The organism is Citrobacter telavivensis, assembly GCF_041807075.1.
In the GTDB taxonomy this organism is placed as follows: Bacteria; Pseudomonadota; Gammaproteobacteria; order Enterobacterales; family Enterobacteriaceae; genus Citrobacter_A; species Citrobacter_A telavivensis.
Genome location: NZ_JBGUBF010000003.1, coordinates 114,244 through 171,914 on the forward strand (window position 1 = coordinate 114,244; position 57,671 = coordinate 171,914).

General features: G+C 50.4%; 44 protein-coding genes, 1 tRNA gene and 3 pseudogenes (2 of these 48 only partly in view). 22 read left to right on the plus strand and 26 right to left on the minus strand.

What is annotated here, in order from left to right; all coding sequences use genetic code 11:
- The 7 genes from nlpA to ACERJC_RS15320 form a co-directional block, all read left to right on the plus strand.
- Positions 1-699, plus strand: the 3' portion of a protein-coding gene (nlpA, locus tag ACERJC_RS15290) for a lipoprotein NlpA (protein WP_152400710.1). The gene continues 120 nt to the left of window position 1, outside the view; 699 of the gene's 819 nt are visible here — the last part of the coding sequence; the start codon falls outside the window, past its left edge; its stop codon occupies positions 697-699.
- An 897-nt stretch (positions 700-1,596) separates the two neighbouring features.
- On the plus strand, positions 1,597-2,154 hold the full coding sequence (locus ACERJC_RS15295; RefSeq protein WP_152400709.1) for a fimbrial protein: 558 nt from the start codon (positions 1,597-1,599) through the stop codon (positions 2,152-2,154).
- Positions 2,155-2,205: 51 nt separating this feature from the next.
- The gene (locus ACERJC_RS15300; protein WP_371895468.1) at positions 2,206-2,952 is read left to right on the plus strand and encodes a fimbria/pilus periplasmic chaperone; all 747 of its coding nucleotides are present in this window, start codon (positions 2,206-2,208) and stop codon (positions 2,950-2,952) included.
- Entirely contained in the window at positions 2,924-5,485 is a 2,562-nt protein-coding gene (locus tag ACERJC_RS15305) for a fimbria/pilus outer membrane usher protein (protein ID WP_373672007.1), read from the plus strand. The genes ACERJC_RS15300 and ACERJC_RS15305 overlap by 29 nt, the downstream gene beginning before the upstream one ends.
- Positions 5,482-6,567 (plus strand): fimbrial protein, encoded by a 1,086-nt coding sequence (locus ACERJC_RS15310; protein WP_373672008.1) that lies wholly within the window; start codon positions 5,482-5,484, stop codon positions 6,565-6,567. The genes ACERJC_RS15305 and ACERJC_RS15310 overlap by 4 nt, the downstream gene beginning before the upstream one ends.
- A gap of 10 nt (positions 6,568-6,577) precedes the next feature.
- Positions 6,578-7,309, plus strand: coding sequence for a fimbrial biogenesis chaperone (locus ACERJC_RS15315; protein ID WP_371895471.1), 732 nt, complete (start codon positions 6,578-6,580; stop codon positions 7,307-7,309).
- Between the two features lie 16 nt (positions 7,310-7,325).
- On the plus strand, positions 7,326-7,961 hold the full coding sequence (locus tag ACERJC_RS15320) for a hypothetical protein (protein WP_152400700.1): 636 nt from the start codon (positions 7,326-7,328) through the stop codon (positions 7,959-7,961).
- 47 nt (positions 7,962-8,008) lie between these two features.
- On the opposite strand, the gene ACERJC_RS15325 is transcribed toward ACERJC_RS15320, so the two are convergent.
- Positions 8,009-8,911, minus strand: coding sequence for a carboxylate/amino acid/amine transporter (locus tag ACERJC_RS15325; RefSeq protein WP_371895472.1), 903 nt, complete (start codon positions 8,909-8,911; stop codon positions 8,009-8,011).
- Between the two features lie 192 nt (positions 8,912-9,103).
- Here ACERJC_RS15325 and ACERJC_RS15330 point away from each other — a divergent pair, with 192 nt between their 5' ends.
- Positions 9,104-9,619, plus strand: coding sequence for an anti-virulence regulator CigR family protein (locus tag ACERJC_RS15330; protein WP_373672009.1), 516 nt, complete (start codon positions 9,104-9,106; stop codon positions 9,617-9,619).
- A gap of 168 nt (positions 9,620-9,787) precedes the next feature.
- Here ACERJC_RS15330 and ACERJC_RS15335 read toward each other — a convergent pair whose 3' ends face one another.
- Positions 9,788-10,675, minus strand: a complete 888-nt coding sequence (locus ACERJC_RS15335) for a LysR substrate-binding domain-containing protein (protein WP_178824982.1) — start codon at positions 10,673-10,675, stop codon at positions 9,788-9,790.
- A 132-nt stretch (positions 10,676-10,807) separates the two neighbouring features.
- On the opposite strand from ACERJC_RS15335, the gene ACERJC_RS15340 reads away from it, so the two are divergent.
- From ACERJC_RS15340 to ACERJC_RS15360, 5 genes are all read left to right on the plus strand, one after another.
- Positions 10,808-11,818 carry an aldo/keto reductase gene (locus ACERJC_RS15340; RefSeq protein WP_373672010.1) on the plus strand — a complete coding sequence of 337 codons (1,011 nt, stop codon included), beginning with the start codon at positions 10,808-10,810 and terminating at the stop codon, positions 11,816-11,818.
- A gap of 19 nt (positions 11,819-11,837) precedes the next feature.
- Positions 11,838-12,635, plus strand: coding sequence for an SDR family NAD(P)-dependent oxidoreductase (locus ACERJC_RS15345; RefSeq protein ID WP_286631996.1), 798 nt, complete (start codon positions 11,838-11,840; stop codon positions 12,633-12,635).
- A 26-nt stretch (positions 12,636-12,661) separates the two neighbouring features.
- Positions 12,662-13,078 (plus strand): SRPBCC family protein, encoded by a 417-nt coding sequence (locus tag ACERJC_RS15350; RefSeq protein WP_152400689.1) that lies wholly within the window; start codon positions 12,662-12,664, stop codon positions 13,076-13,078.
- 157 nt (positions 13,079-13,235) lie between these two features.
- A complete protein-coding gene (locus tag ACERJC_RS15355; RefSeq protein WP_152400687.1) occupies positions 13,236-13,448 on the plus strand; it encodes a YdgH/BhsA/McbA family protein in 213 nt (70 codons plus the stop codon).
- An 18-nt stretch (positions 13,449-13,466) separates the two neighbouring features.
- Complete coding sequence (locus ACERJC_RS15360) at positions 13,467-14,564, plus strand: alkene reductase (protein WP_195296004.1); 1,098 nt, start codon at positions 13,467-13,469, stop codon at positions 14,562-14,564.
- Positions 14,565-14,685: 121 nt separating this feature from the next.
- Here the strand turns inward: ACERJC_RS15360 and ACERJC_RS15365 are convergent, their stop codons facing one another.
- The 8 genes and pseudogenes from ACERJC_RS15365 to ACERJC_RS15400 form a co-directional block, all read right to left on the minus strand.
- A complete protein-coding gene (locus tag ACERJC_RS15365) occupies positions 14,686-15,861 on the minus strand; it encodes a hypothetical protein (protein WP_373672011.1) in 1,176 nt (391 codons plus the stop codon).
- A 104-nt stretch (positions 15,862-15,965) separates the two neighbouring features.
- Positions 15,966-18,473: a fimbria/pilus outer membrane usher protein gene (locus ACERJC_RS15370; RefSeq protein WP_373672012.1), complete on the minus strand. Its 2,508-nt coding sequence runs from the start codon at positions 18,471-18,473 to the stop codon at positions 15,966-15,968.
- A gap of 67 nt (positions 18,474-18,540) precedes the next feature.
- Positions 18,541-19,239 (minus strand): fimbrial biogenesis chaperone, encoded by a 699-nt coding sequence (locus ACERJC_RS15375; RefSeq protein ID WP_373672013.1) that lies wholly within the window; start codon positions 19,237-19,239, stop codon positions 18,541-18,543.
- A gap of 48 nt (positions 19,240-19,287) precedes the next feature.
- Complete coding sequence (locus ACERJC_RS15380) at positions 19,288-19,797, minus strand: fimbrial protein (RefSeq protein ID WP_373672014.1); 510 nt, start codon at positions 19,795-19,797, stop codon at positions 19,288-19,290.
- A gap of 462 nt (positions 19,798-20,259) precedes the next feature.
- A pseudogene (locus tag ACERJC_RS15385) lies at positions 20,260-21,444 on the minus strand (transposase); the annotation flags it as partial.
- Positions 21,445-21,695: 251 nt separating this feature from the next.
- Positions 21,696-24,554, minus strand: a complete 2,859-nt coding sequence (locus ACERJC_RS15390) for an autotransporter outer membrane beta-barrel domain-containing protein (protein WP_373672015.1) — start codon at positions 24,552-24,554, stop codon at positions 21,696-21,698.
- A gap of 632 nt (positions 24,555-25,186) precedes the next feature.
- Positions 25,187-25,390, minus strand: a pseudogene (locus ACERJC_RS15395) (Arm DNA-binding domain-containing protein); the annotation flags it as partial.
- A gap of 194 nt (positions 25,391-25,584) precedes the next feature.
- Positions 25,585-25,679, minus strand: a tRNA-Sec gene (locus tag ACERJC_RS15400).
- Positions 25,680-25,967: 288 nt separating this feature from the next.
- Between ACERJC_RS15400 and ACERJC_RS15405 the strand changes: the two genes are divergently transcribed.
- Entirely contained in the window at positions 25,968-27,350 is a 1,383-nt protein-coding gene (locus ACERJC_RS15405; RefSeq protein ID WP_152400678.1) for a glycoside-pentoside-hexuronide family transporter, read from the plus strand.
- Positions 27,351-27,361: 11 nt separating this feature from the next.
- The gene (yicI, locus tag ACERJC_RS15410) at positions 27,362-29,680 is read left to right on the plus strand and encodes an alpha-xylosidase (RefSeq protein WP_373672016.1); all 2,319 of its coding nucleotides are present in this window, start codon (positions 27,362-27,364) and stop codon (positions 29,678-29,680) included.
- On the opposite strand, the gene ACERJC_RS15415 is transcribed toward yicI, so the two are convergent.
- Positions 29,677-30,852 carry an MFS transporter gene (locus ACERJC_RS15415; protein WP_373672017.1) on the minus strand — a complete coding sequence of 392 codons (1,176 nt, stop codon included), beginning with the start codon at positions 30,850-30,852 and terminating at the stop codon, positions 29,677-29,679. The two genes, yicI and ACERJC_RS15415, sit on opposite strands and share 4 nt — an antisense overlap.
- A 97-nt stretch (positions 30,853-30,949) precedes the next feature.
- Here ACERJC_RS15415 and ACERJC_RS15420 point away from each other — a divergent pair, with 97 nt between their 5' ends.
- Positions 30,950-31,708, plus strand: coding sequence for a MurR/RpiR family transcriptional regulator (locus ACERJC_RS15420; RefSeq protein ID WP_373672018.1), 759 nt, complete (start codon positions 30,950-30,952; stop codon positions 31,706-31,708).
- Here ACERJC_RS15420 and ACERJC_RS15425 read toward each other — a convergent pair.
- The 4 genes from ACERJC_RS15425 to xanP all read right to left on the minus strand — a co-directional run bounded on the left by ACERJC_RS15425 (position 31,692) and on the right by xanP (position 38,088).
- Positions 31,692-33,071, minus strand: a complete 1,380-nt coding sequence (locus ACERJC_RS15425) for a family 4 glycosyl hydrolase (protein ID WP_373672019.1) — start codon at positions 33,069-33,071, stop codon at positions 31,692-31,694. The genes ACERJC_RS15420 and ACERJC_RS15425 overlap by 17 nt on opposite strands.
- Before the next feature lie 12 nt (positions 33,072-33,083).
- Complete coding sequence (locus ACERJC_RS15430) at positions 33,084-34,646, minus strand: PTS transporter subunit EIIC (RefSeq protein WP_152400671.1); 1,563 nt, start codon at positions 34,644-34,646, stop codon at positions 33,084-33,086.
- 195 nt (positions 34,647-34,841) lie between these two features.
- Positions 34,842-36,575: an AsmA family protein gene (locus ACERJC_RS15435; protein WP_373672020.1), complete on the minus strand. Its 1,734-nt coding sequence runs from the start codon at positions 36,573-36,575 to the stop codon at positions 34,842-34,844.
- 121 nt (positions 36,576-36,696) lie between these two features.
- Positions 36,697-38,088 carry a xanthine/proton symporter XanP gene (xanP, locus tag ACERJC_RS15440; protein WP_042323367.1) on the minus strand — a complete coding sequence of 464 codons (1,392 nt, stop codon included), beginning with the start codon at positions 38,086-38,088 and terminating at the stop codon, positions 36,697-36,699.
- A 229-nt stretch (positions 38,089-38,317) separates the two neighbouring features.
- Here xanP and gltS point away from each other — a divergent pair, with 229 nt between their 5' ends.
- Entirely contained in the window at positions 38,318-39,523 is a 1,206-nt protein-coding gene (gltS, locus tag ACERJC_RS15445) for a sodium/glutamate symporter (protein WP_373672021.1), read from the plus strand.
- A 45-nt stretch (positions 39,524-39,568) separates the two neighbouring features.
- Here the strand turns inward: gltS and recG are convergent, their stop codons facing one another.
- The 5 genes from recG to gmk are packed head-to-tail and all read right to left on the minus strand — an operon-like array spanning position 39,569 to position 45,431.
- Entirely contained in the window at positions 39,569-41,650 is a 2,082-nt protein-coding gene (gene recG / locus ACERJC_RS15450; protein ID WP_152400665.1) for an ATP-dependent DNA helicase RecG, read from the minus strand.
- 3 nt (positions 41,651-41,653) lie between these two features.
- The gene (gene trmH / locus ACERJC_RS15455) at positions 41,654-42,343 is read right to left on the minus strand and encodes a tRNA (guanosine(18)-2'-O)-methyltransferase TrmH (RefSeq protein ID WP_152400663.1); all 690 of its coding nucleotides are present in this window, start codon (positions 42,341-42,343) and stop codon (positions 41,654-41,656) included.
- A 4-nt stretch (positions 42,344-42,347) separates the two neighbouring features.
- Complete coding sequence (gene spoT / locus ACERJC_RS15460) at positions 42,348-44,459, minus strand: bifunctional GTP diphosphokinase/guanosine-3',5'-bis pyrophosphate 3'-pyrophosphohydrolase (RefSeq protein WP_042323359.1); 2,112 nt, start codon at positions 44,457-44,459, stop codon at positions 42,348-42,350.
- An 18-nt stretch (positions 44,460-44,477) separates the two neighbouring features.
- Positions 44,478-44,753, minus strand: coding sequence for a DNA-directed RNA polymerase subunit omega (gene rpoZ / locus ACERJC_RS15465; RefSeq protein WP_000135057.1), 276 nt, complete (start codon positions 44,751-44,753; stop codon positions 44,478-44,480).
- Positions 44,754-44,807: 54 nt separating this feature from the next.
- Complete coding sequence (gene gmk / locus ACERJC_RS15470) at positions 44,808-45,431, minus strand: guanylate kinase (RefSeq protein ID WP_152406220.1); 624 nt, start codon at positions 45,429-45,431, stop codon at positions 44,808-44,810.
- A 256-nt stretch (positions 45,432-45,687) separates the two neighbouring features.
- Here gmk and ligB point away from each other — a divergent pair, with 256 nt between their 5' ends.
- Positions 45,688-47,373, plus strand: a complete 1,686-nt coding sequence (gene ligB / locus ACERJC_RS15475; RefSeq protein WP_373672022.1) for an NAD-dependent DNA ligase LigB — start codon at positions 45,688-45,690, stop codon at positions 47,371-47,373.
- Here the strand turns inward: ligB and ACERJC_RS15480 are convergent.
- Entirely contained in the window at positions 47,370-47,987 is a 618-nt protein-coding gene (locus ACERJC_RS15480) for a trimeric intracellular cation channel family protein (protein WP_152400659.1), read from the minus strand. The two genes, ligB and ACERJC_RS15480, sit on opposite strands and share 4 nt — an antisense overlap.
- A 731-nt stretch (positions 47,988-48,718) precedes the next feature.
- Here ACERJC_RS15480 and ACERJC_RS15485 point away from each other — a divergent pair.
- Together ACERJC_RS15485 and ACERJC_RS15490 are read left to right on the plus strand one after the other, a co-directional pair.
- Positions 48,719-50,221: pseudogene (locus ACERJC_RS15485) on the plus strand (TIGR04141 family sporadically distributed protein); the annotation flags it as partial.
- 368 nt (positions 50,222-50,589) lie between these two features.
- Positions 50,590-50,979: a type II restriction endonuclease gene (locus ACERJC_RS15490; RefSeq protein WP_373672023.1), complete on the plus strand. Its 390-nt coding sequence runs from the start codon at positions 50,590-50,592 to the stop codon at positions 50,977-50,979.
- Positions 50,980-51,061: 82 nt separating this feature from the next.
- On the opposite strand, the gene ACERJC_RS15495 is transcribed toward ACERJC_RS15490, so the two are convergent.
- Together ACERJC_RS15495 and ACERJC_RS15500 are read right to left on the minus strand one after the other, a co-directional pair.
- Positions 51,062-52,498 (minus strand): DNA cytosine methyltransferase, encoded by a 1,437-nt coding sequence (locus ACERJC_RS15495; RefSeq protein ID WP_373672024.1) that lies wholly within the window; start codon positions 52,496-52,498, stop codon positions 51,062-51,064.
- Between the two features lie 865 nt (positions 52,499-53,363).
- Positions 53,364-54,227 carry a YicC/YloC family endoribonuclease gene (locus ACERJC_RS15500; RefSeq protein WP_046492189.1) on the minus strand — a complete coding sequence of 288 codons (864 nt, stop codon included), beginning with the start codon at positions 54,225-54,227 and terminating at the stop codon, positions 53,364-53,366.
- Between the two features lie 125 nt (positions 54,228-54,352).
- Here ACERJC_RS15500 and rph point away from each other — a divergent pair, with 125 nt between their 5' ends.
- Both rph and pyrE read left to right on the plus strand, forming a co-directional pair.
- Positions 54,353-55,069: a ribonuclease PH gene (gene rph, locus ACERJC_RS15505; protein ID WP_042323350.1), complete on the plus strand. Its 717-nt coding sequence runs from the start codon at positions 54,353-54,355 to the stop codon at positions 55,067-55,069.
- A gap of 78 nt (positions 55,070-55,147) precedes the next feature.
- On the plus strand, positions 55,148-55,789 hold the full coding sequence (gene pyrE / locus ACERJC_RS15510) for an orotate phosphoribosyltransferase (protein WP_042998635.1): 642 nt from the start codon (positions 55,148-55,150) through the stop codon (positions 55,787-55,789).
- Positions 55,790-55,828: 39 nt separating this feature from the next.
- Here pyrE and slmA read toward each other — a convergent pair whose 3' ends face one another.
- The 3 genes from slmA to coaBC all read right to left on the minus strand — a co-directional run.
- On the minus strand, positions 55,829-56,425 hold the full coding sequence (gene slmA / locus ACERJC_RS15515) for a nucleoid occlusion factor SlmA (protein WP_046492184.1): 597 nt from the start codon (positions 56,423-56,425) through the stop codon (positions 55,829-55,831).
- 108 nt (positions 56,426-56,533) lie between these two features.
- Entirely contained in the window at positions 56,534-56,992 is a 459-nt protein-coding gene (dut, locus tag ACERJC_RS15520) for a dUTP diphosphatase (RefSeq protein ID WP_042998633.1), read from the minus strand.
- On the minus strand, positions 56,970-57,671 hold the 3' portion of the coding sequence (gene coaBC, locus ACERJC_RS15525) for a bifunctional phosphopantothenoylcysteine decarboxylase/phosphopantothenate--cysteine ligase CoaBC (RefSeq protein ID WP_373672125.1). 519 nt of this gene lie beyond the right edge of the window; the window shows 702 of its 1,221 coding nt (coding positions 520-1,221); its start codon lies off the right edge, out of view — the gene reads right to left on this strand; the stop codon is at positions 56,970-56,972. Before coaBC ends, dut begins: the two co-directional genes overlap by 23 nt.

Here is a 57,671-nt window from a genome sequence, read left to right on the forward strand (position 1 = left end):
GGCGCCGAGCAGGATGTGGCGGAAGTCGCCAAAAAAGTGGCGAAAGAGAAGTACGGTCTCGACGTCGAACTGGTCGGTTTCAGCGGCTCACTGTTGCCGAACGATGCCACCAACCACGGCGAACTGGATGCCAACGTCTTCCAGCATCGCCCGTTCCTTGAGCAGGATAATCAGGCGCATAACTATAAGCTCGTGGCGGTGGGGAATACCTTTGTCTTCCCGATGGCCGGCTACTCGAAAAAAATAAAAACGGTCGATCAATTGGCGGACGGCGCAACGGTGGCGATTCCTAACGATCCCACCAACCTCGGACGGGCGCTGTTGCTGCTGCAAAAAGAACAGTTGATTACCCTGAAAGAAGGAAAAGGATTGCTGCCGACGGCGCTGGACATCACCGCCAACCCGCGTCATTTACAGATTATGGAGCTGGAAGGGGCGCAACTGCCGCGCGTACTGGACGACCCGAAAGTTGACGTGGCAATTATCAGCACCACTTATATTCAGCAAACCGGGCTTTCTCCGGTTCACGACAGCGTGTTTATCGAAGATAAAAATTCGCCGTATGTGAACATCCTGGTGGCGCGAGAAGACAATAAAGATGCGGAAAATGTGAAGGAATTTCTGGCGTCTTATCAGTCACCTGAAGTCGCAAAAGCGGCAGAAACGATCTTTAACGGCGGCGCGGTTCCGGGGTGGTGATCGGTAACGCATTCAGATAACTGAATTTTATCGCCAGAAGCGCTCTTCTGGCGATACTGTACAACGCTACCTTTATCGCTGAACGAGCATTAAGATTATCCCTTCTTTTCCTTGTGTTCAGATTTTTCAATGAACAATGTACTTCCATTCTTTTTTGTACTCAAAAACCCCGCTTCTAATAGTCATTTGTCCTTTTTTGTAAGGTTATGATGAGTAATCTGTAGATTTATATTCTGAGAAAAAGTATGTGACTAAAAGAAAAGATCGTTACGGGAAAATTCCTGGAATTGGCGGGTTTTGCAACACCAGGTTAACGATGGTTACGTTTTTTATTAAAATAAGATTTTTCTTACAATAAAATAAAAGAAGGTTTCATTCATAATTAATTATTAATTATTAACACATTACGTAAAGTACCCGAGTTGGTTTGTCAGGATTATTCTCTTAATCGTGAAAAATGGTTTTTCTGGCTAAAAATTCGACTGCAAATGTATCTTTTTTGTTTAAATTATTTTTGTTTTTTGTTTTAAGTGTGATCGTGAGGCGTTTAATTTAGCTGTGTTTTGGTTTATGTATTGATCTAGATCAATTTAATCGATTTATAAAATTTTATCTTTTTTTAACCAATGCTGTCTTATAAAAACCTAATTATCGATATATTTATAAGGGTGAATAGCGTAGATAGAAGGCAGCACTTTATTTTCCAATAAGCATTTGGATTGATCGGTTTTGGTTGAAAAATCCTAATATTGCGGATGAAAGTTTTGCGTATATCATGTCAATGGAACCGAAAGGTGTTATTCAGTACCCGTATTCATGATGGGGCGAGAATCGTTTTATCTTAATAACACATTCAATGGGCTGTTCATTTATATCAACCACAACAGGGAATTAATTATGCGTAAATATAATTTTGCGTTGTCCGCATTAGCAATGGTTTTCACTTCTGCATTTACTGCTTCAGCATTTGCCGTTGATGGTACTATTACAATTAACGGACAAATTACTGATACCACTTGTACTATTTCTGTCGATGGCGGCAGTAATGATGCAACAGTAATACTGCCAACCGTCTCTTCGTCTACCCTCGCAACAACAGGGGCAACAGCCGGTGCGACGCCGTTTACGATCTCACTGAGTAGCTGTTCAGGTACGGCGTTGAATAATGCCAGCACCTATTTTGAACCCGGTACCTATGTTGATAGCACAACCGGCCGTCTGAATATTGATACTGGCGCGTCTGATGCCGCGACTTTCGTTCAGGTTCAATTATTAAATGCCGATCGTAATCCTATTGTGGCAGGGGCTTCAGTGGCGGCCGGTCAGAATGATATCCCGGTTGATATCTCGTCTGGCAGCGGTTCACTGAATTACTTTGCACAATATTATGCGACAGGCACAGCGACTGCGGGTTCCGTAACGACTCAGGTCGATTACACCATGGTATACGAGTAACAGAAACAGGAGTAAGGGGACATCCTTTACTCCTGATTATGAGGTAACGAGATGTTAAAGATATTATCTTCCGGCATGGTTTTATTATTTTCGATGTTCTCACTGAACGTCATGGCTGACGTTGTTATTAATGGAACACGCATTGTCTTTAATGCAAAAGACAAGGAGTCGACGGTACAGCTAAAAAACCGGGGGAGTAATCCTTATCTTTTACAAATATGGATAGACGATGGTAACCCACGGGCGAAACCGGGAGAAATCAACGTTCCATTTCTCATTACGCCTCCTGTCGTTCGTATTGACCCGACTAAAGGGCAAGCGGTGCGAATTATGGCGACAAACCCAGCATTACCGCAGGACAGGGAGTCTGTTTTTTGGTTTAACATGCTGGAGATTCCGCCAAAAGCACAGGCCGCAACGTCGGGGAATACCCGTATGCAGTTGGCATTTCGTACCCGTATAAAATTATTCTATCGTCCGGATAATCTGCAGCCAACACCATTGCAGTCATATAAAGAACTAAAACTATCCCTACAAGGGAACAATATAAAAGTTGTCAACGATTCTCCTTATTACATCACCTTTAACAAGATTGAGATTCGTAAGACAAAAGAGTCCGAAGTCCTGGCATCTGTAGAGAAATTTCCCCAAAGGATGGTAAATCCTAAAAGTGAAATAGTATTCCCCCTCGCGAATAGAAAGTCAGCAAGGTTAAGTGATGCTTCATTTTTTTACAGTGTAATAAATGATTATGGTGGAGAAACAACAAATGAGCATAAATTACAAAATAGCCCATAATGCTATTTCTTGTTCTCTGAGACTAACCCGCGTTGCTCAATTCATTATCTTTTCTTTTGTTTCTGTTCAGATTGCCTTTGCTGACACCGATGATGTGCAGTTTAATAGTGATTTTTTGCGCTCAGCGATTGATGTGAGTAATTATTCACGGGGGAATCCGGTCCCTCAGGGGCAATATCATGTTGATCTTTATGTGAATGATAAGTGGAAAGGGCGCGGCGACGTTAAATTTGAAAATGATAAAAGTAATCCCCTTGTCGCCAGACCTTGTTTTACACTAAAGCTGGTATCCATGCTGGGTATCGATATTGATAAAATTGAACCAGAAATGCGTCAGTTGCTCAAAACTGATGACAGTTGCGTGCGTATTAATGATATTTCTCCCGATTTAACAGCCTATTACGATGTGACATCGCAGCGTATTAATGTGCAGGCACCTCAGATATGGCAACTTCGCCAGGTTCGCGGCTATGTGAATCCTGAATTATGGGATAACGGTATCCCTGCGGCGACGCTGCAATATGATTACAACGCATGGCATGCCGATATGTCCGGATCTGATGCCATCTCTTCCCAGTATTTAGGTTTGATGGGGGGACTCAATTGGGATGCGTGGCGCTTACGCTATCGTGGCATTTTTAACTGGAACAATGATAAGGGCTGGCAATATGACTCAACCAGCACTTACCTTGAGCGCGGCATTATCCCGTTACGCAGTAAGCTGGTGATGGGCGATTCCACCACCGATGGTCAGGTTTTTGACAGCGTCGGTTTTCGCGGCGTGATGCTGACTTCTGACGATCGTATGTATGAGGATTCACAGCGTGGATATGCGCCAGTCATTACTGGTGTTGCAAACACTAACGCCCTGGTCAGCGTCAGTCAGCGAGGCGTACGCATTTATCAATCGACGGTACCGCCCGGCGCATTCCGTATTGACGACCTGTACCCCAACGGCACAGGGGGCGATCTGCTGGTCACCGTTAAAGAGGCGGACGGAAGCGAACACAGTTTTACCGTCACCTACGCTTCCATCGCTGAATTGCTGCGTCCGGGAACCAGTCGCTATTCGCTGATGGCTGGGCGCTATCGGAATTCCTCTGTGAATGAAAAACCGCAGATAGCGATGGGGACATTTCGTCACGGTTTCACCAACCTGTTGACCACTTACACGGGGGCCATTGGCGGGGAGGATTATCAGTCTGTCGCCGGTGGCATTGCGCTCAATACCCCTGTTGGCGCCTTTTCTGCTGATATCACGCATGCCCGAACGACGCTTGCGGATGACAGCAAACGTGAAGGCCAAAGCATCCGTTTTTCATTTGCCAAGATCTTACCTGTCGTGGATACCAATATCACGCTGGCGAGCTACCGCTATTCCAGTTCGGGTTATTACGATATTGATGACGCAATGCTGATGCGCGACTTAGAGAGAACGAATAAAGGCGCCTATTCCAGCAGCATTAACCGTAAAAATCGGCTGCAACTCAGCGCGACGCAAACTATTTCAGATACGCTTGGGAGTATTAACATCAGCGCCAGTACCCAGGATTACTGGAATAAAAGCGGGCGCGACACCGAATATCAATTGGGCTACACCAATGCCTTTAAGTGGTTCAATTTTAACCTTAATGCCAGTCGTACCCGCGATTTAGTCAAAGATAAATGGGACAACAAAATTGCGATTGGTATCTCTTTACCCCTCGGGAATAGTGCGCGCTCAGCGTATCTCAGCTCCACCTATGTACAAGAGAGCGGGCATCGGGGACTGCAAAACTCAATCGCCGGAACGTCCGGAGAAAACCGCCAGTATAACTGGAGCGCGTTCGCTAATCAGGATCATTACGACCATAGCAGCAGTAAAACCACTGGCGGGGCCAGTGGAAACTGGACTTCACCCTGGACCACCCTGGGAGGCAACTTCTCTGCGGGTCAGGGTTATCAGCAATATGGTATGAACCTTTCTGGCGGCGCTATCGCCTGGCAAAACGGTATTGTGCTGACGCCTATTATGGGTGACACCATGGCTGTCATCGAAGCAGAGCATGCCGGGGGCGCGAAGGTTACGAATAACAGCAGCCTCAGCCTTAACCGTAGCGGTAATGCCGCTGTGCCTTATCTCTCCCCGTATCGCCAGAACACCATCGAACTCGATCCGAAAGGGTTATCGAATGATGTCTCCCTGGACGTCACCAGTCAGAACAGCGTACCTACCGCGGGTGCGGTGGTACTGATGAAGTACGCGACGGATAAGGGATATTCGGTTCTTTTCACCCTTCAACATGCCGGTGAGTCTCTGCCGTTTGGCGCAGATGTCGTGGATGAGCGCGGCAATACTGTCGGTTATATCGCCCAGGGAGGGCAAAGTTTTGCTCGTGTTAAGAATCTGTCGGGCACACTGCGTGTGAAATGGGGAAGTGCTGTGGGTCAGCAATGCCAGTTCAGCTACCGCTTATCAGAGCAGAAAAGTGCGAATACCGCCGACTTACGTCGCGCTGATGCGGTATGCCAGTCATTAAGGAGTGAAAAATGAAATCTATCGTAACGGGAGTGGTGCTCTCTTTTTTGACACTGGTAGCGATGTGCGGCGTGGCGCGTGCCGACGGGACATGGGTGAATTGTGATCGTACCAATGGCTATTACCAGTACTTTGACTCTACGACCATACAGGTGGGTAAAGACGCTGCCGTAGGGGATTTACTGGGAACATGGGTCACCTCTTACAACCCAACAGCCTGGACCTGCTCTCATCGAACCAGCTATCAGAGTTATGCGGTACCGATGGCCGTACAGGGATACCCTCCTTATACCATTTGGGGCACCACACAGGTTGATGGACAAAGTTACAACGTCTATCACACCGCGGTAAAAGCCGGATTGGGCTATATCGCCCGCTGGCGTTATACGGTTAAAGGGCAAACCAGCGACTGGTATCCCCTCACCGTCGCCAACGGCGTTTATCAGACGCCAACGCAGTTATTCACGGTGACGGGCGATGGCAGTTCATGGAAGCTTGGCGTCGATGTCCAGATTCGCTTTGTTAAAACCTCCACGTCGTTGACTGCGGGCAGCACCTCCGTTTTTGACCCGATGTATATGCGTCATTACCAGACTTATGGGGGCAGTACTTCCGTCGGAAGCGGAACCTATATGATTGCTGATTTTCTGGCGGGTGGTCTGGTGATTTCGACAACGGGGGGAACCTGTACGACATCGGATGTCACGGTTAATTTACCCCCAGTCAGTCGGACGGATTTTAGCGGGGTAGGTTATACCGCGGCACGTACAGATTTTAATCTGAATTTCACGAAATGTCCGGCGGGATTATCGAGTATCAGTTATTTATTTACACCGACTACGGCCATTATTAATAACGCCAATGGTGTTTTTGCTTTGGCGAGTACGTCAACAGCCAGTGGCGTTGGGATTCAGTTACTGAACGATCAGGATATTCCTCTGTCATTTAACACGGCGTATCTCCTGACTGATTACGATCCGGCTCAGAATAATGCAAATTATACTGTGCCGCTACGGGCGGGGTTATATCAGACGGAAGCGAACGTGTCTTCAGGCGTTGTCAAAGGTGCGGTTACCTTCACCCTGGTTTATAAATAAAGGAGAGGGCGTGAAGAAACGACTTAAGCATGTTTTGAATCACTTCCTGATATTACTTTTGCTACCATCATCGGCAATGGCGGCAACCTACATTAATTACACGCGAGTGATCGTTAATGAGAAAGACCGTGAGTCTACCTTTACGGTTTACAATGAAGGTTTGAGGCCGGTCTTATTACAGTTGTGGACGGAAAAAGAGTCGCTTTTAGAGCGTCCAGAGGATATTAAAACGCCGTTTATCATTTTACCGCCAATTTTCAGGCTTGAAGGCAACACCTCTCGCGCGGTGCGTATTCAGTTCGTCGGCGATCGGCAGACGCTGCCAGAAGACAGAGAGTCTCTCTTCTGGCTGAATACGCTTGAAGTCCCGCCAGTTGCCGATAGCAAGAGCGGTTCCGGCGCGCTGCAGGTCGCTTTTCGTACCCGGGTAAAGTTATTCTGGCGACCGCTGTCGCTGGCGGCAAACACGCTGGAAGAGAGTGTGAAGAAAATACAGATAACCGCCTCAGAGTGTGGGGGGAATCGTTGTCTATTGGTAAAGAATAATTCGCCTTTGCATGTGACATTAATGGGTCTTACGCTCAACGACGGTACAGAAATAAAACAGTTACCTGATGATGGCCTCCTCGCACCGTTGTCGACAAAAACGGTTATTTTACCTAAAAGCGCAACGGGAAACCGTACTGTCGAAACATTTTCATGGATTGATGATTATGGTGTGGTCAATACCTATAAAAACTAATGCGAAGGATACTGCTATGCTTAATTTTAATTCCTCATCCTTACGGTATAAGTTTATTTATCTGACAAAAAACATCTATGATGGTATTGCCATTCACACGCTTTTTGCAGATGCGTTACATGAGTCTGGTTTGAAAACGGAACTCAATGAAGATATTCCATTTCACCTGATAGATAAGTACATTAACTTTATCCCATTTTCATTGCGTTTTAATGTAACTTATAAGCAGCGCGATCGCGTACTTGAAAATGACATCACGCTGTCGGCAAAAGGAGAAGAGATAAAGCGAATGAGTTTTAATCATATCCTTTTTTTTGTGGATATGTATAAACCCGAACATACCTCTTTTCTGTCGTTCGAAGGGCTGCAAGATCTCAACGCGATCAGGGAGCGTATAGATGCTTTTATGGTACATTGTGATGCCGTGATCAGTGGTAATAAAAAATGCCGCTCAAGAAGTTTTTTGTTCACGCTGCGCGAACAGCAAATCGTCTTTCATTTGTTGCAGGGAATGTCTGTTAAAGAAATTGCGCTTGAACTTGAGGTGAGCGACAAGCTTGTCTATCGGGAACGATGGGCGCTGACGCGTAAACTGATTGACCAAAAAAATTGCAGACTATACAAAAGGTTAATAAACATAAAAACGACATGATGAAAGTCGCAGAGTGGACGGTGCTTTCGTGCGTCCACTCTTTTTTGTTACACCGTTCTGGCGCGGCGGCGGGAATCCATCGAGATCAACACCACGGAGGACAGGATCAGCAGCGTGCCCAGCCAGTCCGGCAGGGTGAAGGTAATGCCCAACAACAGCAGCGACAGCAGGGCGCTACTCAGCGGTTCGGCACAGCTTAAAATACTCGCTTTCGGCCCACCAATCATCTGCGCACCCTTCAGATACAGGCTGAACGTCAGCGACGTGCCAATCACCACCAGGTAGAAAAACGCCAGGATCAGGCTGCCATTGACCACAAAATCTGTGCCCTCTCCGGCGTAAAACGGCAGCAGAATCATCCCACCGATTAACATACTCCAGCCGACAATCGGCAAGGTGCCGTAGCGCGCAATCAGCGCTGACGGGTAAGTCGTATAAAATGCGGCGGCAAACGCTGAGGCAATCCCCCAGAACAGCGCGGCGGGCGAAACTGACAGTGAGGTGGGGTTGCCGTGCGTCACCAGTAAAAAGGTGCCGATGAGCGAAGTGAGGATGGCGGTCAGCACCAGCGCGCCGGGACGGGCTTTACGCACCAGCGCGAACCACGCAACGATGATCGTTGGCGACAGAAATTGCAGCACCGTGGCGGTCGCGGCGTTGGATTTTTCGATGGTTAGCAGGAAGGTGAGTTGCACCGTCAACGCGCCAACGACAGAAAAAATCAGCAGGCTCAGAGCGTCTTTGCGATCTTTGAAAAGGGAAAAGATTTTGTCGCCGTGTACCACGGAGAGCATCAGCAGAATTAAGCCGGCAAATATCAGGCGCGTCATGGTCAGAAATGGCGACGACATCTGGCTTTGCTCCATGATGTACTGCGCGCAGACCCCTGAACTTCCCCATAAAACGGCGGCAATCAGGACATTCAGCATCCCTCTTCTGGTGGACCCCATGCTTTCCTCGGCTTTGTTTTTTCGACGTTATTTGCAGGCATGATAACAGATAAGACAGCAGCGTTTCCCTCGCCATAACAGGTTGTTTATTCACGGCCTGCATGCAAATCCGAATCCAGGCGTTTTTGACATTGCGCGGGGGATGGCGGCGTTCTATTGTCAAAATGACACTTCAGCAGGAAGGAACACATCATGGGTAAGCGTCGTGGTTTAACGGCTGTGCTGGCCACTCTGGTTTCTCTCTCCCTGTTTGCCGCGCCAGTGATGGCAAATCCGGGAAATGGTAACGGAAACGGTTATGGCGGCGGCCAGGGCAACAGCAGTGGTAATCAGGGAAATAAGGGCAACCAGGGAAATAACGGGCAAAAAGGAAATTCGGCCCAGAAAAACAACGGTTCTTCCGATCATCGTAAAAATTATGGCAAACCCGATCGCGTCGAGTCCGACATTAGTTTTGCGACAGCGCGTCATCTGGCGGTGAATTATGGTCTGACGGGGTATAAATCTTTGCCGCCGGGAATCGCGAAAAACCTGGCACGAGGAAAACCGCTTCCTCCGGGGATCGCGAAAAAGGCGGTTCCGGCATCGATGCTGGGAGAACTCCCTTACTATCCGGGCTATGAGTGGAAAATCATAGGGGATGATTTAGTGCTGATAGCGCTTAGTACCGCAGTGGTAACCGCCATCATTAATGGGGTCTTTGATTAACCTATTTAAAGGCCGGGGAGCGTTCCCCGGCTTTTTACATCAGAACGCGACGTTAACGTCAGCCATCACAGAGATTTCGCTGTCGCCTTTACCTTTAACGCGTAACGCGCGTGCCGTTCGTTTCTTTATGAGAATCCGCTTTCGTCTGTGGCAAAAGCGGATTCTTTTTTATTCGCCGCGTAGGATCTGGCGGAAATGGGATACCAGCGGGCGTTGATTGGCTTTATGCCAGGCGGCCCATAATTGCGTGGAATAATTCATCCACGGCAATTCGCGTAATACCACGCCTTCCGGCGCATTGTGACGCAGGCTATGTTGAATTAGTGCCAGACCTAATCCTGCAGCGACCAGACCTAATGCTGTCAGCGGTTCGCCGGCTTCTAAACGAATATCGGGATTAAACCCGGCTTTGACGCAGGCCGCGACAAAATCATCACGTGAATGGGCATCGTCATTATGAATAACGGCAATCCACTGCTGGTTGGCAAGCTGCGTTGCGACAAGGTTTTCTTCCTCCGCCAGCGGATGATTTTGCGGTAAGGCCAACAGCATACGATCGTCCAGAACCTGAATGTATTCCAGGTCCTGTTCATAGTCTGCGGGCGGCGTATCGACCAGAGAAAAATCGAGGCTGCGCTGGCGCAAGCCTTCAATCTGGGTAGCCGGTGGCTGGCTGTAAAGCGCGATATGCACATCCGGGCGCGATACACGTAACGTACGCAACGCCGTAGAAAGCACGCCGGAATGCATGGCGTTTTCAATATAGCCAATACACAAGCCTCCATCTTCACCGCGTCCCAGACGTTTACCCAGTGATTCCAGACGATTGGCATGCGTCAGCAATGAACGCGTTTCGGCGAGGAATGTCTGCCCATCGGCAGTCAGTCGGATGCGTTGTTGATTGCGCTCGAACAGCATCAGTCCCAGGCGTTCTTCCAGTTGCGCAATCTGGCGGCTGAGCGGCGATTGCGAGATATGCAGTCGCTCAGCAGCACGTCCTACGTGCTCTTCTTCTGCGACCACGACGAAGTACTTCAGTTGGCGTAAATCAATCATATTAGACCTCAAAGGACTTAAGTTAGACGAATTATGTCCTATCAAGTCACAACCTTGCAAGGTATTGTGAGCTCCGTCACAGGGCGATAGCAAAAAACGCCCGAACTAAACCCGAATACTTGAGGACATCTTATGAGCATTAAAAATTTACTTCCCGGCAACATCGGCTTAGGCGGCGCGCCGCTCGGCAACATGTTCCGTGCCATTCCGGAAGAAGAGGCCCACGCCACCGTGAGCGAAGCCTGGAACCTGGGCGTGCGTTACTTTGATACCGCGCCGCTGTACGGCTCTGGCCTTTCTGAAATTCGTATGGGCGAAGCGCTGTCTCAGTATCCGCGCGATGAATATGTTTTGAGCAGTAAAGTCGGCCGCATCATGCTGGACGAAATGGAAGATCCCGCCAAACGTGATTTTGGTGAGAAAGGCGGTCTTTTCGAACACGGCCTGAAGAACAAAATTCTGAATGACTACTCTGCCGACGCCACTCTGCGCTCGATTGAAGACAGCCTGAAACGCCTGAAAACGGACCATCTGGATATCGTCTGGATCCACGATCCGGCGCAGGATTTCTACGGTGACAGCTGGCTGGAGCAGTTCAATATTGCCCGTACGGGTGCGTTCCGTGCGCTGACGCGTTTGCGTGATGAGGGAGTGATCAAAGCATGGGGACTGGGCGTGAACCGCGTCGAACCTTGTGAACTGACGCTGGCGCTTGATGAGCCGAAGCCGGATGCGTTCCTGCTGGCAGGTCGTTATTCCCTGTTGGATCACGAACGTGCACTGCAACGTCTGATGCCGGAAGCACTGGAACATAACGTTGATATCGTCGTTGGCGGCCCTTACAGCTCCGGCGTGCTTGCCGGTGGTGAGCACTTTGAATATCAGAAAGCCTCCCCGGCCATTAAGCAGAAAGTGGCGCAAATTCACGCCATTGCCGCGCGTTTTAACGTCGATGTTAAAGCAGCAGCACTGCAGTTCGCGCTGGCAAACCCTGCCGTTGCGGCGGTTATTCCTGGCTCCAGCCGTCCTGGCCGTATGGCGGAAGATCTGGCTGCACTGAATGCAACCGTTCCGGCTGAATTCTGGGCGGAAATGCGCCGTCAGGCTCTGGTTGCGGAAAACGCGCCGCTGCCGACCCGTTAATCAACCGAGTGAGAAAAATATGAAACTGGATCTGACAGGTAAGGTCGCTGTTGTCAGCGGCTCGACCTCCGGTATTGGGCAGGGTATTGCTGCCGGACTGGCAAAAGCAGGTGCAACGGTGGTTGTCGTCGGTCGCAAACAGCACGGCGTCGATGACGCAATGGCCGCGATTACGGCGCAACACCCTGCGGCGTCGCTGCGCGGCGTGGTGGCCGATCTCAGCACTGAACATGGCGTAAATGCGCTGATCGCCGCCGTTCCGACGGCGGATGTGCTGGTCAATAATCTGGGGATTTTCAACGATAAAGATTTCTTTAGCGTTCCGGATGACGAGTGGCTGCACTTCTACAACGTCAACGTTATCTCCGGCGTGCGCCTGGCGCGTCATTATGCGCCAGCCATGACGGAACAGGGCTGGGGGCGAATTATCTTTGTTTCGTCCGAATCGGGCGTAGCTATCCCCGGCGACATGATCAACTACGGCGTCACGAAAGCCGCGAATCTGGCGGTGTCCCATGGTCTGGCGAAGCGACTCGCCGGAACCGGTGTGACCGTTAACGCCATTCTGCCGGGGCCGACTTTTACTGATGGCCTGCAGGAGATGCTGGCGGACGCCGCCGCGCAGTCGGGACGTAGCCCGCGTGAACAAGCCGACGAGTTTGTCAGAACGGCGCGCCCGAGCTCCATCATCCAGCGTGCGGCGGATGTGGAAGAAGTGGCGAATCTTGCGGTTTATCTCGCGTCACCGCTCTCCTCGGCAACGACAGGGGCAGCCCTGCGCGTCGATGGCGGCGTCGTCGACACCCTGACAATGTAACCCTATAAATTTAAGAGAAAAATATCATGGCTAAGACAAGTGTATCGATTGAAATTCCGGCTTCTGCCGACGCCGTATGGCAACTGATGGGCGGCTTTGACGCGTTGCCGGACTGGCTGCCGTTCATCCCGAAAAGCGTGGTGACAGAAGGCGGGCGCGTACGTTCGCTGACCACTTCCGACGGCGGTACCGTGATTGAGCGTCTGGAAGCGTTTGATAATCGTCAGCGCAGCTACACCTACTCCATTATTCAGGCGCCGTTCCCGGTGGTGAATTACCTCTCAACCATCACGGTTCATGAGACCGCCGACAGCCAGGTTTCCCGCGTGGAATGGTCCGGCGAATTCACGCCAGTGAACGTCTCTGACGAAGAGGCACGGGCGCTATTTACGGGCATCTACAGTGATGGTCTCAAGGCGCTGAAGGACAACTTCGTTTCCTGATACGACCTGCAGGCGTCGGAGAATCTGACGCCTTATTATTAACTAAAACGCAATAGTCTATTGCCATTTGTATCATTTATGTCATCAGGCTATAGGCGTATTCTTCTTCTATCGCGTTAATCAACGCCAAATTATCACTTTATTCTGGGATATAAACATGAAAACTATTTTCGCTATTTTTACGGCTTCTCTGCTCTCTGCTGCGGCGTTTAACGCCTCTGCGCAAAGCGTGACGGCAACGGGCACCACGCTGGATTCCGCTGAAGCGGTCATCGCGCAAAAAGCCAAAGAGATGAACGCCTCTGAATACAAAATTACCAGTGCGCGCATGGGTAACACCGTCACCATGAGTGCAGAACTGTATAAATAATCGCGAGAGGAACCCATTATGTTATTCGATCACTATGCGCTGAATGCCTTGCCGTTAAAAAACCGGATTGTTATGCCGCCGATGACGCGTTCTCGCGCCGGGGCAGGCGACGTCGCGACTGACATGATGGCGGACTATTACGCACAGCGTGCCAGCGCAGGGCTCATCATTAGCGAAGGCACGCAAATCAGCCAACAGGGTCAGGGCTATGCCTGGACGCCGGGCATCTATTCTGAAGCGCAAATTGCCGGCTGGAAAAAAGTCACCGACGCCGTGCACAAGGCGGGCGGTAAAATCTTCGCTCAGCTGTGGCACGTCGGTCGTGTTTCACACACCGTTTTGCAGCCTGGCGGTGCGGCACCGGTCTCTTCTTCTGCTATTCAGGCGCCAGGGGTGAAAGTGTTTGTCGATGTTGAAGGGCGTGGCCCGGAAAATGGCGTCGGCGAGATGGTGCAGCATGACATGCCGCGTGCCCTGACGCGGGAAGAGATCCCGGCTATCGTCAATGACTATGCCCAGGCGGCGCGCAATGCTATCGCTGCGGGGTTCGACGGTATTGAACTGCACGGGGCGAACGGCTATCTGATCAACCAGTTCATTGACTCGCAGGCCAACCTGCGTGATGACGACTACGGCGGCTCGCTGCAAAATCGTCTGCGCTTTATGCGAGAGGTGGTGACGGCGGTCTCTGCGGCGATTGGTAAAGAGCGTGTGGGCATTCGTCTCGCACCGCTGACCACGCTGATGGGTTCAAAAGATGATACGCCGGAAGCGACCTACCTGGCGGCGGCCAGCGTGCTGAATGAGTTGGGCATTGCCTATATTCATATCGCAGAAGCGGACTGGGAAGATGCGCCGGTCATGCCTGCCGCGTTTAAAGAAGCGCTGCGCATTATCTTCCACGGCACGCTGATTTATTCCGGTAAATACACCAAAGCGCGTGCTGAAGAGGCGCTGGCGAACGGCTGGGCCGACCTGATCGGTTTTGGTCGCCCATTTATTGCCAACCCGGATCTGCCGCATCGTCTGAAAAATGACTTACCGCTGAATGCGCCCATTAAAGAGACGTTCTTCGGCGGCGGGAAAGAAGGGTATCTGGATTACCCGGTTCTCTGATTCCATGACGCAGCGCGTCGATCTGCTCGCGCATCCACCAATGGCCCGGTGAATAACACAACGCCGGGCATATCCTTCTTTCTTCATGTGAGTACAATCACCCAATTGTCACCCCCCGTAATTATGGCAGAGAGAACGTCACTGTTGCTGTCGCATTCCAGGCTCCCGAAGAGGTTTGACTCTGGGCCCGCCATTTTGCCGTCAGGGATTGTGGCGCCGTAATGGCATGGGTGGTATACCCTGAAGATGTGCAAAGATTGGTCTGTGTTCCGTCTCTCATAATCCTGAAATCAATTTGCCCTGTCACTGTACATGACCAGGATTCCTGAACATTAAAGTTCTCATTGGCACCCACATCCCGGGTGAGATTGCCACTACCGGTGACGGTAATGGGTTGCTCAGTATAGGTCGTACGGTAGGAAGAAATCGTCCCTGTGTTAAATGTGGTGGCGGGAAGAATATTAATCGCCGTAATATTTCTGATATTGACGACTGAATTATCAGTAATGGGCAATGATGGGGAGAAAGTTACTGTGGGCGCGTAGGTTGGCCTGTTGGTTGTTGTCACTATACTATAGGTAGAATTTATTGCAGAACCAGAATTCAACGTAACGCTTCTCCCTTGTGATACTGAACAAGCAAATAATACGTAACTAAGCGCTTTCTCAGAAACGGTCGCAGTGAGGGTGGTATTATAAGAAGTGAAATATGCGGAGGGCTGCCTGGTCACTGCCGGGAAGATGACGGTGGTCGCAGCCGAAGATAAAGCAATCGGTACTTGTGGACCTGGATAGATGTCAGCAGCTTGTGATGAGTTGAATTTTGATTCGATGTATGGGACGTGGTTCAAGCTACCACTAGAAACGTGACCTACAGGTTGCTTGAATGAATAGCAAGTGGCGCCTCTCCCGATATATATAGAATTGGGAGCTTTAAAGGAGAAACAGCCATTTATCGTCAGCGAGGTCCCGCTGGCTGATGCCGTGCATCCGCCCCCGAGTGCGTTAATCCCAGAGGCGGCGGTGGTGGCAATTGCAGCGCTATTCATTGTGTAAGCATGCGGCCCCCAATAAAACGGACCTTGGTTCTGAACGGACCCGTTACTAGCCCTCCAATAGACCATCTCACCATCGGCTATTATCGTGCTGCTGGCGGCTACGGTCCTTGGCGTGACGCTTGCGGTTATCTGATTGGTGGTATAAGCGGCGGTTACCGGATCAAACGATCCCCCTGATGCCAGAGGAGAAACCATCAGTGTTATCGCCGTGCTCACCAGTATATTAAAAATCCACTTCATTGTTGTATTCCTTGTTCGAGAGTCCGGCAGCGCAAAAACAGGTACTGGCAATACTCCGTCTGGTCCAATGATTCCGGTCAGTTGGTTACTGTGTTGCCATCGGTTTACTGGCAGATACTTTCAGCCATCCATAAGCCGGGGGCCTCTTCAGCCTTACGGGCAATATAGTCAGCCTGGCAGGTTGATTCGACGCCTTCAGCGTTACCCCATTGCACCCGTAACGTCCCCTTTTGCGGTAAGCCATTCATGAAGACCTCACCGTCATCACCGACAATAGAGGTGTTACTGTCTGCCTCAGGAGATATCAGCGATGCGACTGCACCAAAAGGAACCGGCTGACCGCCAGATAACGTCAGCGCCAGCAATACACGATGGCCAAGCGCTGTTTTGTACTCTGCCCTGACGACAGCCCCCTTCGTCGGTATGACTTTCTGGGACATATAAGTAATATCGGTGTCGTCCTGTAAGGTTCGGCTGTCCAGACTGATATCATTGAAGCGGTACGGGCTGAGATAGGGAACGACGGCATAGCCACGACCGTCCGTTGAGATCCCGGAATAGTTATTAACACCGACGCCCTGTGCTTCGGGAGCCTTGACTAATCCAATGGTTTCACCTAACGGTTGTGAAAGAGTAATGCCATTTTCATGAATTACGATCCCTCCCGAGAGCCCGTATCCCAGCTGCTGACTGTCCTGACTGTAGTTGTATGAGCCATTTAATGTGCCAGCGCGCGTCTTCCAGGTGACATTCCCCCCTACCGTTCGTTCACTTCTCTCTGACTGTGTGGCATTCATCCCCCAGTTAAGACTTTCATCGTCGAATGCAGAACCATTCAGTCTTACGTTGTGACTGGAGCCGACACCATCGGTGTGCGTGGTCCCATAAGAGGCATATGTCCGGCCCAGTAACGAGTCCAGGGGAACATTGATCTCGAGGGAAAAAATATTGTCCTGATTAGCATAACCATACTGTCCGGTATTCCGGTTCCACGAGTAATTCAGGCTGAGGCCAACGCTGCCGATATTTTTGTAATACCCCAGATTTGCAGACAGGCTATTACCTCTGTCCTGCCAGTAATCCTCGCTGACAATGGATGCGCTGAATGACCCAAAATCCTGACCCAGGTCCTGATTCAGCGAGAGTTCTGCTCTGTTCCGGCGGCGTTCAGTCAAATAAGAAGGAATGTCACTGTCATCGCGGTAGGTCCCCAGGGTTTCTTCCAGGGAGTGAAATCCTGAGGTTGAATAGCGATAACCAGCAATTGTAAAGTTGGTACCCGTCTCGAGAAAGTTTTTGCTGTAACGAAGGCGAAGTGACTGACCCTGCTGCTTGCCCGTATTCGTCAGGGTTGCCTGGGAATGCGTCACATCGGTAGAAAAGGCTCCCCAGCTACCGATATTTTTACCTATGCCCAGGGCATAAGACTGATATTTATCACCGGCGTTCTGTAGCCCGCCATATACGGTCAGGCCCCATGGCAGACCATAAACGCCCGTTCCCTGGACAAACGGATTTTTCTCTGTCCCGGAATCATAGGAGCGGAACTGGCCGCCGGTGAAACTATAACGAAACTGTCCTTCTCGCTGCAGTACAGGCAGAGACGCATAGGGGATGCTCAGATGCTGCTCGCTGCCATCCGCTTCTTTAATTGTCACATCGAGATCGCCCGCGCCACCGGTTGAGGCCAGATCGGTTATCTCAAATGCTCCGGGAGCGACTCTGGTTTCATAAACAACGTACCCATTCTGTCGGACAGTCACCAGGGCGTCACTGCGGGCGATGCCCCGAACCACAGGGGCGTAGCTACGTACACTGGACGGCAGCATGTCATCATCGGAGGTAATCTGAACCCCTCTGAACGGAACACTGTCGAAGACATCTGAAGGGGCCGAACTGTCACCCAGCGTCAGTTGGCTCTTCAACGAGATAATGTTCCGCTGTACATAGCTGTACACGGTATTCCACTTATCCCCCTCCTGATTACTGTGCTCAAAAGTGGTGTAGTTCCGCAGACGCCAGGGACCGATATTTATTCCCGGACGCAGGTTCAGGTAGGTACTTTTATAAGTATCGTTCCCGGAAAAACGGCTCTGGTAACTGTTCACACTGTAATTCAGCTGTGCAGACGGAATACCTTCGTCCCAGAATTCTGCCGGGACATCGTCCCGGCTGCGCGTGTTCATTGCTATCTGAGGGATACTCAAATTTAGTCTTTGCCGGTTAAACTGAAAATCAGAAAAAGCGTTCGGGATCCCGTTAATATTGACACATTCAGAACCCGCAACGCGGAGATCCGGGAACGATTCGCTGCGCACGCCCCATGTGTTCAGTTCTTCCAGCGTGAGGCAGGGCACCAGTTTGCCATCCTCACTTTTCGAAAATGCAACATCGCGAGCTTGTGTGGTCTGTTGCTCGTTATTGACAAAGATATCAACACGATAATTCCCCGCCGGCTGACCGTTAGCCACCTCAAATACAGAGAGGTCGGACGTCCGTTCCTGTGTCCCTTCGCCAATCTCAAGCAATGCAGGGTTAAAATACTCATCTGCCTGAGCAGCGCCGGGCAAATTCCATAAAGCAGAAATAACCAAAAGGTAGTAATATTTCATCCTGAAATTGATATGTTCCAAAATGGTTACGCTCGCAATTTAGATTTAGGTACTAATACAAATATCTTCAGAATTTTTTTGTAAACTCTTTTCCACTCATGCCGTAGTCATTAATTATTTTCCAGCTCACTACATTGCCAGAGGATCCAGAGGGAACAGGAAATGATAACTCTGACTTTGCTGCCACATAAGTCTGCTCAGGTAATGTCGGTTTAAATACTTTCCCTCCAATCGTTATCAAACTGAAGTTCATGTAAAAGGGTGTAGGGTTAAATACCTGGATTTGATTTCCACTCCTTTTCCAGATGAGGGCGTCAGCACTCTGTTCTGGTGTTCCCTTAACCGACTTAGGACGATAAATAAATTTAAGTCTTTTCTTTATCGCCAGTTGCAGCGTATTTTTCTGCACAACATCTTTTTTAACAGAAGGTATTATCTTAATATTCAGCCAGTACAGGGATTCACGGTCTTCCGAAAGTTTTCCACCTGTACGGACAGCACGTAGTATATTGTCCTGACCTGGCTCAAGGCGGAATAAAGGAGGGGTGATCATAAATGGAGCTTTCACTTTGCTTCCCGTGCTTCCATCAATCCAGGACTGAATAAGAACAGGTGTACCATTACTGGTGTTATTGACACTAATAGACGCTTCTCTTTCATTGCCGTCAAAAATAAGGCGGGTCCCCCCTACAGAAACAGCCGCATTGCATTGTTCTGAAATGGTCAGGCAAGACACAATCAAAGAGATAAAAAGAACTACCTTCATCTGAACTCCTGTTGCGGGAGTGTTTCCACTCCCGACTGTCACTCAATATTACATATAAGAGATGTTAACCTGTGCAACGGAGTTGGCACTACCGGCAGTAACAGGTAGTGCAGTACTAATATAATTAGCCGTGAAATTAAGCTGCTGAGAAACTGCGTTGCTCAGCGTTATACCGCTGGCCTGGGAGTTAATGTTGATATCACCACCATCCGCTTTCTTGATATCAATGGAGATACCGCCAGCAGGGCCTGTTAACGCCAGATTATTTGCCGAATCGGCCGGACCCGAAAAGGTTACCAGTGCGGATGTGGGGCCGCCTGATGTCGGACAATCAGTTAAACTGATAGAGAAAGCAACGGGAATAGTTGTTGTGCCCACCGTTGGAAACTGTGCAACACCATAAGTACCCAGTAAGACGTTCACGTTGTTGTTATCAACATGGCAAGTTTCCTGGAGAATCGTGCCATTGAAGGTAACGGTGGCGTCAGCCGCCAGCGCTGACGGAATATTAGCAAACGCCATACCACATAAAAGGGCGACCCCAGTGGTTTTTTTCATAGACATAATCCTTTATTAAACATTAAACCCATATTAAATGTATCTGAACCTGGGACAGGTACAGTTATTATCCAGTTTTCATAAAATTCATTCTGGTAACTTATAAATAGTGACAGGAATTAATCTCTAACGGAATATGAGATTGTTACCTCATTTTTTGTTATAATCCTAAATCGCTGAAAAAGGCTCAATGAGTAAAAGTAGCGAACCAGAGGTGACGTAATCCTGAAAACTATTTTTTGAGGTGCGGTTAGCCTGTGTGCTTTATGTTTTGGCTATGCTTAACGTGGGCCCTGTTTATGGATATGCTTATTTTTCATTCAATTGATGATTTGTATGCCTAAACGGTTTTAACCGTTGAGTTGTAAAATAAGGGGATTAGCACCTGGATATAATAACTTCAGGATACTGTATTCTTTCAAAGAAACTTTAGGTACTTTATGAATCGCCACGGATAATCTAGACACTTCTGAGCCGTTGATAATATAGGTTTTCATATTCAGCCGGTGGCATCTGCTCGCTCGAACCATGCCGACGCCTACTGTTATAAAACATTTCGATATAATCAAAAATATCGCTTCTGGCTTCGTCTCTCGTTCCGTAGAGACTTTTCTTAATCCGTTCGCGTTTCAGTAGCTGGAAAAAGCTTTCCGCAACCGCGTTGTCGTGGCAGTTACCGCGACGACTCATGCTGCCTTCCAGACCGTGTGATTTCAGGAACGACTGCCACTCATGGCTCGTGTACTGACTGCCCTGATCAGAGTGAACCAGTACCTGCTTTTGAGGATTACGCCTCCACACCGCCATAAGTAATGCGTTCAGGACAATCTCTTTTGTCATCCGGGGTTGCATTGACCAGCCGATAACTTTTCGGGAGAACAGGTCAACCACCACGGCCAGATACAGCCAGCCTTCGTGGGTTCGGATGTAGGTTATGTCCGTTACCCAACGCTCATCCGGTGAGTCCGGATTGAACTGCCGCTGGAGCCTGTTGGGTGTCACGATGCTGGCTTCGCCTTTACGTGCCCGTGGGCTACGGTACCCAACCTGAGCTTTTATTCCGGCACGCTTCATCAGCCGCCAGACCCGGTTCACTCCGCACTGCTGTCCGGTATCACGCAGATCGAGATGGATCTTGCGATAGCCATAAATGCAACCGGACTCCAGCCAGAACTGTTTGATCTGCCCGGTCAGCATCTGGTCTGTCTGGTCAGCATCTGGTCTGCCCGGTCAGCATCTGGTCTGTCTGGTGACGCTGTGAATGTGGCTGCTGAAGCCAGAAATAAAATCCACTCGGATGGACATCCAGAACCCGACAGAGCAAACGAACAGACCAGCAACGGCTGTTGTCGCGGATAAAGGCGTACCTCAGTCGGACAGCTTTGCGAAGTACGCCGCGGCTTTTTTTAATATGTCCCGTTCGTCCGTAACCCGCTTCAACTCTTTCTGAAGACGGCGGATCTCGGCCTGAGCATCTGACTGTTCATTATGAGTGGAAGAATCCGGACCGTACTTCTTTATCCAGGCGTAAAGACCGTGAGTGGTGATATCGAGACGTGTTGCAACACTGGAAACAGAATGACCACGATCAACAACCTGTTTGACTGCTTCAATTTTAAACTCTTCAGGATAATGCTTACCGCTCATGGGCACCTCTCTTTAAGTCATCTTAAATGACTCTGAGGTGTCTGTTAAACCCGTGGCGATTCACTTCACCGGGTAAGATGCCGGGTGAGTTAAGAACGTTGTATGAGCAAGCAAAGTGGCTGGTATTACCGGGAAGAAGGGCGCGAAGTTACCCCTGGGAATTGAGAGTAAAAGCCCAGAAATATCCGGCATAAAAAAATGCTGATCACCTTAAGTGACCAGCATTAGGGAAATTCCCGGCTTTCTTAGTATCAGAATGCGACTTTGACGCCCAGCATCGCGGAGGTATCGCTGTAACCCTTATCCCCCACCTGTTGCGCCACGTTGCCCCACAGGGTGACATTCTTATTCAACTGACCTTCAACACCTGCTTTTACTTCGCCGATATTCTTCGTGCCAGCGTAGTCCACGCTTTCGCCATTCAGCGTTGCGCCAAAGTCCTTGCTGTTACGGATCCAGTTCACTTCCACAAACGGCTGGAAGTTACGGCCGGTGTTGTCATCGAGCGAGTGATGACCTTTGCCGAACAGACGGATGCCGAGGCGGGTCTGCAGGTTGCCATCCCCTTTGCCTTCGACACGCGTGCCGTTGGTTTCTTTATGGGAATCGGCTTTGACGCCCATCCAGGTTGCCTGGGCCTTCGGCTGGATATACACCGCCGACCGCTCGCTCAGATCGCTCAGTTTCCAGGTATAGCCCGCTTCTACAGAACCGGTAAAACCTTTGGATTTGTATTTCTCCGCGGCAACGTCTTCACCTGAGACGGTGTTGTCAAACCAGTTGTACAGCGCCCACGTATCCACATACGCGCCTTCCTGAGTTTCGTTGTTTTGCAGCCAGGTGCCATACATCCCGACGCTGTAACCGTCGATGGATGAATCCGCGCGATAACCCGTTTTGTTGCTGTCGCTGCGGCTCTTCTGGTTGGCGTAACCCGCCATCACGCCGACATGGTAGCGATCCTGATTGTCGGTGCTCCACTGGGCAATGTCGCTGCCCAGTTGCATGACATAGCGATTGCTCTGAATGCCGAGCTGGCCGCTGTTGTCATGAGCGCGCGTGTGACCGCCGCTGTTGCGCAACCACAGGCTGGTGACAGACTCTTCGCCCGTGATGGCGTCGGTGTAATGCGTTTCGCCCAGACGGTCCTGCAGACGATGGTTAAACATCGTATTCGCGGCGTACAGGTTAGCGCCGTACAGGCCCGCTTCCGGGCGGACCAGCGCTTCCGGTTTTGTTGCCGGGGCTTCTGGTGAGGCTGGTGCAGGCGTTGGATCGACGGGGTCAACCGGTTCTGGCGACAGGGCGCTGGTCAGATACCAGTTGTTGGCATTCTGCCCGTTGCCGCGCAGCAGGTTATAGTCATACGCACCGGCAACGATACGACCGGACTGCTTAAATACACCGTCAGAGGCGCCCGCCACGCTAATCAACTCGATACCGTTGGTGGTCAGCGCGCCGTTACCGCCCGCGTTTTTCACCTGGACGGTCGTCGAACCGCTGGTGTTGCCGTTGATGGTCAGATGGTCCGTTTCAGAAGCGTCATCACCCAGCGCGGTGTTCATCACGATATGACCGTTTTCACCGTGGTAGTCGCCATTCAGCGTTAGCGTCTTAAAGGCAGGTGTGGCACGGGTGGATCGGCTTGCGGCGCCGTCTTCATGCAGGAAGTTCAGCGTCGCGTCTTTCAGCGTCAGGTTGGTGACTTTTGAATTTCCGGTCATATCCCAGCGCGTATTGCCACCGTTCAGCGTCATGTTGATGACGCCGATGTTCGAATACGAGACCGTTCGCCAGATTTCAGAATCCCCATAAAGATACGAATTATCCGCCGTGGCGATATCAATGACAGAATACGGATCGGCAGAGATTTTGCCCCACGCGACCAGCTTGACGCCATCGATCGTCGCGGAGTTATAAATCGAATACAGGGTGCCGGTGGTCGTATTGTATGCCTTCTGGCTACCCAGCGTGACGTCGCCGAGGAAGTGTGTTTTTTTGCTGACGCGGTCGAGCAAATAGACGTTTTCGCCGCCTTCTGTATCGACGGTTAATTTGCCGATGATGCTGTTATTTGCTGAATTAGAGACCCCTGAAATGCGGGATTTTTCTCCCCCTTTCAGGTAGATGTTCGCTTCATGGATCGTGGTGATCGATTTATCGTCGCTGGTATTTGTACCAAAATGAAGGCCGTAAAGGTTATTGTTGCTGGACGCATTAATATTCAGCTTATTAACTTCCGTTTCGGCGTTCGCATAAATCGTGAAAAAGCCGGAAACTGCATTATGCACCGCCGGGTTATAGGCGATGTTGCTCTGCATTTTGATGTTAACTTCATTCATGAAAACATGCTTGCGGGCGCCATTTGCATCGTTTGTATCCGCAAGGTTTACCCCATAGAGCGCACCCTGGGTTGAGGTTTCAAGGTCAACATTTGTTGTCCCGGTAATATTAACCGAGGCTTCATTATTCCATAGCCAAAGGCCGGATGCTTCATTAATACCAATAGTGTCCGGGCCATTAGAACGGTAGGTCACATTGATATTTTCGGCATCCATTGACGCATGGCCCTGAAGATAGATCCCTTCGGCGCGGGCCATAGGAAACAGCATGTTTTCTTTGGTCGTATTAAGATTAATATTCGTGGTGCCTTTCAGCACCAGATGGTTCGAGCCATGTGCGCCGATCCCGTTGAAGGCGGCGCCTGTGCTGTTGACCGTCAGATTCTTTGCCGTAAATTGACCGTCGCCATTCAGCTCAATCACATCTTCATTAGCAATTGCGTGGATCTGATCAGAGGTAAAGTTCACAACGGAACCATCGCCTAAATCCAGCTTTCCAGCGTTCTGGCTGATTGCCACATCCGGTGAAATGCCGGCCTGGCCATTAACGGTTGTTTTGCCATTTACGATTACGTCAGCATTTGGAGAATAAACGCTAATGCGTGACCAGACCGAATCATTATTAATGGTGACCTTTTGTTCAGGGGATGCGGGAGTTATATAAAGCAAGTCATCCGCCGCACAGGCGGACCCGGAGGCCAGTATTGCACTCATAATAAGTGCAATTTTTCTCGGTTTGAATTCCCAGTGATAATAGAAAGACAGCATAAGCGTACCTTTTAAATCCGTATATTAGTGCGTGGTTTGTAATAAAGTTGAATAAGAGTGCTTCTATTGCTGTGTTTTATTTTCAATAATGAAATGGAAAAATAGTGAAATCTTTTTAACTTATTAAACAGTAACCACCCGTCCTGGGAATATAATCAACACGCTAAGGTTGTATTTTATTGTCTGGTTTCTGTTGTGATTATTTTAGTAACCGTTCGGATCAAATCATAATGAAATAGTCTTAAATCTTTCTTGCTATTAAATTCTTTTATATAATGAATTTAAGATATAAAAATCTTAAATTATTTATTTTTTTGGCTTAAAAATCTGAATGAGGGTGGGGCGAGTGGCAGGAATCCGCTTTCGGCAGGCGCAAACGCGGAATTTTTGTTTTTTATTCACCATGCAGAATCTGGCGGAAATGGGATAAGGGACGAACTTCGGTGAGGTTAAAATCTAAATTCTTTGAGACATTGACTGAGCGCTGCGCGACTCTCAGTAAAAGTGCCCCCCCGCGGCGGCCAGTTTATTTGTGTTGAGCCGCACATCTCGTGCGTCAGGGGCTTCGGACGAAATCAACAGCTCCGGCAGGCGCGCTTTCTGACCCAGTTCGGTAAGGATATGCCGGGCGATCTCATAGCGGCTGGCGTTATTCCGGGCGCCAGTGTGGTACAGGCCATAGACAGCATCCTTTCTTTACCGGCGAAGCGGTACTTCATACGCCAGTATTTGGAACCATTAGCGTTAATCAGCAGATACATACCGCCGCCATCAGCCAGCTTATAGGGTTTTTCTTTTGGCTTCGCGGTTTTCACTTTAACATCGATTAGCGCCATGACATCCTCCGGCTTTTGATGAATCCATCCTCCTGGGAGATTTCCGCCAGTAACCAGCCTGATACCCCCAATGCACCCCCAAAAACAACTTGATGTGGGTTGAAGTCGGGTGACCTCAGGATACAAGGACAGCCTGATATATAAGGGATTACAAAGGAGATTATTGACTTCGGGAGAGTTCAGTAGACGCAAACTGGCGGAAGATCACAGGAGTCGAACCTGCCCGGGACCGCTGGCGGCCCCAACTGGATTTGAAGTCCAGCCGCCTCACCGGAGACGACGATCTTCCGCGCCTGCATTGCTACATGGAGGCGGGGCGCATTATAGCTACTTCCTGACGTTTCCACACCCCCTCACTCACTTTTTTAACTTCCCTTTCTCCTTACCATGATCGGTTTCATATAAATCCTCATAAATTCCGCTAGTTACATTTCCTCACATCTTCTGGCGCAACCGCGATCACAGAAAACAAGAATCGTAATTTGATAACGAGATATCGGAATATTCGCAGCCAACGGGATGGTTTACAAAAACGGTAACCGGTACCAGTGCGCATGGGAGCGCCAAAGGATGTGTTATGACTATTCATGTTTTGTCTGTTAAGGAGAAGATTGGCTACGGTATGGGTGACGCGGCCAGTCATATTATTTTCGATAACGTAATGTTTTATATGATGTTTTTCTATACTGATATTTTCGGTATCCCTGCCGGTTTTGTCGGCACCATGTTTCTACTGGCGCGCGCGCTGGACGCTATTTCAGACCCGTGTATGGGACTGCTGGCGGACCGAACGCGCTCTCGTTGGGGAAAATTCCGTCCGTGGATACTGTTTGGCGCCCTGCCGTTTGGTGTGGTTTGCGTTCTGGCATACAGCACGCCGGACCTCAGCCTTAACGGTAAGATGATTTACGCCGCTGTCACCTATACGCTGTTGACGCTGCTTTATACCGTGGTGAATATCCCGTATTGCGCGTTGGGTGGGGTGATTACCAGCGACCCGACGCAGCGTATTTCCCTACAGTCCTGGCGCTTTGTGCTGGCGACGGCGGGTGGAATGCTCTCGACCGTGCTGATGATGCCACTGGTGAATCTCATTAACAGCGAGAACAAAGCGGTGGGTTTCCAGGGCGGGATCGCGGTGTTGTCCGTGGTGGCGTTTCTGATGCTGGCATTCTGCTTCTTCACGACTAAGGAGCGTGTGGAAGCGCCGCCGAGCACCACCTCGATGCGTGAAGATCTGCGCGATATCTGGCAAAACGACCAGTGGCGGATAGTGGGGCTCCTGACCATCCTCAATATCCTCGCCGTCTGCGTGCGCGGTGGTGCGATGATGTATTACGTCACCTGGATCATGGGAACGCCGGAGGTGTTTGTCGCCTTCCTTACTACCTACTGCGTCGGTAACCTGATTGGCTCCGCGCTGGCAAAACCCCTCACCGACTGGAAATGCAAGGTCAGTATCTTCTGGTGGACCAATGCGGCGCTGGCCGTGGTTAGCCTCGCGATGTTCTTCGTCCCGATGCAGGCCGACATCACCATGTTCGTCTTCATCTTCGCGATCGGCGTGTTGCACCAACTGGTGACGCCGATCCAATGGGTGATGATGTCCGATACCGTCGATTATGGCGAATGGTGCAACGGTAAACGTCTGACCGGCATCAGTTTTGCGGGCACTCTGTTCGTACTCAAGCTGGGACTGGCGCTCGGTGGCGCGCTTATTGGCTGGATGCTGGCGGGCGGCGGTTACGACGCGGCGGCGAAAACGCAGAACAGTGCCACCCTCAGCATCATTATTGCGCTGTTTACGATCGTCCCGGCCATCTGTTACCTGCTGAGCGCCGTGATTGCCAAACGCTATTACACCCTGAAAACGCCCTACCTGAGAAATATTCTTGACCAACTGGCACAAGGTGCGCGCCGCAATCAGCACGAATTTACGCATAACGAATTTCAAAACTAAAGGAACAGAGTATGAAGATTAGCGACGGGAACTGGCTGATTCAGCCGGGCCTTAATTTGACTCATCCGATCCAGGTGTTTGATGTAGAACAGCACGGTAACGAACTGGTGGTTTATGCCGCACCGCGCGACGTCCGTGAACGCACCTGGCAACTGGATACCCCGCTGTTTACGTTGCGTTTCTTTTCGCCGCAGGAAGGGGTTGTGGGCGTACGCATGGAACACTTTCAGGGGGCGCTGGATAACGGTCCGCATTACCCGCTCAACGTTTTGCAGGACGTGAAGGTCGACATCCAGAACACGGCTGACGTTGCTGAATTGAAAAGCGGTAACTTAAGCGTACGCGTTACCAAAGGTGAGTTCTGGTCGCTGGATTTCCTGCGTAACGGCGTGCGCATCACCGGCAGTCAGTTGAAGAACAACGGCTATGTGCAGGACACCGACACGCAGCGAAACTACATGTTCGAGCGCCTGGATCTGGGCGTCGGCGAGACGGTTTACGGTCTGGGCGAGCGCTTTACCGCACTGGTGCGCAACGGCCAGACGGTAGAAACCTGGAACCGCGACGGCGGCACCAGCACTGAGCAGTCTTACAAAAACATCCCGTTTTACATGACTAACCGTGGCTACGGCGTACTGGTCAACCATCCACAGTGCGTCTCGTTTGAAATCGGCTCGGAGAAGGTGTCGAAAGTGCAGTTCAGCGTCGAAGGCGAATATCTCGAATACTTCGTGATCGACGGCCCGACGCCGAAAGAAGTGCTGAACCGCTATACCCGCTTCACGGGGCGTCCGGCGCTGCCGCCTGCCTGGTCGTTTGGCCTGTGGCTGACCACCTCGTTCACCACCAACTACGACGAGGCGACGGTAAACAGCTTCATTGATGGCATGGCAATGCGCAATCTGCCGCTGCACGTCTTCCACTTCGACTGCTTCTGGATGAAGGCCTTCCAGTGGTGTGATTTCGAATGGGATCCGGTGACCTTCCCGGACCCGGAAGGGATGATTCGTCGGCTGAAGGAGAAAGGGCTGAAGGTCTGCGTTTGGATCAACCCGTACATTGGACAGAAATCACCGATTTTCAATGAACTCAAAGAGAAAGGCTATCTGCTGAAGCGTCCGGATGGTTCTCTGTGGCAGTGGGATAAATGGCAGCCGGGGCTGGCGATTTATGACTTCACCAATCCGCAGGCCTGTGAATGGTATGCCAGCAAACTGAAAGGTCTGGTGGATATCGGCGTTGACTGTTTCAAGACCGACTTCGGCGAGCGTATCCCGACCGATGTGCAATGGTTTGATGGTTCCGATCCGCAGAAAATGCACAACCATTATGCGTACATCTACAACGAGCTGGTATGGAACGTACTGAAAGAGACCGTGGGTGAAGAAGAGGCGGTTCTGTTTGCCCGATCCGCTTCCGTGGGAGCACAACAATTCCCGGTGCACTGGGGCGGCGACTGTTACGCCAACTATGAGTCAATGGCGGAAAGCCTGCGCGGCGGCTTGTCTATCGGCTTGTCCGGGTTTGGCTTCTGGAGCCATGATATCGGCGGCTTCGAGAATACCGCGCCGGCACACGTCTATAAACGCTGGTGTGCGTTTGGTCTGCTCTCCAGCCACAGTCGCTTGCACGGCAGTAAATCCTATCGTGTGCCCTGGGCGTATGACGATGAATCCTGCGATGTGGTGCGCTACTTCACCGAGCAGAAGTGCCGCATGATGCCGTATCTGTACCGGGAGGCGGTTCGTGCGCACGAACGGGGCACGCCGATGATGCGCGCCATGATGCTGGAGTTCCCGGACGATCCGGCATGCGATTATCTCGACCGTCAGTATATGCTGGGTGATTCTGTGATGGTGGCACCGGTGTTCTCGCAAGCCGGTGATGTGCAGTTTTACCTGCCGGAAGGACGCTGGACGCACCTGTGGCGCAACGACGAAGTACAGGGCAGTCGCTGGCACAAACAGCAGCATGACTTCCTGAGTCTGCCGGTGTACGTGCGTGACAACACTCTGCTGGCGCTGGGCAGCAATAATCAAAAGCCGGATTACGCGTGGAACGACGGCACCGCCTTTCAGTTGTTCTCTCTCGACGAGGGACGCGAAGCCGTTTGTGAAGTCCCTGCGGCGGACGGTTCGGTTGTCTTTACGCTGACCGCTAAGCGCAATCGCAACACCCTCACCGTAACGGGGAGTGGCGATGCGCACAGCTGGACGCTGTGCCTGCGTAACATTGCGCAAATTAGCGGTATTCGCGCTGGTTCGCATCGGGGCAGCGAACTGGGCGTGGTGGTAACACCGCAGAGTCATGAGATCGTCATTACGCTTTAAGCGGATGTAGCGAGGGGGCGGAGATTCAGCCGCCCCCACAGCGCCAGCAGCAGATACAGCACGACCGGTAGTAAAAAGCTGAACCGGAGATTGAGTCCGTCAATGCAGACCGCCTGCAATAAGGGAATGACCGCGCCGCCAATCCCGGCCATCACCATGGCTGCGGCAGAAATGTTGGCAATTGCCGGATTTTTGTTGATGGTATGCCCGAAGATAATCGGATACAGAATCGAGTTTCCTAAGCCGGTCAGGATAAGCAGGTAACCGCCGGTGATATCGTTCAGCCATATCGCCATGATAACCGCCGTTGCACAGGCCAGCGTCGCCACCAGAAACGGCGTGTAATTGCCTGTTTTGTCGGCGAGCAGACCATAAAGAAAACGACCTGCCAGCGCGCCTCCCCAGTAAAAAGAGACCAGCGACATCGCGGCCGTGGTGCTCCAGCCGCCGATGGTGATGAGATATTTCACCAGGCTGGTTGCAAGGCTCACCTCGACGCCAACATAAACAAAAATTGCCGCCACGCTGAATAACAGTTCTCTGTTCTTCCAGGCATTATGCGTCCCGGACGCGGCTTTTTCCGGGCGCGCCACATCCGGCAGGCGGATCCAGAAAACCCCCGCAATCAGCGCCAGCGAAAAGAAGGCGAGGCAAAGCCAGAGCGCGCTGATGGGCTCTTCGCGCGCCAGGATATCAACCGGGGAAAACGCCAGCAGCAGTGCAACCAGCATGGGGGCAAGCGTAGTGCCCAGCGAATTAACGGCAGAGGCCAGGCACAGATTGCCGATCCGTTTGTGCGGCGGGCTGAGCAACGTCAGATAAGGGTTAGCGACAACCTGCATCGCCGCCACGCCAGTCGCCACCACAAACATCGCCAGCAGTGACAGGGCGAAGGAATCCAGTTGCAGTGCAAGGGCGAACATCAGACATCCCGCAACCGACAACGTTAGCGACAGCAGCAGTACCTTACGGTATCCCTGGCGTTCAATCAGCATTGAGCAGGGCAGGCAGGTCAGAAAAGGGGCAACGTAAAAAATAACGGTAATGAAAATAGACTGCGACCATGACAGATGAAAATACTGATAGAAAAATATGATCAGCACGCTGTTAATTGCCGTGATATTTCCCCACAAGAAAAACATCATCGCGAGTAATGCTAGATTTTTATTCATTTCTTTTTTTAATATGAAATTGTGATGAAGTGACCTGTTGCACAGACCGATTGTTTTAAAAAGTGATAAATTTATTTTGCACTCACAGGAGCTTAAAATGGAACTGGAAAATGTATTTCGTGATGTAAAATTAAGTAAGACAGAAGTCACCGTCCTGCGCTTTATTCAGAATAATCCAGAGCAATGCATTCGTGAGGGTATTCGCACAGTCGCGGAGCACTGTTACAGCAACCCATCCTCGCTGGTTCGACTGGCGAAAAAACTCAAGTTTAGCGGTTGGCTGGAGTTGGTGTACTTCATTAAGTTTAATATCACAATGCCAAAACTTGATGTGACGAATGATATTAATTTTATGAATATCCAGCCTGCCGAAAACCTGTCGCAGCTATTAAATCGGCTGCAACACGACCGTATTCTTATTCATGGTAGCGGCTTCTCTCAACTGATTGCTCAATATATTTATAATAAATTCCTGGTGATTGGCGTGAATGCCAGTCTGGCACTTTGGCCGGACTATGAAATACTTGAACAAAAAACGGCTGCAAAATTCGACTCTATCTGGCTGGTGTCTAAATCCGGTCGCAGCAGTTCGGCATTAAACTGGGTCAAAGCGCTGGAAGGAAAAAATACCGACCTGGTCTGCTTTACCGGTGACTATCAAAGCCCGCTGGCCCAGGCGGCGGACACCGCCGTCATCATCCACGATCCACAAAAGTTTGATGATGATATCTACTGGAGCAATCCTTTCTTTGGTTACTGCATCCTGGGATTCGAACATCTGCTGAAGCTCTGGTTTTTGCAAAATCCGGGCGGGGCGTCAGTCGACGCCCCGGGGACGATCATTTCCAGTTGCTAAACTGCGCTTCGTCGAGATACTCGCTAACCAGCTGTTTGGCCAGCGACCAGGAGCCAATCAGCGGGTGCGCCATTAATGCGCGGATAGCCAGACTCTTATCTTTGCGCATGATGGCGTCCACTGCCAGACGTTCGTACTCTTTAACGCAGGAGATCATGTTTTTCTGGGCGTCCGGTACGTGGATTGGCGTAACGGGTTTTAGCCCCTCTTTGCTCAGGTCACAGCTGATCTCAATAACATCATCAGGACGTAAGAAATCCAGCGTGCCGTTATTTTGTAACGAGACAACAATGCGCTTGCTGGTGGAACTGTTCACGGCTTCAAGAATATCCAGCGCCACCCCTGCGTAACCGCCACTATCCGGCTCTTCAATAAACTGTTGCAGCGTTAACGGTGTGCGAGTATTGAATTTTTCCTGATGCGACTCGTTCTGCATATAGCTATTCTCGCGGCGCAGATAGTGTTTCATCCAGATATCAAATGCGGCTTCCGGGTTTGCCTGCGCATCCACGTTCTGGAGTTCCTCGCGCATTTCCTGGTTGATCCGTGCAATGGCTTCACCGCGGGTTTCCGGCGCATCCTGAATCGCTTTCAGTGCTACTTCGCGATAGTAGTAGTAGTAGAGATATTCATTCAGCAACTGCTTGTCGCAAAGCTGAACCAGCACCGGTGAGAAGTACTGCATCGCCGTTTTACTGTACAGTTCCGGGTTGCTCACCAGTTTGTCGGTCACATCCTCCCCTTTCACGGTGAAGTGGGTAAACCAGGAGAAGTGGTTCAGACCATAGCATTCCACTTTCAAATCCGCTTCGTCGCAGTTGAGGATGGCGGGCAGTTCGCGAATCAGCTCCGAGGGCGCATCGCAAATGCCATAAACCCGACGTTTAAACCCGGACTTAATGATGGCTTCGGTAACCAGCCCGGAAGGGTTGGTAAAGTTGAACAGAATGGCATCGGGGGCGGCATGCTCTTCAATCAGGCGGCAGTAATTGAGAATGGCGGGAATTGAGCGCATCGCCATCGCAAAACCGCCCGCTCCGGTGGTCTCCTGACCCAATGTGTTATGGTTCAGCGCAATACGTTCATCGCGCACGCGGCTTTCATCGCCGCCGACACGCAGCGTGGTGATGACATAATTGCTGTTCTTTAATGCGGATACCGGATCCGTCGTCAGGCTGAAACGAATATCAGGTCGAATCGTGGCAAAAACATAACGGGCGATTTCGCCGAAAATTTTCAGGTTCTCTTCTGCATTATCGAGGAATACCACTTCTTGTAAACCAATACGATGTGCATTATAGGCCAGAGATTTTGCCAGGAACGCGGAACGAACACCGCCTCCGCCTAATACAGTTAATTTCATAACAACTCCTGATTAATTATTTGCCAGCCAGTTATCTACCCGGGATCGAACCTGTCCAACCCTCACACCGTAAATAACCTGAACTTCATTTTGATTACGCACTACGCCATTGGCGCCGGTCGTTTTTAACAGGGCTTCATCAATTTTGTCGGGATGATGGAGCGCGACGCGTAATCGGGTAAAACAGTTATCAACAGAAATAATGTTCTCTTTGCCACCTAAGCCTTTAATGATCTCATCGGTGACGGCCTGACCTGCGTTGGCCTTTTTATTGCGGTAATCTTCTTTGCTGTAGAGCTTCACTTCGCCGTCATCTTCGCGACCCGGGGTTTTCAGGTTCAGTTTGATAACCAGGGTGCGGAAAATCACGTAGTACGCAGCGAACTGCCCGATACCGATCAGGACGTATAACGGCCAGCGGGTGAGGGCTGCCGGCAGCGGCAGGTTATAAATCAGAAACTCAATGAGTCCGGACGCGCCCCACGGGCGAACCGTCAGCAGATCGCAAATCGCCTGAGAAGCGGCGGTCAGCGTGGCGTGAATCAGCCATAACAGCGGTGAAATAAACAGGAACGTAAATTCAATCGGTTCGGTAATTCCGGTCAGAATAGAGGTAATAATCGCGGGCAACAGAATTGCCTTCGCCATCATTTTCTTCTCCGGTGTGGCGGTGTGGTAGAACGCCAGCGCCGCGCCGGAAAGGCCAAAGATCGTCGTCATCCCCTGCTGGGAAAAGCGTAGCGCTTCGTTCATCACCGGGGTGAGATCCGGATGGCGCATATAGGCCAGGAAGATAGCCTGCGTCCCGGAGACGACTTGCCCGTCAACGTTCAGGGTTCCGCCAATCTGGGTTAACTGGAACGGTGACCAGACAAAGTGGTGCAGCCCTGTTGGAATCAGGAATTTTTCAAAGAAACCGTACACGAAGACGCCCGCTACCCCGGCATTTTTCATGAAACTGGTTAACGCGGCGATGCCGTGCGTTATGAATGGCCAGAACCAGGTAAAGGCAATGGCGTAAAAGAGGATCACCGGCGTCATGGCGATTAAGGTCAGTTTCGCCCCGCCATACATCGAGAGTGCGCCTGGCAGTTCTATTTCAGAGACTTTATTGTGTACCCAGGCAATGGTGCAGCCGAGAATAATCCCTAAAAAGATCCCCATATCGACAACGACAAAACCTAAAATTTGCGTTTGTCCGGTGCCATAATATTCGCCATTGACCTTTTCAGCGATGCCGTGAGTATATTCCAGCCAGGAGTGGTTAGCGCCCAAAAACATAATAAAGCACATGACGGCAACCAGTGCGACTTCGGTTTTTTTATCTTTCGCCAGGCCATAGCTGATCCCGACACAGAAAAGCAGCCCCAGGTTGCCAAATAATGGCCAGAAGGTATCACCAAGGAGTTGACCTATTTGATGTAAAAAGCTGGTTTCGGATATAAGCGTCGGGTTAGTTAATATTGAGCTTAAGGCCAGAATTAAGCCAATAACAGGTAAGAACAAGACCGCCCCGATCATTGCTCTGGAGAATCTTTGCATATCCGCCAGAATACGTTGACGTATTACAGACATGGCTATTCCTTTATTTTATATAGAGTGTTTGTAATTATTAAATAAGACTTCCAACCTCATCGTTATAACAACTCTCTGGGGGGATGAAAACCTGTTGCGGAAAATAGGCACAAATAGCCGATAAATGAGTACCTGTTTCGTTTTCATGCGAAAAACGCCCCCGGATCGAGAACATCCGGGGGCGAGGTGGGGAGATTACGGCGTAACGGGAGCGGGGGCTGTTGGCGCGGGTTCGGTCGACGTCACTTCACCCGCAGAGACGACGCCAGCCTGCATGGTTTGCGTGACCTGCTGTTTATCCGCATTCACGGCGTGCAACTGCCCATTCACCGTGGGTTTGAGGGGCGCGTTAGCCTGCACTGTACCGTTGGCGGTCAGTTGAATATTGCCGTCACCGGCGATCGGCAGAGTCGGCCATCCCCACGGTTGCAGAACGTTCACCGGGACACCGCGTCCATTCAGGCTGACCTGCGTCTGGCGTGGTGGCAACTGCGACACGCTGGCGGTTGCTTCCAGAATCCCTCTTTCCGTAAAGGCGCTCAGTTCACTGATGTTCACCGTGTTGGCGTTGGCAGCTAAAGACAAGGAAGGACGGCGCACGTCGACGCGGTTGAAGGTGGCGGCAGCGGCATTAAGGGTTGCATTTCCGCTCCAGACGCCCCATTGCTGGTTTTGCACCAGCCCCAGATTCGCACCATAGCCATCCAGCGCGGTCAACTGCCACGGGAACGTCGGATCGATATCAATCACCAGGTTGCGGCTGGCATTAAATTTCTTCAGCGTCAGGCTGTTCAGCCATGCCGGTAGCGGCTGCATCCAGCGCTGTTTCCAGTTTTCCGGCAGGGTGTACTCTATGCCCGCGATGGCCGCGTCATCGAGGATCAGGGCTTTACCCTCGCGCAGCCAGTTGCCGGAGGTTCTGACCATACCGCCCTCCCAGCGGGTGGTGAACTGGCGCAGTGCGATACCTTGCGGTGAAAATTCGGCATTCAGAATGGGATCGAACAGGTGCAATGAGCCAAAAATGAACTCGCTGGCATTCATCGACAGTTTGCCTTCCTGCGTTTGCCAGTCGTCTTTGCTGAAGGTCAGATTGCGCAAGCTAAGGTCAAGGTCGGTGACCGCCCAGTCCGGGCCCTGAAGACGCGCGTCGGTGACCTCAAGGCGATTAATCTGTAGCGACGGAATGGTATTAAGCGGCGCGAAAAAGTCTGTCAACGATTTATCGCTTTGCAGTCGGATATCGTTCAGACGCAGATTCTCAACCATCCAACTGCCGTCGGCATGGCGTTTTGCCACGCCAGTTAAGGCACCGCGCGCGATATCTGCACCGATATTGCTTAATGTCACCTGTTCGTTATCGATACTGCCTTCAATCAGGACGTTGGCAGCAGGAACATCATTCAGCGTCAGAGAGCCGGCGCTGAGCTGGATTTGCGCTTTGCTGCCGAGCACTTTACCGGCTTCAGGCAGCCAGGGGATGATGCCGCCATTCACTCGTTGGGCACTCAGATCCCACTCGCTGCCAGGGCTGTTAAACGCCATATCCAGCAACTGCAGGCGATCGGCCTGGAGGGGGAGCGGTGCCGTCTGAGGAGAAATATTCAGGGTGCCATTTTGTAGTAGGATCGTATCGACATGTCGTGGATGCGTCAGTTGGCGAGTGCTCAGGCCAATATCGACCGTTTTTGCCACAAGCGTGGCGGGTTGCCCGTCGCGGCCAAAGGTGACGTTTTTCAGCAGGATATGCGAAGGAGAAGAAAAACGATGGTCCATCGCCTCAAAGGACAGTCGATAGTCGCTGTGCTCAGATATCCAGGAACTGATGTGTTCTGCGCCCCAGCGTGTTTGCAGCAGGAAATAGAGGCCGAGAATCACCACCAGAAGGGCGATCAGCACGTAGAGAATCAGCTTTCCAATAAATTTCATGGTCTTCCATCCTGCGAAGTGCACATAGTTGAGTTATGCACGATTTACGCGCAATCCTCAAGGCAGGAATCGTGAAAGAGTATGATAGCGACGGTGAAGTTGAATCACCGTCGCAAAGCGTTTACTGCTTTTCAGGTGGGAAAATCAGGTTCAGTACAATAGCGGTGATTCCGCCCGCAGCGATTCCGGAAGAGAGCAGATTTTTCACCCAGTCAGGTGCGAACTGCAGGATCAGCGGCTGCTGAGAGACACCAAGACCGACTGCCAGCGACAGCGCAATAATCAGGATCGCGCGGCGGTTCAGCGGTTCACGGGAAACAATACGTACGCCAGATGCCGCGATAGTACCGAACATGACAAGCGTAGCCCCGCCGAGTACCGGCTCAGGAATATGCTGCACAAAGCCGCTCACCGCCGGGAACAGGCCGAGTACGATCAGCATCAGCGCAACCACGAAGCCAACGTAGCGACTGGCCACGCCGGTCAACTGAATGACCCCGTTATTCTGTCCGAAACAGGAGTTCGGGAAGGTGTTAAAGACCGCAGAGACGAATGAGTTCAGGCCGTTCGCCAAAACACCCCCCTTCAGACGTTTCATGTACAGCGGGCCAGAAACGGGCTGCTCGGAAACGTCTGACGTTGCGGTGATATCGCCGATGGTCTCCAGAGAAGTGATCATAAACACCAGCATCAGCGGCAGCAGCAGATTCCAGTCAATGCCCAGACCGTAGTACAACGGTGTCGGCACCATGATCAGTTCCTGGGAGGCTGGCGCGCTGTTTTCTGGCAGCATGCCCATAAACCACGCCAGTGCATAACCTGCGGCCATGGCGATAACCAGTGAAGCCACGCGCAGGTACGGATTACGCTGACGGTTGAGCAGAATAATCAGCAGTAGCACAACGCCTGCCAGCATCAGATTTTTGGGTGCCCCGAAGGTGTTGTCGCTCATCGCGGCATAGCCGCCGCCGATGGACGTCAGACCAACCTGAATCAGCGACAGGCCGATGATCATCACCACCACGCCCGAGACCAGCGGAGTGATAATACGACGCGCAAGATGCAGGATGCGGGAGAGCACCATTTCTGTGCAACTGGCCAGCATCAGGGTACCAAACAGCGCCGCCATCATGGTGGGGACATCTGCGCCACCGGTTTTCAGTGCCGTACCGCCCATAATCAGCGGTGCCACGAAGTTAAAACTGGTGCCCTGAATCGATAACAACCCTGAACCTACCGGACCCCACGCTTTAATCTGAATAATGGAGGCCACGCCGGAGGCGAACAGCGACATACTGATAATGTGTTGCGTATCCTGAGCCGGTAACCCCAGCGCCTGACAGATGAGCAGCGCCGGCGTAATCACCGCAACGAACATCGCCAGCAGATGCTGACAGGCGGCAAACAGGGTTTGTGGAAGCGGCGGGCGATCCTCAAGACGATAAATCAGTTCGCTGTTTTGAGTCTGCGCAACCGGTTGCGCATTTTCGGACTCGAGGGTGTTAACAGACATCAGTGATAATCCCGTGGTGGCAAAGCGGGCATTTTATCTGAGCAGAGGGTAAAAGCAAACGTTTGCGAGTGGGTATTCTTAATATTTAAAATAGATAAAATAACATTTTTATATAACTTACCGCGCTTTTCTGCTTAAAATCCATGCCGAATTGCCATTAAAAGCTAAAAATAGTCTCAGGAATAAGACATCGTGCGTAACTGATTCAGACGTACTCAAGGAGCTTTGTATGTTTCAACTCGATACCTTATCAACCCTCGTTGCCGCAACGCTGACGTTGCTGCTGGGGCGTAAACTGGTTCAGTCCGTCTCCTTTCTCAAGAAATACACGATTCCAGAACCCGTTGCCGGCGGGTTGCTGGTGGCGCTGGCCCTGTTGGTGCTGAAAAAGAGCATGGGTTGGGAAGTGAACTTCGATATGACCTTGCGCGATCCGCTGATGCTGGCATTTTTCGCAACCATCGGTTTAAACGCCAACATCGCCAGCCTGCGGGCAGGTGGTCGCGTAGTGGGGATTTTCCTGATCGTGGTGGTGGGGTTGCTGCTGATGCAAAACGCCATCGGCATCGGGATGGCCAGCCTGCTGGGACTTGATCCATTGATGGGGCTGATTGCCGGCTCGATCACGCTGTCTGGTGGACACGGTACCGGCGCGGCCTGGAGTAAGTTGTTTATCGAACGCTACGACTTTGCTAACGCGACCGAAGTGGCGATGGCGTGCGCGACCTTTGGTTTGATCCTCGGGGGGCTGATTGGCGGGCCTGTTGCGCGTTACCTGGTCAAACACTCGACGACACCGGACGGTATGCCTGACGATCAGGCGGTGCCTACCGCGTTTGAAAAACCGGACGTCGGGCGCATGATCACCTCTCTGGTACTGATCGAAACCATTGCGCTTATCGCTATCTGTCTGACCGTAGGCCGGATTGTTGCGCAACTATTGGCGGGAACGGTGTTTGAGCTGCCGACGTTTGTTTGCGTGCTGTTTGTCGGCGTGATTGTCAGCAACGGTTTGGCCGCGGTGGGATTTTATCGTGTCTTTGAGCGTGCGGTGTCGGTCCTCGGGAACGTCAGTCTGTCGCTGTTTCTGGCCATGGCGCTGATGAGTCTGAAGCTGTGGGAACTGGCATCACTGGCCCTGCCGATGCTGGCGATCCTGGTCGTGCAGTCCATCTTTATGGCGCTGTATGCGATAGTGGTGACCTGGCGGATGATGGGCAAAAACTACGATGCAGCCGTGCTGGCAGCGGGACATTGCGGGTTTGGTCTGGGGGCGACACCAACGGCAATTGCCAACATGCAGGCGATTACCGAGCGATTTGGGCCTTCACATATGGCCTTTCTGGTGGTGCCAATGGTCGGTGCGTTTTTCATCGACATCGTCAATGCGCTGGTGATCAAACTGTATCTGCTACTGCCTATTTTTGCGCAATAGAGAGAGGGCGCGGTGGGGATAAACTGCCGCGCTTGTGCATTGCCGTCAGGCGTTAGAGTAGCGCTCTGTTTCTGGCATCCAGCGTTCGATCAGCGCCTTTGCCTCTTGCGGGTAACGTTCATGAATGTGGCGCGCAATGCGCTGAACTTCCGGAATAATGGCCTGATCGCGCAGTAAATCCGCCACCTTAAATTCTGCATTCCCCGTCTGCCGCGTACCCAACAATTCACCCGGTCCGCGAATCTCGAGATCTTTTTGCGCAATCACAAAGCCATCGCTACTGTCGCGCAGCACCTGCAGGCGTTTCTGCGCCGTTTTCGATAGCGGCGACTTGTAGAGCAGCACGCAGTGTGAAGCCACCGCACCACGGCCGACGCGCCCACGCAGTTGGTGTAACTGTGCCAAACCGAGACGTTCCGGATTTTCGATAATCATCAGACTGGCGTTAGGGACATCCACACCCACTTCGATAACCGTCGTGGCGACCAGCAGATGCAGCTCGCCCTGCTTAAACGCCGCCATTACCGCCTGTTTCTCGGCAGGTTTCATGCGTCCGTGGACCAGGCCGACGTTCAGTTCTGGCAGTGCGAGTTTCAACTCTTCCCACGTGGCTTCTGCGGCCTGGGCTTCTAACAGATCGGATTCTTCAATCAGCGTGCAGACCCAGTAGGCCTGGCGACCTTCCTGCGTACAGGCGTTGCGCACCCGGTCAATAATATCGCTGCGGCGGGTATCCGGAATGGCCACCGTTGTGACGGGGGTACGTCCGGGCGGCAGTTCGTCAATGACGGAGGTATCGAGATCCGCGTAGGCGGTCATCGCCAGCGTCCGTGGAATAGGCGTCGCGGTCATGATCAACTGGTGCGGATGGAAACCCTGCTGCTGGCCTTTCTCCCACAGCGCGAGACGCTGATGCACGCCAAAACGGTGCTGTTCATCGATGATGACCAGCGCAAGGCCGTTGAATTGCACCTGTTCCTGGAAGATCGCGTGCGTCCCCACCACCATTTGTACCTGTCCGCTGGCGATAGCGTCTTGTTGCGCCAGACGAGCTTTCCCTTTTTGTTTGCCCGCCAGCCAGCCGACTTCAACGCCAAGCGGGGCAAACCAGTTGCGGAAGTTGTGGGCATGCTGTTCCGCCAGTAGCTCGGTCGGAGCCATCAGCGCGACCTGTTTACCATGCGCAATCGCCCGCAGGGCTGCAAGCGCGGCAACCAGCGTTTTACCGGAGCCGACATCGCCCTGCACCAGACGCATCATCGGGATATCGAGCGCCATATCGTGCTCGATTTCCGCCACCACGCGGGCCTGCGCACCGGTTGGCTTAAAAGGCAGCGAGGCTAACAGTTGGTTTTTCAGCTTATCGTTGGCGCTTAGCGGTTGGGCATGGAAGCGCTGCGCGCCCGCACGAAGCGCCAGCATGCTCAGGTTATGCGCCAGTAACTCTTCCAGGATCAGACGACGCTGTGCTGGATGTTGGCCGGTCTCGAGATCGCTTAACTGTAGCGTCGGCGGTGGGCGATGCAGCGTGCGAAGCGCTTCGGGCAGGCTGAGCATGCCCTGTAATAATTCCGGCGGCAGGAGTTCAGCGATGGCACAGGTGTCCAGCAGATCCAACGCCTGATCGGTGAGCTTACGCAGTGTCGCCTGCTTGATACCTTCGGTGGTGGGATAAACCGGGGTGAGGGTCTCCTGCAACTCTGGCGTACTGAGATCGCCCTGCACCCGGTATTCCGGGTGGATCATCTCCGCGCCGTACTTCCCGCGTTTCGCTTCGCCATAAGCCAGTACGCGCCGTCCGGTAGCAAGGCTGTTTTTCATCGCCGCGCTAAAGTTGAAAAAGCGCATCGTCAGAATGCCGGAACCGTCGCTGATCTGACAGGTCATCATCCGTCGACCCCCGAAGGTGATATTGCAGTTCAGCACTTCCCCTTCAACGGTGGCGTAAACGCCCGGTAGCAGTTCACCAATGGGATAGAGTTGGGTACGGTCTTCATAACGCAGAGGAAGGTGTAACAGCAGGTCCTGCACGGTATGCAGACCAATTTTCGCCAGTTTGCTACTTTGCGCTGCGCCAACGCCCGTTAGTGAACTGAGCGGGACAGCATCTAACAGGCGGCCACTCATGATTTACTTCGCCGCCTGCATGGTGGACCACCAGACGTCATCGGCTTCAATTTGGCCCTGCTGATTGACATGCGGATAGGGCAGCCCCTTGCGTTTGGCGACTTTTGCCAGCACCGGGTAGCCGCCCTCAAACAACAGGCGCTGCTGTTCGTCTTCCGGCAACATGCTGTTTTCGCGAAGGTACATTCCGGCGTTCTGTCGCTGGCGCTGTGCTTCGTAAAGAATCAACGCAGAGGCGACGGAAACGTTAAGCGACTGAACCATGCCGATCATGGGGATGATGATATCCTGATCCGCCAAATCCAGTGCTTCCTGCGTAATACCGGTTTTCTCCTGACCCATCAGAATACAGGTCGGACGCGTGTAATCTATTTCGCGGAAATCGACAGCGTTATCAGAGAGGTGCGTTGCCAGAACCTGCATGCCCCGGCCTTTAAGATGGGTGACCGCGTCGCCAATCGTGCGGTGGGTTTTCACCTGCACCCAACTGTTGCTTCCTGCCGCCGCCGAGGCCATGGTACGCATACGACTGCCCGGCCAGACGGCGTGAACTTCGTGGACGCCAACGGCATCTGCGGTACGAATGATCGCAGAAACGTTATGAGGTTTGTGAACCTGCTCCATGCAGACAGTCAGGTCCGGCTGGCGCCTGGCGAGCATTTCGCAAATGCGGGCATAACGCTGTGCATTCATTTGGTTAATTTCGGTTACGGGTGACTTTTATCACGTCTGGCATCACGCGGATTTTGCGCATGATGTTCGCCAGGTGCACGCGATCGCGCGCGGTAAGGCGAATAAAGGCGCTGTAAACGCGGCCATCTTTCTCTTCGGTATTCAGACTCTGAATATTAGAGGTCGTGGTGTTGATCGCCGCCGTCAGGTTAGCCAGTGCACCCTGATGGTTAAACATATCCACTTTGATTTCGGTGATGAATTCCTGCTCCGTCTCTTTGTCCCATTCCACCGCCATAAATTTCTCTGGCTCTTTCTGGTAACCACGGATGTTACGGCAGGATTCATGGTGAATGACCAGACCTTTACCCGGACTGACGTGGGCAATGATCGGATCGCCCGGAATCGGACGACAGCACTTGGCAAAGGTAATCAGCACACCATCTGCGCCTTTGATGGGCAAATGACCGTGGCCCGGCGCCGCAGACTGGATTGCAGAGGCATCACCCTGTTGCAGGTTTTTCGCCACCACCACGCTCATGGCATTGCCGAGGCCAATTTCTGCCAGCAGGTCATCAAGCGTCGCGAGTTTCATCCGCTCAAGTTCACGCTGAATGCTTTCTTGCGGGATCTCGGCAAGCTTACGACTGCCACCCAACGCATGGTTGAGCAGGCGGCGTCCCAGACTGACGGAATCATCGCGTTTGAGGTTTTTCAGCAACTGGCGGATCTTGGCGCGGGCTTTTGAACTGACGACGAAGTTAAGCCATGCGGCGTTCGGCCGTGCCCCCGGCGCGGTAATGATTTCGACCGTCTGACCGCTGGTCAGCGGCTGTGACAGTGGGTAGGGCTGTCTGTCGACGCGCGCGCCCACACAGGCATGACCAATATCGGTATGCACCGCATAGGCAAAGTCGACGGGTGTTGCACCGGCAGGCAGTTCGACAATGCGCCCTTCCGGTGTGAAAACGTAAATCTCATCCGGGAAAAGATCGGATTTCACGCTCTCGATAAATTCAAACGAGCTACCGGCGCTTTGTTGCAGTTCCAACAGGCTTTGCATCCAGCGCTGGGCACGAATCTGCGCGGTAGTGCTGGTTTCACCGTGCTCTTTATAAGCCCAGTGCGCCGCGACCCCCATTTCCGCCATCTGGTCCATATCCTCTGTACGGATCTGGACTTCAACCGGGACGCCGTGCGGGCCGATCATCGACGTGTGCAAAGACTGATAGCCGTTCGCTTTTGGAATCGCGATATAGTCTTTTACCCGTCCAGGACGCGGCTTATAGAGGCTGTGCATCTGACCGAGCACGCGATAACAGGTGTCGGCGTCATGAACGATAACGCGAAACGCGTAGATATCCATGATTGAGTGAAAACGCTGCTCTTTAAGCACCATCTTGCAATAGATGGAATAGAGGTGCTTCTCACGACCACTCACACGGCACGGAATACCCGCTTCCTGCAGACGCCCTTCGATTTCAGAGAGGATTTTTTGGATCATCTCTTTACGGTTGCCACGTGCGGCTTTAACCACCTCTTTAATCACGCGATAGCGGTTCGGGTACAGCGCCTCAAAACCCAGTTCTTCGAGCTCGGTTTTAATGTGATGAATACCTAAACGATGCGCCAGCGGACTATAAATTTCGAGGGTTTCACGAGCGATGCGGCGACGTTTGTCCGGGCGTAATGAGCCCAGCGTGCGCATATTGTGAGTGCGGTCGGCGAGTTTGATGAGAATGACGCGGATATCCTGCACCATCGCCATAATCATCTTGCGAAAGTTTTCGGCCTGCGCCTCTTTCTTATCGCGGAACTTAAGTTTATCAAGCTTCGATACCCCCTCTACCAGTTCAGCAACGCTTTTACCAAAAAGCTGCTCCATGTCCTGGTAGGTGGCGGGAGTATCTTCGATCACGTCATGCAGCAGTGCAGCCATCAGCGTTTCATAGTCGAGTTTCATTTCGGCCAGAATGCAGGCTACGGCAACAGGGTGCGTGATATAAGGTTCACCGCTTGAACGTGTCTGGCCCTCGTGAGCGTCACGTGCAACGAGATACGCCTGCCGAAGACGTTTGATCTGGTCTTCCGGCAGGTAGTGTTGAATCAGTTGATTCAGGCTTTCAAACAGATACAAGGGCGACCCGCTTTGTGATTAACGACGACCTTCAGCAATTGCGGTTACGGCTTGTATTTCAGCGGCTTCCTGCTCTTGCTGTTCCTGGCGCTCACGTACGTCGAGGATCTGGTTATTGATCAGACCTTCTTCGATTTCGCGCAGCGCGATTACGGTAGTTTTATCGTTTTCTTCCGGTACGAGCGGATCCTTTCCGCCTACCTGCATCTGACGAGCGCGACGCGCGGCGACCAGTACCAGGTCAAAACGGTTACCAATTTTCTCTACAGCGTCCTGAACAGTTACGCGTGCCATACTTAAAATGCTCCACAGGTGAAGAAATGACTGGGCATGATACTGAAAGTGGGTTCAGTCTGCCAACAGTTTGCTGATTAAAGCGTCATGACGCTGCTTTTGGCGGCTCATGCGCAGACGTTCGGCGCGAATAATGGTCTTCAAATCGCTCAGGGCGGTGTTGAAGTCATCATTCACAATAAGATAATCATATTCGGCGTAATGGCTCATTTCTGCAACAGCTTGCGCCATACGTTTTGCAATCACCTCTTCGCTATCTTGCCCACGACCCCGCAAGCGGCGATCCAGTTCAAGTTTAGACGGCGGCAGAATAAAGATACTGCGTGCATGCGGCATCTTCTTGCGAATTTGTTGCGCGCCCTGCCAGTCGATATCCAAAAAGACATCTACCCCGGAGGCCAGTACTTGCTCAATGGCTTCACGCGAGGTGCCGTAGTAATTGCCAAAAACTTCTGCGTGTTCCAGAAACGCGTCGTTACCAATCATGGTTCTGAATTCATCATGATTCACAAAGAAATAATGTTCGCCGTGAACCTCACCCGGGCGCGGAGCGCGCGTGGTGTGCGAAACAGAAACCTGGGTGTCATACAACGGTTGGGTTTTTAACAAAGCCTGAATCAGGCTGGATTTACCCGCGCCACTGGGGGCAGAAACAATATAAAGCGTGCCTTGAGCCATGAGTATCTTACGTATGTGATTATCGAAAATGAACCTACATACGGGCTTATTATACACGTCGCCGCTACGCGACGTAGCCTTTGTCACACTTTTTGCGCCAGATTATTGCTTTTTGCGCGCCAGTTTCCTGATTTACGCAACATTCGCTGCAAATGAGAGAAATCACTCGAAGCCTGTACGCAATCTTAACTTTTGTCACTCGGCGTAGGTCACGCAACGCGCTATATCTGCCTGGCAACGTACAACGGAGGTGGCGATGAAAACAGGGACAGCGATATTGATGGGGTTGTGGTTGTGGCACTCGCAGGTTCTGGCGATATGCCCGGTATGGTCGGCGGCCAGAGCCCACGAGGAGATCTCTCGTTTGCAACAACAAATTACACAGTGGGATGACGCCTACTGGAAAGAGGGCGTTAGCGCGGTTGAGGATGGCGTCTACGATCAGCTGCATGCGCAACTGCTCCAGTGGCAGCATTGCTTTGCTGACGACGACCCGCCCAGCCTGACGTTGCCCTCGCCAGGCGGTACGATCCCCCATCCTGTCGCCCATACCGGAGTGCAAAAGCTGGCAGACAAGCGAGCAATGCAGCAATGGATGCGCGAGCACAACGATTTGTGGGTACAGCCGAAGGTTGATGGCGTGGCGGTTACGCTGAAATATCAGCAGGGCAAACTGACCCAGGCGATCAGCCGTGGCGATGGCCTGAAAGGCGAAGACTGGACGCAAAAAGTACAACAGATTCCTGCTGTGCCGCAAACTGTGGTGGGTGCGCTGGCAAATAGCGTGTTGCAGGGCGAGATCTTTCTGCAACAGGAAGGGCATATCCAGCAAAAAATGGGCGGAATGAATGCCCGTTCGAAGGTCGCGGGTCTGCTGATGCGCAAGGGCAACGTCAGTGACTTATCATCACTGGGGATTTTTATCTGGGCATGGCCTGATGGCCCGCAGACAATGTCCGAAAGAGTAAACCAGTTGAGTGCGGCGGGGTTTACGCTCGCGAAAAAATTCACGCTGCCGGCAGACAATGTTGAGTCCGTGGAACGGGCGCGTACGCACTGGTGGACGTCCGCTTTGCCCTTTGTCACCGATGGGGTCGTTGTGCGGATGAGCAAAGAGCCGGCGTCCCGCCAGTGGTTACCGGGACAAGGGAGTTGGCTGGTCGCCTGGAAATACCCGCCCGTTGCGCAGGTGGCTGAGGTCACAGCGATTCAGTTTACGGTCGGCAAAAGCGGAAAAATCGCCGTTGTGGCGACACTCGCTCCCGTCATGCTGGACGATAAACGGGTACAGCGGGTGAATATCGGTTCCGTAACCCGCTGGGAAGAGTGGGATATTGCCCCAGGCGATCGGATCCTGGTGAGTCTTGCCGGACAGGGGATCCCGCGTATTGACGATGTCGTCTGGCGGAGTTCGGAACGGACTAAACCGATGCCGCCTGAAAATCGCTTCAACGCATTGACCTGCTTTTTTGCTTCTGCATTGTGTCAGGAGCAGTTTATCTCCCGCCTCGTCTGGGCGGGCTCTGGTGCTGTTTTACAGTTAGACGGTGTGGGTGAGGCAGGTTGGCGGGCGCTTCATCAACAGCATCACTTTGAGCATATCTTTTCGTGGCTGGCTTTAACTCAGGAGCAGATTCAGCACACGCCGGGCTTTGCGAAGGCGAAGAGTGAGCAGGTGTGGCATCAGTTTAATCTGGTGAGAAAACAGCCGTTTATTCGCTGGATACTGGCGCTGGGCATCCCGTTACCCCAGGCTGCGCTCAATGCCAGCGGCGATCGTTCGTGGCAGCAGTTGTCAGGGCGAACGGAATCGTACTGGCAACAACTTCCGGCGGTCGGCCCGCGTCGCGCACGTCAGGTGATGGCATGGCTGGACAACGCGGAAGTTAAGCAACTGAGCCACTGGCTGGCGGCCCAGCACATCGAGAGCTTTATCCCTTAGTGGCTTTCGTGGCGGTAGTAAAACACGGGCAAACCCAGCTTAAGGCGCAGCGCCAGGAGTCGGGCGACAAAGCCAAACATCAGGGTTGAGATAACCACGATATCCTGATTGGAAACATAGTGTTGCAGGATGATGTAAAGCACGGCAGAGGCGAATGAGACGCCGGCGTACAACTCTTTCTGGAAAACGAGCGGAATACGCTTACAGAACATATCGCGCAACACTCCACCGAAGACGCCGGTGGTAACCGCCGCTACGACGGCAATGATCGGACCATGCCCCATATCCAGGGCCACCTGGGCGCCAATGATGGAAAAGACGACCAGGCCTAAGGCATCCAGTACCAGGAATACCTTGCGCAGATAGGGCATGACGGGAGCCACAATAGTCGTTAAGACCGCCGCCGTGGCGACAATAATTACGTATTCGGGATGTTTAACCCAACCCAGAGGATAGTGCCCGAGCAGAATATCGCGGACAGAGCCGCCGCCGATGGCCGTCGCGGTGGCAATGATGATAACGCCGAATGTATCCATCCGACGGCGACCCGCCGCCAGCGCACCGGTCATGGCTTCGGCAGTGATTCCTATCAGGTACAAAACATGTAACAGCATGACTCCCCCCCAGTATTTAGGGGACAAAGAGTAACGACTTGCACTCATCGTCACGATTGAGATTTTCTAAGGCGAGTGATTTTTAATAATGTCAGGTAATGCGAAATTACTGTTTTGATGAAGTGGTATGGGATGTGAGGTTTTTTTCGTCAGTAAAATGGATAAGAAAAACTAACCTGAAAATGTGTGCGAGTCAGCGAGACTTGCGAAAAAACGTAGCACCGCCATCGACTGACGGGCTACGCGGAAAGACACTTTACTTGATATTCTAAATTTGCGTACGGCATCTTAAAAAAGTCGTTTTTATTTAATGAGTTAAGTGAAGATAACATTTTTATGAGATATGCAACCCTATTGACTACCCATTTAGGAATCATACCTTTAAGAGGATAGTGAAAATACAAAAATACTCACATTTTTATTTAATGTATTGATAATAAAAGGTTTATATGATTGTGAATGTTATGTTTTTTGAAGTAGAATATGTAAAAAATACATACATAAATCGAGCATTTAGATAAGTTCTTGACAGATTTATTAGTTAGTTTGAGCGCCAGGCATATTTTAATCCTTTAACTTGATTTAAGTTAATTAAATATTTTACAGATTTAGTAAAAAAGGGGTTTTATGTCTAAGAAAATGATGGCTCTTAATATATTTTTAGCTGAAAAAAATACTCTGCCAAGGACTTTACTTTTTTCCTTTCTAAGGTCTGTAAAGAATACGCACTAAATGGTGTAAAAGGTATCAAAGGCTCCTGTTTTATAAAAGATGTTAAGGACAACACTCCCAAATGGAAAGAATTCTTCGAAGGGTTTACTGGAAATAAAATAAATGATTTAATTACTAGATCCAGTTCGGCAGTGCTGTTAATTAAATCTAAATCAAGAGTGTTTGCTGTCACTTTCGGATATGGAAGAAGTTTATTAGAACAATCTTACTTCGTGTCAGATTTTGGTATTAAATCAGCGTTAAATATGCTGAAGCATGATTCGCTAAGAAGTGTTGATACATTCACCATTGATGATTCTCCGGTGCAAAAGAAAACACAAGCTTCGTTAGGAACCGAGATATCTATGTTTGGCGTGGATATTTCTAAAGATATTTTAAGATCAGTTACTGGTTTGCCTTTAGATGGGGTTTCCTTCAAAAATATTTGTGGAGGAGATAATTCATTACAAGTAAAAATCGAGCTGGAGCCAAATGATTTGGTTCGTTACCTCGATGAGTGCTTGCAACGCTATGAAGGAAAAGAATATTTAGAGCAATTCTCATGGGTAGATAATCTAAAAAAAGTAGGTAAGCCAACTACGATTGAGGAACTGGACGATTTATTGATTAAAATTATAAAATCAAAAAAATATGATGATGTTTCGATAGTAGTCCCAGAAGTAATGAATGATGAAGATATAGAATATTTTAGTTTTACTAGAGCTAAGAATGATATTTCTTATAATATTGATAAAAATATATATTTTAATACTATCGACTTCCCTAATTTGGATATAGATAAATTAAAGAGGGATAAGCTTTTTGCTTTTAACCATCAAGGTTCCGAGGTTAAGACATTCTCAGTCTATAAATGCCTTAACCTGGAAGTAACGCATAAAAGAAAAACATATATGTTATTTCTGGGGCAATGGTTTGAAATTGAGAAGAAATTCTCAGAGTACGTTGAAAAAGAATTAAGTATTATACCTACACATAAAAATCCATTTCCTGATTTAATAAGAATAATAGATAAGTCTACTAATAAAGAGAAATTAGAATCCGAGGGTGATTATAATGAACGTATTAGTAAAACTAAACCTTATATTCTTATGGATAAAAAACTAGTTAAAAGCAGTAGAACTACAACTTCCATAGAATTATGTGATTTAGCTGATGTTAAAAATAAAATTTTAATTCACGCTAAACATAGAAAAGGCGGTTCCTCTGGTTTAAGTCATCTTTTCGCACAAGCAAGCATTGCTTCTGAACTAATTCTCAGTGACGAAGAGTTTAGAAAAGCAGCGAGGGTTGTTATAAAAGATAATCACGGAAATGCCGCGATGAGTCTTGTGCTAGCAAAAAAAATAAAGAGTAGTGAATTTGAAATTGTTCTATTAATGTTAGGCTGTGATAATAAGAAATTACTAAAAGACTTACCTTTTTTCAGTAAAGTTAATTTAATGAATACGTATTCAAACCTAACTCAACGTGGATTTAAAGTTACCGTAGCATCCGCAAAATAGAATATTAAGTAAAGTAAAATAAAGCAAGGCAACTCAAAAGAAGCTCCGCTTCTCTGAGTTGCCTTGCTTTTCCTTGCTCTACGATTGAAAAAGAAATAATAAGAACGACAATTATTAATGCCTATGTTATTTTAAACTTGATTAAAAACCAAGCAGCCATTGATCCAAATCATAACTACTCGTACCTAGATACCGATAACACATAAAGTTACACAACATATTGCAAAATGTATCATTGCTAACTTGACTGAACTCCTCAGTTGTTTAGTATGTAATAGCTTTCTTATTTATTTTACTCACAGCTCTTTGACGGGTATTTATACATCCTAATATACGCTTAGTTATTATTTATTAATAAGAGGTTGATAATGGCTACATCCCCGATTTACCTTAAGCAATCCTGTATTAAAACTTTAACCGCAGTTGAAGCCAATAGAGATGCCTCAAATCAACACGAGTTTAACGGTGTTGCTCAGCTAAAACAGATTTTTGGCAACGCCAGAGTTACTAAAGATGTAGTATTCTCTATTAGAGGAACGGATATATTCTGCGATGATACCGTCACTTGGTATGATGCCAGAGAAAACTCACCTGATAGAAGCGAGTTTCGTCTTTATTTCCGCAATAACTATGTCATGGAGCGGGCAGATGAAGGGGACAATATTATTGTAGGCATCGACAAAAGTGATAAAATTCATATCATTTTAATTAAGCAGAACAACTCCGACTATGAGGGTAATATACCTACTTGGCGTTAATGCTTATTTAATATAGAATAAACAACAAATACAAATGAAACTAAATAAAACACCCCCCAGCAATGTCTTGCTGGGGTGAAATTTATTTTTGTATGGTGTTACGTTTTTTTATAGATACAGCTTTCTGAATATAGGGTTCAAGCAATTTTGCAACCGCTTCAAATACAGGAACCACGACTGAATTTCCAAACTGCTTGTAAGATTGCATATCTGAAACCGGGATGTTGAAGGGCTTGCCATCAGGCGTCTCAAATCCCATTAGGCGGGCACACTCATGGGGAGTTAACCTTCTTGGCCGATTTGACATGTTTTGCGCATCATAGAAATCTATCTCACCTAATTCATGATCCCATCCACGGTCAATCAAGATCTCAGAACCATCTTTATAATACCTCGCAGATAATGTGCGAGTGACCGTATCAACGTTATTTGGTTTCACCAAGCCGAAACCAAAACCATTACCTTTCGCAGCATGCTTTTTAGCATATTTATAAAGATAATCCCACAGTCTAGGAGAAAGGATGTATTTACTATCAACATCGTTATCATGATCAAGAAGTTCTTTGAAAGTAGGTCTTTTAGACGGGAAAAAATTACTTATATTTCGTAATGTAAACCCTTTACCTATTTTTAAATCACGACGAAATCCGACCAATACAATTCGTTCTCTATGTTGAGGAAGGAAATTTTTACCATCAATGATCTTCGGATCGGAAGAACCAGAAATCGCAGAATCAGCAACTTCATAACCAAGCTCGTCAAGGGTGTTCATGATTACTCGGAAAGTTTTCCCTTTATCATGACTCTTAAGATTTTTTACATTTTCAAGAACAAATATAGATGGTTTTTTTGACTTTATAATTCGTGCAACATCAAAGAATAGAGTTCCTTGGGCATCACATTCAAATCCGTGAGCTCTTCCTAATGAATTCTTTTTACTCACACCCGCAAGACTGAAAGGCTGACAAGGGAAACCAGCCAAAAGCACATCATGGTCAGGGATGTTTTCATTTATATATTCATAAGCTTCACGTTCTGAAACGTCATCCCTATTACTCAATGTAATTTCACGAATATCGGAGTTAAACTGGTGTGATTTTTCATCGTTATACCAATTAGCTTTATACGTGCGCACAGCTTCTTTATTCCATTCGCTTGTAAATACGCACAGCCCTCCAATAGCCTCAAAACCTTTACGAATCCCACCAATTCCTGCAAAGAGATCAATGAACCGGAAAGCATAGTTAGGATGGTTTTCTGGCGGTTCAGGAAGCATCTTTGTGAGTAAAAATACTTCACCGGCCGTTAAAAGCTTCGCTTCACATTTGTCATTAATCCAGCGATTAAGTGTTTCCCTGCTCCAATCATTATCACCAACTTTCCTAAGTGATTCAGCAACATGCTTTTGACTATAAATTTCCAGAATTTTTTCAACTAGTTGCCGATCACTGTTTTTCTTGTTTTTGGTTTCACCCGCCGATTTCTGAAAGAGATCATGCGCAATTACTAGTTCAGACATAACATCTCCTATGGGTCATTATAGTGATAGTGTATCACTCATTTAACCCAGATGACAGAGAGTAGTGCATAAACTTTGACACATGCGTTAGAACACCTGCTATCTTCTCTTATGGGGGAAGGCGAAATGTCCTCTGCTCCTCTTGATATGCTCCTTAGATATTTTAGATTTGATGAAAAAATAAACATGGATAACCAAATTAACTATTTTAAAAAGTGCCTTGATTCTATTATTTGATTTAATATTTATATAATGAAATGGACTCAACCCCTTGGCACTTAATATAAATGAAATATTTATGAGTGTGTTCTTATATTTCACCAAAAAAATCATATTAATAAACACAACAAAAGCAAGTATAACATTAACGAAGATAAAATATATAATATAATTTAATATATGAATGTGAATTTTAATGTCCGTTATAAATTTTTATTCAAACATATAAAAAGGAGTTTATATGGAAAAACAAGTTTCAATGCATAGCATTGCAAAAAGCATCGCACCTGTAATAAAACAATCTTCAAATTTGCAAGATCTAATATCGCAAACGCTGAGAACTCACAGTGCCAGTGTCTGTCTTAATAACGCAGAACTTCAACTACTAGTACTTCTTTGACCGTTAATGTTCCCATAGTAAACCTCTTATCAGCCCAGGCTTGGGTAACAGTACTGGGAAGTGTAAGTGGGTAGTAAATGGTTTATATGGTACGGGTAGCAGAAAAGAAAAGGGATTTTAGTACCTCACTCACTACCCAGAATGGAGTGGAAGTTAGAAGATTTTTATAGACTTTCTTTTGCTGATTTTTTGAAGAAAACGCCCATATCTCAGGGCGTTATAGAAATTTATGGGTTTTAAAATATATTACTCGATGTTCTGGATCTGCTCGCGCATTTGCTCGATCAGGACTTTCAGTTCAATCGCGGAATTGGTCACTTCGGCATTGATGGATTTCGACGCCAGCGTATTCGACTCGCGGTTGAATTCCTGCATCATGAAGTCCAGACGGCGACCCACCGCCTCTTTTTTCTTCAGGATGTTGTAGGTTTCTTTGACGTGGGCTTCCAGGCGATCCAGTTCTTCTGCCACATCGATGCGCTGTGCCATCAGGACCAGTTCTTGCTCCAGACGGTTATTCTCCAACTGGACCTGAGCGTCCTCGAGCTTAGCGACCAGACGTTCACGCTGCCATTGCAGAATTTCTGGCATATGGGCGCGAACTTTAATGACTTCAGCGCTGACACCTTCCAGACGTTGTTCGATCAGCGCTTTCAGGGCCTGGCCTTCCGTTTCGCGGGCAACGATGAAATCGTCAAGCGTACCGTCCAGTGCGGTCAGGATTTCAGCCGCAATGGCATCAAGATCCTGTTCCTGTGCCGCCATGACGCCAGGCCAGCGAAGGATATCGACTGGATTGATTTCTCCTTCATCGCTCTGCATTTTGACCCAGTTGGCCGCGTTCACGAGTTGTTTTGCGAGCTTTTCATTCAGGATGAGCTCGCCCTGCGCGCTCGCATCGGGCTCAAAGCGCAGCATGCACTCGACTTTACCGCGCGTCAGGCGCGTACGGATGCGTTCACGAACAACAGGCTCAAGGCTACGGAACTGTTCCGGCAGACGAAAGTAAGTTTCCAGATAACGCTGGTTTACCGAGCGCATTTCCCAGGTGGCGCTACCCCATTCACCCTTGATTTCACGCCGGGCGTAGGCTGTCATACTGCGGATCATAGACGTTCCTGTTTTTAAAGGAGAGATGGGGGGATTATAGCCATCCCGGCCTTGTCAGGATAGGAATAACAGCCGGAAGTCCGTATAATGCGCAGCCACATTCGTTTCAAGCCGGAGATCTCAATATGCGTCCAGCAGGCCGTAGCGCTAATCAGGTGCGTCCCGTAACCCTGACCCGTAACTATACAAAACATGCTGAAGGCTCGGTGCTGGTCGAATTTGGCGATACCAAAGTGCTGTGCACAGCCTCGATTGAAGAAGGCGTACCGCGTTTTCTGAAAGGTCAGGGCCAGGGCTGGATCACCGCTGAATATGGCATGTTGCCGCGTGCAACGCATACCCGTAACGCGCGCGAAGCAGCAAAGGGCAAGCAGGGCGGTCGTACGATGGAGATTCAACGTCTGATCGCCCGTGCGCTGCGTGCTGCGGTCGATCTCAAAACGTTGGGTGAATTTACCATCACTCTGGACTGCGACGTGATCCAGGCCGATGGCGGCACGCGTACCGCCTCCATTACCGGAGCCTGCGTTGCGCTGGCGGATGCGCTGAACAAGCTGGTGGCAAGCGGTAAGCTGAAAACCAACCCAATGAAAGGGATGGTTGCGGCAGTATCTGTGGGGATCGTCAACGGCGAAGCGCTCTGCGATCTGGAGTATGTTGAAGACTCGGCGGCGGAAACCGACATGAACGTGGTGATGACCGAAGACGGGCGCATCATTGAAGTGCAGGGGACGGCAGAAGGCGAGCCGTTCAGCCATGAAGAACTTCTCACCTTGTTGGCACTGGCCCGAGGGGGAATCGAATCCATTGTCACGACGCAGAAGGCGGCGTTAGAAAATTGATTTTAAGGCGACCAATGAGTCGCCTTTTTTTTGTCCGTAGATTTTGTCAATGATGAAAGTGAAATGAGGAGCGAATCCATGAAACCCTATCAACGCCAGTTTATTGAGTTTGCGCTTAACAAACAGGTACTCAAGTTTGGCGAATTCACGCTGAAATCCGGGCGCAAGAGCCCCTATTTCTTCAACGCCGGGCTGTTTAATACCGGGCGCGATTTGGCACTGTTAGGTCGTTTTTACGCCGAAGCGTTGGTGGATTCTGGCATTGAGTTTGATCTGCTTTTTGGCCCAGCTTACAAAGGTATTCCGATTGCAACCACCACGGCGGTCGCGCTGGCGGAGCATCACGACAAAGACCTGCCGTACTGCTTTAACCGCAAAGAAGCTAAAGATCATGGCGAAGGTGGCAATCTGGTTGGCAGCGCACTGCAGGGCCGCGTGATGCTGGTGGATGACGTGATCACTGCCGGTACGGCAATCCGGGAATCGATGGAAATCATCCAGGCCAATGGCGCGACGCTGGCTGGCGTGCTGATCTCTTTGGATCGTCAGGAGCGGGGGCGTGGCGAGATTTCCGCCATTCAGGAAGTCGAGCGCGATTATGGCTGTAAGGTGATTTCTATCATCACCCTGAAAGACCTGATTGCCTATCTGGAAGAGAAGCCGGAAATGGCAGAACATCTGGCGGCGGTGCGGGCGTATCGGGAAGCGTTTGGCGTTTAACCAGAATGGCCGGATAACGCGCGCGCTATCCGGCAAGCATTACTGCAGTTGTGAGGCGAGCAGTGGCCAGCGGGCATCAAAATCATCCGTTGGACGGTATTTGAATTCACTACGCACGAAGCGCGACAGCATACCTTCGCAGAAGGCAAGTAACTGGCTTGCCAGCAACGTTTCATCCGTCACGTATCCTTCACCTTCGCGCATCCGCTTTTCCCGCAGCACCTGGCGCAGTTGTGCTTCAATGCGTTCGAACAGTTGATTGATACGCCCTTGCAGACGATCCTGTTCAAACATCAGCGCATGCCCGGTCAGGATACGCGTCAGGCCGGGATTGCGCTCACCGAAACCCAGGATCAATAACACGATCAGACGCAGACGCGCGTGGGTATCTTTTTCATCTTTCAGAATCAAATTGATACGGGTGATCAGGCTGTCTTCGATAAACTCAATCAGGCTATCGAACATGCGTGTCTTGCTGGGAAAGTGGCGGTACAACGCCGCTTCGGAAACGCCGACAGAAGCCGCCAGTTTTGCCGTTGTGATGCGCTGGCTTCCATCGCTGGATTCCAGCATCAGCGCCAGAGACTGAAGTATTTCTTCGCGACGATTCCTTTTCGCAGTTTGTTTTTCTGCCATGTTACAAAATACCCCTGAAAATAAGCACTTGCAGGCGAGCATCCACACTATGACCGCAAACACAGGGCTTGCGGTGATGTTATGACGTTATCGGGATGCGTAACTTTCTTACTTACGACCGGAATGGCCGAAACCGCCTTCACCACGGTGAGTGGCATCAAACTCTTCCACCAGGTTAAATTCGGCCTGCACAACCGGCACAAAGACCATCTGTGCGATGCGTTCACCCGGCTCAATGGTGAAACTGTCCTGACCGCGGTTCCAGACGGACACCATCAGTTGCCCCTGATAGTCGGAGTCAATCAGCCCCACCAGGTTGCCCAGCACGATACCATGCTTATGGCCCAGACCCGAACGCGGCAGGATGACGGCAGCCAGAGACGGATCGGCGATATGAATAGCCAGCCCGGTTGGCAGTAGCGTGGTTGCGCCCGGTGCCAGTTCTACGGCGTCATCAAGACAGGCCCGCAGGTCAAGTCCGGCGGAACCGGAGGTGGCATACGTCGGCAGCGGGAATTGCTTACCAACACGCGGATCCAGAATCTTAACGTCGATTTTTTTCATCATAAAGGGTCACGATCTCGTCGAGTAATAATTGGCCAAGGAGTGCTTTGCGCGCAAGCGGTAAGACTTTATCTCCATCCTGCCAGAAAAGGTGTAGAGCGTTGCTGTCGCTATTAAATCCTTGAGTTGAGAGTGAAACATCGTTTGCACAGATCAAATCAAGATTTTTGCGGTTACGTTTTTGCCGGGCGTATTCTTCCACATTATTCGTTTCCGCGGCAAACCCAACGACATAGGGACGATGGTCTTTACGTGCGGCAACCCCGGCGATGATATCCGGGTTTTTGACCATTTTTATTGTTAATTCATCACCCTGCGTTGCCTGTTTCTTAATTTTTTCCGGTGCGACAACGGCGGCGCGATAGTCTGCTACCGCAGCGCAGCCGATAAAAATATGTTGCTGTTGTACAGTGGATTGCACTGCTGCTTCCATCTCCAGAGCGGTCATCACATCGACACGCTGTACAAAAGGCGGCGTGGGTAACGATACGGGGCCGGTAACCAGCGTAACGTTCGCCCCACGACGAGCGGCCGCAGCGGCGATGGCAAACCCCATTTTACCTGAGCTGTGGTTGGAAATGTAACGCACCGGGTCGAGCGGTTCACGCGTCGGGCCCGCGGTAATCATGATATTGAGATGTTGCAGATCGTTGACAGGGGAGAAATGCGCCGCGGCCATATC

Coding starts and splice junctions, on each gene's coding strand:
- ACERJC_RS15435 (WP_373672020.1), bottom strand. CDS start 36,575: ATGAAATTTATTGGAAAGCTGATTCTCTACGTGCTGATCGCCCTTCTG.
- ACERJC_RS15320 (WP_152400700.1), top strand. CDS start 7,326: ATGCTTAATTTTAATTCCTCATCCTTACGGTATAAGTTTATTTATCTG.
- rph (WP_042323350.1), top strand. CDS start 54,353: ATGCGTCCAGCAGGCCGTAGCGCTAATCAGGTGCGTCCCGTAACCCTG.
- ACERJC_RS15500 (WP_046492189.1), bottom strand. CDS start 54,227: ATGATCCGCAGTATGACAGCCTACGCCCGGCGTGAAATCAAGGGTGAA.
- gltS (WP_373672021.1), top strand. CDS start 38,318: ATGTTTCAACTCGATACCTTATCAACCCTCGTTGCCGCAACGCTGACG.
- recG (WP_152400665.1), bottom strand. CDS start 41,650: ATGAGTGGCCGCCTGTTAGATGCTGTCCCGCTCAGTTCACTAACGGGC.
- ACERJC_RS15380 (WP_373672014.1), bottom strand. CDS start 19,797: ATGAAAAAAACCACTGGGGTCGCCCTTTTATGTGGTATGGCGTTTGCT.
- ACERJC_RS15350 (WP_152400689.1), top strand. CDS start 12,662: ATGGCTAAGACAAGTGTATCGATTGAAATTCCGGCTTCTGCCGACGCC.
- ACERJC_RS15405 (WP_152400678.1), top strand. CDS start 25,968: ATGACTATTCATGTTTTGTCTGTTAAGGAGAAGATTGGCTACGGTATG.
- slmA (WP_046492184.1), bottom strand. CDS start 56,425: ATGGCAGAAAAACAAACTGCGAAAAGGAATCGTCGCGAAGAAATACTT.
- rpoZ (WP_000135057.1), bottom strand. CDS start 44,753: ATGGCACGCGTAACTGTTCAGGACGCTGTAGAGAAAATTGGTAACCGT.
- ACERJC_RS15300 (WP_371895468.1), top strand. CDS start 2,206: ATGTTAAAGATATTATCTTCCGGCATGGTTTTATTATTTTCGATGTTC.
- ACERJC_RS15425 (WP_373672019.1), bottom strand. CDS start 33,071: ATGAAATTAACTGTATTAGGCGGAGGCGGTGTTCGTTCCGCGTTCCTG.
- ACERJC_RS15335 (WP_178824982.1), bottom strand. CDS start 10,675: ATGATTGATTTACGCCAACTGAAGTACTTCGTCGTGGTCGCAGAAGAA.
- ACERJC_RS15430 (WP_152400671.1), bottom strand. CDS start 34,646: ATGTCTGTAATACGTCAACGTATTCTGGCGGATATGCAAAGATTCTCC.
- ACERJC_RS15420 (WP_373672018.1), top strand. CDS start 30,950: ATGGAACTGGAAAATGTATTTCGTGATGTAAAATTAAGTAAGACAGAA.
- ACERJC_RS15390 (WP_373672015.1), bottom strand. CDS start 24,554: ATGCTGTCTTTCTATTATCACTGGGAATTCAAACCGAGAAAAATTGCA.
- pyrE (WP_042998635.1), top strand. CDS start 55,148: ATGAAACCCTATCAACGCCAGTTTATTGAGTTTGCGCTTAACAAACAG.
- gmk (WP_152406220.1), bottom strand. CDS start 45,431: ATGGCTCAAGGCACGCTTTATATTGTTTCTGCCCCCAGTGGCGCGGGT.
- ACERJC_RS15490 (WP_373672023.1), top strand. CDS start 50,590: ATGGCTACATCCCCGATTTACCTTAAGCAATCCTGTATTAAAACTTTA.
- dut (WP_042998633.1), bottom strand. CDS start 56,992: ATGATGAAAAAAATCGACGTTAAGATTCTGGATCCGCGTGTTGGTAAG.
- ligB (WP_373672022.1), top strand. CDS start 45,688: ATGAAAACAGGGACAGCGATATTGATGGGGTTGTGGTTGTGGCACTCG.
- ACERJC_RS15310 (WP_373672008.1), top strand. CDS start 5,482: ATGAAATCTATCGTAACGGGAGTGGTGCTCTCTTTTTTGACACTGGTA.
- ACERJC_RS15360 (WP_195296004.1), top strand. CDS start 13,467: ATGTTATTCGATCACTATGCGCTGAATGCCTTGCCGTTAAAAAACCGG.
- ACERJC_RS15340 (WP_373672010.1), top strand. CDS start 10,808: ATGAGCATTAAAAATTTACTTCCCGGCAACATCGGCTTAGGCGGCGCG.
- yicI (WP_373672016.1), top strand. CDS start 27,362: ATGAAGATTAGCGACGGGAACTGGCTGATTCAGCCGGGCCTTAATTTG.
- ACERJC_RS15345 (WP_286631996.1), top strand. CDS start 11,838: ATGAAACTGGATCTGACAGGTAAGGTCGCTGTTGTCAGCGGCTCGACC.
- ACERJC_RS15305 (WP_373672007.1), top strand. CDS start 2,924: ATGAGCATAAATTACAAAATAGCCCATAATGCTATTTCTTGTTCTCTG.
- ACERJC_RS15375 (WP_373672013.1), bottom strand. CDS start 19,239: ATGAAGGTAGTTCTTTTTATCTCTTTGATTGTGTCTTGCCTGACCATT.
- ACERJC_RS15480 (WP_152400659.1), bottom strand. CDS start 47,987: ATGCTGTTACATGTTTTGTACCTGATAGGAATCACTGCCGAAGCCATG.
- ACERJC_RS15370 (WP_373672012.1), bottom strand. CDS start 18,473: ATGAAATATTACTACCTTTTGGTTATTTCTGCTTTATGGAATTTGCCC.
- ACERJC_RS15330 (WP_373672009.1), top strand. CDS start 9,104: ATGGGTAAGCGTCGTGGTTTAACGGCTGTGCTGGCCACTCTGGTTTCT.
- xanP (WP_042323367.1), bottom strand. CDS start 38,088: ATGTCTGTTAACACCCTCGAGTCCGAAAATGCGCAACCGGTTGCGCAG.
- trmH (WP_152400663.1), bottom strand. CDS start 42,343: ATGAATGCACAGCGTTATGCCCGCATTTGCGAAATGCTCGCCAGGCGC.
- ACERJC_RS15355 (WP_152400687.1), top strand. CDS start 13,236: ATGAAAACTATTTTCGCTATTTTTACGGCTTCTCTGCTCTCTGCTGCG.
- ACERJC_RS15415 (WP_373672017.1), bottom strand. CDS start 30,852: ATGAATAAAAATCTAGCATTACTCGCGATGATGTTTTTCTTGTGGGGA.
- ACERJC_RS15325 (WP_371895472.1), bottom strand. CDS start 8,911: ATGGGGTCCACCAGAAGAGGGATGCTGAATGTCCTGATTGCCGCCGTT.
- ACERJC_RS15495 (WP_373672024.1), bottom strand. CDS start 52,498: ATGTCTGAACTAGTAATTGCGCATGATCTCTTTCAGAAATCGGCGGGT.
- ACERJC_RS15295 (WP_152400709.1), top strand. CDS start 1,597: ATGCGTAAATATAATTTTGCGTTGTCCGCATTAGCAATGGTTTTCACT.
- ACERJC_RS15365 (WP_373672011.1), bottom strand. CDS start 15,861: ATGAAGTGGATTTTTAATATACTGGTGAGCACGGCGATAACACTGATG.